The sequence below is a fragment of the Streptomyces sp. NBC_01166 genome (assembly GCF_045039765.1).
Lineage (GTDB): Bacteria > Actinomycetota > Actinomycetes > Streptomycetales > Streptomycetaceae > Streptomyces.
Window position 1 is genome coordinate 1,773,271 of record NZ_CP108613.1, and the last position, 55,887, is coordinate 1,829,157.

The 55,887-nt window shown below is 71.2% G+C and carries 51 protein-coding genes, 1 tRNA gene and 1 pseudogene (2 of these 53 cut by a window edge); 25 read left to right on the top strand and 28 right to left on the bottom strand.

Going from position 1 to position 55,887, the window contains the following annotated elements; translation table 11 throughout:
• On the top strand, positions 1 to 386 hold the 3' portion of the coding sequence (locus OG379_RS08205; RefSeq protein WP_393758138.1) for a response regulator. The gene continues 286 nt to the left of window position 1, outside the view; 386 of the gene's 672 nt are visible here — the last part of the coding sequence; its start codon lies off the left edge, out of view; it ends in the stop codon at positions 384 to 386.
• A gap of 71 nt (positions 387 to 457) precedes the next feature.
• On the opposite strand, the gene OG379_RS08210 is transcribed toward OG379_RS08205, so the two are convergent.
• The 3 genes from OG379_RS08210 to metH all read right to left on the bottom strand — a co-directional run bounded on the left by OG379_RS08210 (position 458) and on the right by metH (position 6,768).
• Entirely contained in the window at positions 458 to 2,050 is a 1,593-nt protein-coding gene (locus OG379_RS08210; RefSeq protein WP_405660777.1) for an ABC transporter substrate-binding protein, read from the bottom strand.
• A 366-nt stretch (positions 2,051 to 2,416) separates the two neighbouring features.
• Positions 2,417 to 3,115 (bottom strand): HAD family phosphatase, encoded by a 699-nt coding sequence (locus OG379_RS08215; protein WP_362943051.1) that lies wholly within the window; start codon positions 3,113 to 3,115, stop codon positions 2,417 to 2,419.
• Positions 3,116 to 3,255: 140 nt separating this feature from the next.
• Positions 3,256 to 6,768, bottom strand: coding sequence for a methionine synthase (gene metH / locus OG379_RS08220; protein WP_405660781.1), 3,513 nt, complete (start codon positions 6,766 to 6,768; stop codon positions 3,256 to 3,258).
• A 239-nt stretch (positions 6,769 to 7,007) separates the two neighbouring features.
• Here metH and OG379_RS08225 point away from each other — a divergent pair, with 239 nt between their 5' ends.
• From OG379_RS08225 to OG379_RS08255, 7 genes are all read left to right on the top strand, one after another.
• Positions 7,008 to 7,772 (top strand): IclR family transcriptional regulator, encoded by a 765-nt coding sequence (locus OG379_RS08225; protein WP_362943046.1) that lies wholly within the window; start codon positions 7,008 to 7,010, stop codon positions 7,770 to 7,772.
• A 263-nt stretch (positions 7,773 to 8,035) separates the two neighbouring features.
• Entirely contained in the window at positions 8,036 to 8,827 is a 792-nt protein-coding gene (locus OG379_RS08230; RefSeq protein ID WP_405660783.1) for an MIP/aquaporin family protein, read from the top strand.
• 40 nt (positions 8,828 to 8,867) lie between these two features.
• Entirely contained in the window at positions 8,868 to 10,397 is a 1,530-nt protein-coding gene (glpK, locus tag OG379_RS08235) for a glycerol kinase GlpK (RefSeq protein WP_393758127.1), read from the top strand.
• Positions 10,398 to 10,409: 12 nt separating this feature from the next.
• On the top strand, positions 10,410 to 12,020 hold the full coding sequence (locus OG379_RS08240; protein WP_362943037.1) for a glycerol-3-phosphate dehydrogenase/oxidase: 1,611 nt from the start codon (positions 10,410 to 10,412) through the stop codon (positions 12,018 to 12,020).
• 125 nt (positions 12,021 to 12,145) lie between these two features.
• On the top strand, positions 12,146 to 13,111 hold the full coding sequence (locus OG379_RS08245; RefSeq protein ID WP_405660788.1) for an LLM class flavin-dependent oxidoreductase: 966 nt from the start codon (positions 12,146 to 12,148) through the stop codon (positions 13,109 to 13,111).
• Between the two features lie 30 nt (positions 13,112 to 13,141).
• On the top strand, positions 13,142 to 14,200 hold the full coding sequence (locus OG379_RS08250) for an LLM class flavin-dependent oxidoreductase (protein WP_393758121.1): 1,059 nt from the start codon (positions 13,142 to 13,144) through the stop codon (positions 14,198 to 14,200).
• Positions 14,201 to 14,299: 99 nt separating this feature from the next.
• Positions 14,300 to 14,971, top strand: coding sequence for a FadR/GntR family transcriptional regulator (locus tag OG379_RS08255; protein WP_393758119.1), 672 nt, complete (start codon positions 14,300 to 14,302; stop codon positions 14,969 to 14,971).
• On the opposite strand, the gene OG379_RS08260 is transcribed toward OG379_RS08255, so the two are convergent.
• Complete coding sequence (locus tag OG379_RS08260) at positions 14,960 to 15,748, bottom strand: SDR family NAD(P)-dependent oxidoreductase (RefSeq protein ID WP_405660791.1); 789 nt, start codon at positions 15,746 to 15,748, stop codon at positions 14,960 to 14,962. The two genes, OG379_RS08255 and OG379_RS08260, sit on opposite strands and share 12 nt — an antisense overlap.
• Positions 15,745 to 17,067 carry an L-fuconate dehydratase gene (locus OG379_RS08265; protein WP_405660793.1) on the bottom strand — a complete coding sequence of 441 codons (1,323 nt, stop codon included), beginning with the start codon at positions 17,065 to 17,067 and terminating at the stop codon, positions 15,745 to 15,747. Before OG379_RS08265 ends, OG379_RS08260 begins: the two co-directional genes overlap by 4 nt.
• Positions 17,068 to 17,296: 229 nt before the next feature.
• On the opposite strand from OG379_RS08265, the gene OG379_RS08270 reads away from it, so the two are divergent.
• Entirely contained in the window at positions 17,297 to 18,340 is a 1,044-nt protein-coding gene (locus OG379_RS08270) for a PAC2 family protein (RefSeq protein ID WP_405660795.1), read from the top strand.
• 85 nt (positions 18,341 to 18,425) lie between these two features.
• Here the strand turns inward: OG379_RS08270 and mshC are convergent, their stop codons facing one another.
• The 4 genes from mshC to OG379_RS08290 all read right to left on the bottom strand — a co-directional run bounded on the left by mshC (position 18,426) and on the right by OG379_RS08290 (position 22,031).
• Positions 18,426 to 19,655, bottom strand: a complete 1,230-nt coding sequence (gene mshC / locus OG379_RS08275; RefSeq protein WP_393758112.1) for a cysteine--1-D-myo-inosityl 2-amino-2-deoxy-alpha-D-glucopyranoside ligase — start codon at positions 19,653 to 19,655, stop codon at positions 18,426 to 18,428.
• Between the two features lie 144 nt (positions 19,656 to 19,799).
• Positions 19,800 to 20,660, bottom strand: a complete 861-nt coding sequence (locus OG379_RS08280) for an SCO1664 family protein (protein WP_405660798.1) — start codon at positions 20,658 to 20,660, stop codon at positions 19,800 to 19,802.
• The gene (locus tag OG379_RS08285) at positions 20,624 to 21,214 is read right to left on the bottom strand and encodes a DUF3090 domain-containing protein (RefSeq protein ID WP_104790241.1); all 591 of its coding nucleotides are present in this window, start codon (positions 21,212 to 21,214) and stop codon (positions 20,624 to 20,626) included. Before OG379_RS08285 ends, OG379_RS08280 begins: the two co-directional genes overlap by 37 nt.
• A 106-nt stretch (positions 21,215 to 21,320) precedes the next feature.
• Positions 21,321 to 22,031 (bottom strand): histidine phosphatase family protein, encoded by a 711-nt coding sequence (locus OG379_RS08290; protein WP_405660801.1) that lies wholly within the window; start codon positions 22,029 to 22,031, stop codon positions 21,321 to 21,323.
• A gap of 52 nt (positions 22,032 to 22,083) precedes the next feature.
• On the opposite strand from OG379_RS08290, the gene corA reads away from it, so the two are divergent.
• Positions 22,084 to 23,070 carry a magnesium/cobalt transporter CorA gene (corA, locus tag OG379_RS08295; protein WP_405660803.1) on the top strand — a complete coding sequence of 329 codons (987 nt, stop codon included), beginning with the start codon at positions 22,084 to 22,086 and terminating at the stop codon, positions 23,068 to 23,070.
• A 6-nt stretch (positions 23,071 to 23,076) separates the two neighbouring features.
• On the opposite strand, the gene OG379_RS08300 is transcribed toward corA, so the two are convergent.
• Together OG379_RS08300 and OG379_RS08305 are read right to left on the bottom strand one after the other, a co-directional pair.
• Positions 23,077 to 23,865, bottom strand: coding sequence for a ferritin-like domain-containing protein (locus tag OG379_RS08300; protein WP_405660806.1), 789 nt, complete (start codon positions 23,863 to 23,865; stop codon positions 23,077 to 23,079).
• Between the two features lie 241 nt (positions 23,866 to 24,106).
• Positions 24,107 to 25,159 carry an LLM class F420-dependent oxidoreductase gene (locus OG379_RS08305; protein ID WP_393758103.1) on the bottom strand — a complete coding sequence of 351 codons (1,053 nt, stop codon included), beginning with the start codon at positions 25,157 to 25,159 and terminating at the stop codon, positions 24,107 to 24,109.
• A 143-nt stretch (positions 25,160 to 25,302) separates the two neighbouring features.
• On the opposite strand from OG379_RS08305, the gene OG379_RS08310 reads away from it, so the two are divergent.
• The gene (locus tag OG379_RS08310) at positions 25,303 to 26,286 is read left to right on the top strand and encodes an aldo/keto reductase (RefSeq protein ID WP_405660809.1); all 984 of its coding nucleotides are present in this window, start codon (positions 25,303 to 25,305) and stop codon (positions 26,284 to 26,286) included.
• Positions 26,283 to 28,526 (top strand): helix-hairpin-helix domain-containing protein, encoded by a 2,244-nt coding sequence (locus OG379_RS08315; protein WP_405660811.1) that lies wholly within the window; start codon positions 26,283 to 26,285, stop codon positions 28,524 to 28,526. Before OG379_RS08310 ends, OG379_RS08315 begins: the two co-directional genes overlap by 4 nt.
• Positions 28,527 to 28,610: 84 nt before the next feature.
• Here OG379_RS08315 and OG379_RS08320 read toward each other — a convergent pair whose 3' ends face one another.
• Positions 28,611 to 29,279 (bottom strand): hypothetical protein, encoded by a 669-nt coding sequence (locus OG379_RS08320; protein ID WP_405660813.1) that lies wholly within the window; start codon positions 29,277 to 29,279, stop codon positions 28,611 to 28,613.
• Between the two features lie 47 nt (positions 29,280 to 29,326).
• Here OG379_RS08320 and OG379_RS08325 point away from each other — a divergent pair, with 47 nt between their 5' ends.
• Entirely contained in the window at positions 29,327 to 29,515 is a 189-nt protein-coding gene (locus OG379_RS08325) for a DUF5703 family protein (protein WP_053930948.1), read from the top strand.
• A 51-nt stretch (positions 29,516 to 29,566) separates the two neighbouring features.
• Here OG379_RS08325 and OG379_RS08330 read toward each other — a convergent pair whose 3' ends face one another.
• From OG379_RS08330 to OG379_RS08340, 3 genes are all read right to left on the bottom strand, one after another.
• Positions 29,567 to 30,319: a chaplin gene (locus tag OG379_RS08330; RefSeq protein WP_405660816.1), complete on the bottom strand. Its 753-nt coding sequence runs from the start codon at positions 30,317 to 30,319 to the stop codon at positions 29,567 to 29,569.
• 139 nt (positions 30,320 to 30,458) lie between these two features.
• Complete coding sequence (gene chpH, locus OG379_RS08335; RefSeq protein ID WP_014157166.1) at positions 30,459 to 30,692, bottom strand: chaplin ChpH; 234 nt, start codon at positions 30,690 to 30,692, stop codon at positions 30,459 to 30,461.
• Between the two features lie 146 nt (positions 30,693 to 30,838).
• The gene (locus OG379_RS08340) at positions 30,839 to 32,173 is read right to left on the bottom strand and encodes a M20/M25/M40 family metallo-hydrolase (RefSeq protein WP_393758092.1); all 1,335 of its coding nucleotides are present in this window, start codon (positions 32,171 to 32,173) and stop codon (positions 30,839 to 30,841) included.
• A 184-nt stretch (positions 32,174 to 32,357) separates the two neighbouring features.
• Here OG379_RS08340 and OG379_RS08345 point away from each other — a divergent pair.
• Positions 32,358 to 32,445 (top strand) — tRNA-Leu (locus OG379_RS08345).
• A gap of 45 nt (positions 32,446 to 32,490) precedes the next feature.
• Here the strand turns inward: OG379_RS08345 and OG379_RS08350 are convergent.
• The 3 genes from OG379_RS08350 to OG379_RS08360 all read right to left on the bottom strand — a co-directional run bounded on the left by OG379_RS08350 (position 32,491) and on the right by OG379_RS08360 (position 37,341).
• Positions 32,491 to 35,043 (bottom strand): alpha-L-arabinofuranosidase C-terminal domain-containing protein, encoded by a 2,553-nt coding sequence (locus OG379_RS08350; RefSeq protein ID WP_405660819.1) that lies wholly within the window; start codon positions 35,041 to 35,043, stop codon positions 32,491 to 32,493.
• 116 nt (positions 35,044 to 35,159) lie between these two features.
• Positions 35,160 to 36,197 carry a family 43 glycosylhydrolase gene (locus OG379_RS08355; protein WP_405660821.1) on the bottom strand — a complete coding sequence of 346 codons (1,038 nt, stop codon included), beginning with the start codon at positions 36,195 to 36,197 and terminating at the stop codon, positions 35,160 to 35,162.
• A 91-nt stretch (positions 36,198 to 36,288) separates the two neighbouring features.
• Positions 36,289 to 37,341 carry a rhamnogalacturonan acetylesterase gene (locus OG379_RS08360; protein WP_405660823.1) on the bottom strand — a complete coding sequence of 351 codons (1,053 nt, stop codon included), beginning with the start codon at positions 37,339 to 37,341 and terminating at the stop codon, positions 36,289 to 36,291.
• 293 nt (positions 37,342 to 37,634) lie between these two features.
• Between OG379_RS08360 and OG379_RS08365 the strand changes: the two are divergent.
• Positions 37,635 to 38,855, top strand: a pseudogene (locus OG379_RS08365) (immunoglobulin-like domain-containing protein); the annotation flags it as partial.
• A gap of 65 nt (positions 38,856 to 38,920) precedes the next feature.
• Positions 38,921 to 39,859, top strand: a complete 939-nt coding sequence (locus OG379_RS08370; RefSeq protein WP_405660825.1) for a pseudouridine synthase — start codon at positions 38,921 to 38,923, stop codon at positions 39,857 to 39,859.
• A 12-nt stretch (positions 39,860 to 39,871) separates the two neighbouring features.
• Here OG379_RS08370 and OG379_RS08375 read toward each other — a convergent pair whose 3' ends face one another.
• From OG379_RS08375 to OG379_RS08385, 3 genes are all read right to left on the bottom strand, one after another.
• Positions 39,872 to 40,501 (bottom strand): MBL fold metallo-hydrolase, encoded by a 630-nt coding sequence (locus tag OG379_RS08375; RefSeq protein WP_405660827.1) that lies wholly within the window; start codon positions 40,499 to 40,501, stop codon positions 39,872 to 39,874.
• Complete coding sequence (locus OG379_RS08380; protein ID WP_362937692.1) at positions 40,501 to 41,586, bottom strand: S-(hydroxymethyl)mycothiol dehydrogenase; 1,086 nt, start codon at positions 41,584 to 41,586, stop codon at positions 40,501 to 40,503. The genes OG379_RS08375 and OG379_RS08380 overlap by 1 nt, the downstream gene beginning before the upstream one ends.
• Positions 41,587 to 41,661: 75 nt before the next feature.
• Positions 41,662 to 42,363 (bottom strand): FadR/GntR family transcriptional regulator, encoded by a 702-nt coding sequence (locus OG379_RS08385; RefSeq protein WP_393758076.1) that lies wholly within the window; start codon positions 42,361 to 42,363, stop codon positions 41,662 to 41,664.
• Positions 42,364 to 42,507: 144 nt separating this feature from the next.
• Between OG379_RS08385 and OG379_RS08390 the strand changes: the two genes are divergently transcribed.
• Positions 42,508 to 43,017 carry a gluconokinase gene (locus OG379_RS08390; RefSeq protein ID WP_405660829.1) on the top strand — a complete coding sequence of 170 codons (510 nt, stop codon included), beginning with the start codon at positions 42,508 to 42,510 and terminating at the stop codon, positions 43,015 to 43,017.
• 11 nt (positions 43,018 to 43,028) lie between these two features.
• The gene (locus OG379_RS08395) at positions 43,029 to 44,426 is read left to right on the top strand and encodes a GntP family permease (protein WP_104790221.1); all 1,398 of its coding nucleotides are present in this window, start codon (positions 43,029 to 43,031) and stop codon (positions 44,424 to 44,426) included.
• Between the two features lie 6 nt (positions 44,427 to 44,432).
• Here the strand turns inward: OG379_RS08395 and OG379_RS08400 are convergent, their stop codons facing one another.
• From OG379_RS08400 to OG379_RS08415, 4 genes are all read right to left on the bottom strand, one after another.
• Positions 44,433 to 45,098: a cytochrome b/b6 domain-containing protein gene (locus tag OG379_RS08400; protein WP_393758072.1), complete on the bottom strand. Its 666-nt coding sequence runs from the start codon at positions 45,096 to 45,098 to the stop codon at positions 44,433 to 44,435.
• Positions 45,040 to 45,705, bottom strand: a complete 666-nt coding sequence (locus tag OG379_RS08405) for a molybdopterin-dependent oxidoreductase (RefSeq protein ID WP_405668445.1) — start codon at positions 45,703 to 45,705, stop codon at positions 45,040 to 45,042. The genes OG379_RS08400 and OG379_RS08405 overlap by 59 nt, the downstream gene beginning before the upstream one ends.
• Before the next feature lie 138 nt (positions 45,706 to 45,843).
• Positions 45,844 to 47,412, bottom strand: coding sequence for an APC family permease (locus tag OG379_RS08410; RefSeq protein WP_393758070.1), 1,569 nt, complete (start codon positions 47,410 to 47,412; stop codon positions 45,844 to 45,846).
• A gap of 36 nt (positions 47,413 to 47,448) precedes the next feature.
• Complete coding sequence (locus OG379_RS08415; protein WP_405660832.1) at positions 47,449 to 48,411, bottom strand: hypothetical protein; 963 nt, start codon at positions 48,409 to 48,411, stop codon at positions 47,449 to 47,451.
• A gap of 241 nt (positions 48,412 to 48,652) precedes the next feature.
• On the opposite strand from OG379_RS08415, the gene OG379_RS08420 reads away from it, so the two are divergent.
• Positions 48,653 to 49,078, top strand: coding sequence for an ASCH domain-containing protein (locus OG379_RS08420; protein WP_405660833.1), 426 nt, complete (start codon positions 48,653 to 48,655; stop codon positions 49,076 to 49,078).
• Positions 49,079 to 49,157: 79 nt separating this feature from the next.
• Here the strand turns inward: OG379_RS08420 and OG379_RS08425 are convergent, their stop codons facing one another.
• Positions 49,158 to 50,813 (bottom strand): FAD-binding dehydrogenase, encoded by a 1,656-nt coding sequence (locus tag OG379_RS08425; RefSeq protein WP_405660835.1) that lies wholly within the window; start codon positions 50,811 to 50,813, stop codon positions 49,158 to 49,160.
• Positions 50,814 to 50,958: 145 nt separating this feature from the next.
• Between OG379_RS08425 and OG379_RS08430 the strand changes: the two genes are divergently transcribed.
• The 4 genes from OG379_RS08430 to OG379_RS08445 are packed head-to-tail and all read left to right on the top strand — an operon-like array spanning position 50,959 to position 53,099.
• On the top strand, positions 50,959 to 51,876 hold the full coding sequence (locus OG379_RS08430) for a DMT family transporter (RefSeq protein WP_393758062.1): 918 nt from the start codon (positions 50,959 to 50,961) through the stop codon (positions 51,874 to 51,876).
• Positions 51,863 to 52,396, top strand: a complete 534-nt coding sequence (locus OG379_RS08435) for an NUDIX hydrolase (protein WP_405660837.1) — start codon at positions 51,863 to 51,865, stop codon at positions 52,394 to 52,396. The genes OG379_RS08430 and OG379_RS08435 overlap by 14 nt, the downstream gene beginning before the upstream one ends.
• Complete coding sequence (locus tag OG379_RS08440) at positions 52,393 to 52,788, top strand: YidH family protein (RefSeq protein WP_393758058.1); 396 nt, start codon at positions 52,393 to 52,395, stop codon at positions 52,786 to 52,788. Before OG379_RS08435 ends, OG379_RS08440 begins: the two co-directional genes overlap by 4 nt.
• Positions 52,785 to 53,099, top strand: a complete 315-nt coding sequence (locus OG379_RS08445) for a DUF202 domain-containing protein (RefSeq protein ID WP_405660840.1) — start codon at positions 52,785 to 52,787, stop codon at positions 53,097 to 53,099. Before OG379_RS08440 ends, OG379_RS08445 begins: the two co-directional genes overlap by 4 nt.
• A gap of 13 nt (positions 53,100 to 53,112) precedes the next feature.
• On the opposite strand, the gene OG379_RS08450 is transcribed toward OG379_RS08445, so the two are convergent.
• On the bottom strand, positions 53,113 to 54,048 hold the full coding sequence (locus tag OG379_RS08450; RefSeq protein ID WP_393758054.1) for an NADP-dependent oxidoreductase: 936 nt from the start codon (positions 54,046 to 54,048) through the stop codon (positions 53,113 to 53,115).
• A 36-nt stretch (positions 54,049 to 54,084) separates the two neighbouring features.
• Entirely contained in the window at positions 54,085 to 54,723 is a 639-nt protein-coding gene (locus tag OG379_RS08455; protein ID WP_405660842.1) for an NADPH-dependent F420 reductase, read from the bottom strand.
• Between the two features lie 103 nt (positions 54,724 to 54,826).
• Between OG379_RS08455 and OG379_RS08460 the strand changes: the two genes are divergently transcribed.
• Positions 54,827 to 55,168, top strand: a complete 342-nt coding sequence (locus OG379_RS08460; RefSeq protein WP_393758050.1) for a winged helix-turn-helix transcriptional regulator — start codon at positions 54,827 to 54,829, stop codon at positions 55,166 to 55,168.
• Positions 55,169 to 55,284: 116 nt separating this feature from the next.
• Positions 55,285 to 55,887, top strand: the 5' portion of a protein-coding gene (locus OG379_RS08465; RefSeq protein ID WP_405660845.1) for a phosphotransferase family protein. Its footprint extends 420 nt past the window's final position; only the first 603 of its 1,023 coding nucleotides appear in the window; it begins with the start codon at positions 55,285 to 55,287; its stop codon lies beyond the right edge, outside the window.

Sequence of the window (55,887 nt, forward strand, 5' to 3'; positions counted from 1 at the left end):
CGCTGCGCGCCGGCGCCAGCGGCTTCCTGCTGAAGGACGCGCCGGCCAACGAGCTGGTGCAGGCCATCAGGGTGGTGGCCGCGGGCGAGGCGATGCTGGCGCCGAGCATCACGCGCCGGCTGCTCGACAAGTACGCCGACCATCTGCCGTCGGGCGAGGACCCCGTCCCGGACGCCCTGCACACCCTGACCGAGCGCGAGGTCGAGGTGCTGAAGCTGGTGGCGCGCGGGCTGTCCAACGCGGAGATCGCCGCGGACCTGTTCGTGAGTGAGACCACGGTCAAGACGCATGTGGGCCATGTGCTGACGAAGCTGCGCCTGCGCGACCGCGTGCAGGCCGCCGTCTACGCCTACGAGAGCGGTCTGGTGCGCCCCGGCGCCCAGTGAGACGGACGCAGGAACGGGCGCGGTCCGGGGCCAGTGGCCCCGGACCGCGCCCGTTCGTGCGGGATGCCGCGTCAGGAATCGCCGCGGCCCAGCTCCCAGAGCTGGAGGTCGGCCGAGGACGTGACGGCCCACTCCACACCGGTCAGCTCGTCGAGCGAGGCGACGTACTGCTTGCCCTGCCAGACCGGGAGCACGGGAACGTCGTTGGCAACGATGTCCTGGAGCTTCTCGAAGGTCGGCGTCGCGGCGCTGCGGTCGGCCTCGCGGCGGGACTGGGGAATGAGCGTGCCCTGCGCCTCGGTCGACGTGTACGGCGAGTTGAGGAAGTTGTCCTCGTCGAGGAACGGTGCGATGTAGGTCTCCGGGTCCGGGAAGTCGGGGAACCAGCCCATGCCGTACACGGCGTACTCGCCCTTCTTCTGGGCAGGGCGGAACTTGTCCCAGGGGGTGCCCTCGACGTCGACCTCGAACAGCTTCGTTGCGTTGAGCTGCTTCGCCAGCGCCTCGAACTCCGCCTTGGTCGCGGGACCGTAGTGGTCCGTCGTGTAGTGCAGCGTGAACTTCACCGGGGTGTCGATGCCGGCCTTGTCCAGGATCCCGGCGGCCGTGTCCACGTCGGGCTCGCCGTACCTGTTGTAGAACGAGTTGGTGTGACTGGTGATGCCGGACGGGATCAGCGAGTAGAGCGGCTCGGCGGTGCTGCCGTACACCTTGCTGGCGATGGACCCGCGGTCGATGATCTGGGCCATGGCCTGGCGCACGGCCTTGTTCTTCACCAAGGGGTCCTCGGTGTTGAAGCCGAGGTAGCTGATGGCGAGGCCCGGCATCTCGGTGAGCTTCACGCCCTCCTCCGGCTCCTCCAGCATCTTCTGGGACTGCTCGGGCGACATGGTGCGCGTCATCATGTCGATCTTCTTGTCGTCCAGAGCCTTCCCCATCGCCGCCGCGTCGGGGAAGAGGTCGAGCTCGACCTTCTCGTTCCTGACCTTCAGATCGCCCTTGTACTTGGGGTTCTTGGTGAAGACCACCTTGACGACCTGGTCGCCGTCGACCTCGGGCTTCATGGTGTAGGGGCCGGATCCGTCGACCTGGAAGCCTTCGCGGGCCTCCTTCGCCGGGTAGTTGTCCTTCTGGACGATGCCGGCGGGCGGCGTGGCGAGCTTGTAGGGGAAGGTGGCGTCCGAGGTCTTCAGGTGGAAGACGACCTGGTCCTCGCCCTTGGTCTCGATCGTGTCGATGTTGGAGAGCAGGCCGACCGGGCCGCTCTCGTCCTTGATGTCGAGAACCCGCTGGATGGAGTACTTCACGTCCTCCGGGGTGACGGGGGTGCCGTCCGCGAACGTGAGGCCGTCACGCAGCGTGCAGCGGTAGCTCTCGTTCTCGGTGTCGGTGAAGGTGCAGCTCTTCGCTGCCTCGGGCACCGGCTCGCCGCCGCCGCGGGGTATGTGGGTCAGGGTCTGCACGGTCTGGCGCAGGACGTTCCACACGCCCGCCTCGTAGCCGATGGCGGGGTCGAGGGGGGCCGGGTTGTCCTTCGAGGCGATGAACTGGTCCGTTGTCCCGACAACGATGGCATCGCCCCCGTCGTCCGACCCGCCGCAGGCGGCGAGCACGGGTGCGAGCAGGCCCACTACGGCCGGCAGCACCAGCGTCTTGCGGTTCATCTGGACGTTCTCCCTCATTCCGGCATGTGAGAAAACCGAGATTAGTAGGCGCCGCAGGGGGACTTGACCGGTGCGGATCGGCCGCGTATTCACTCGGTGATCGCCGATGACGGGTTGTCCATGTCACGCTCGGGAATGTTTCGTACACGACTTCATCAATACGGACGTATGGGGGCCTCGAATCGGACAGCCTGGCCGATCTGCAGGCCCCACGAACATTACGCCGAGTGACGAACATCACGCCCCCGCGCCGCCGGGTGTATTGACATGGACCTGATTCAGACGGTGCGCGAAAGCGGGGAACGAACAGATTTCACAGCTGAATTCTTGTCGCCTGTCCACGAAGCATTCTCGGTACACCCGCTCTCACTCGTCGGCGATCAGGTCCCGCAGGAAGGCGAGATCCACCTGCTCCAGGGAGGGCACGACCACCCGCCCGGGGGCGGGGGCGATCGGTGCCACGGACGGCACGGCGACGACCCGGCAGCCCGCCGCCTCGGCCGCGGCGACCCCGGTGGCGGTGTCCTCGATAACCGCGCAGCGCCAGGGATCCGCCCCGAAACCCGCCGCCGCGGCGAGGTACGGGTCGGGGTGGGGCTTCGTGCGGGACACCTCGTCCCCCGCGACCGTGAGCGCGAAGTGGTGGCGGCCCACCGAGTCCAGGACCCGGTCGATGATGCGCCGGTGCGAGGCGGAGACCAGCGCGGTGGGCACCTCGTGCGCGGCGAGCTCGGCGAGCAGCCGTGCGGCGCCCGGCATCAGTGGCGCACCGCGTCCGATGCGCTTCTCGAAGCGGTCGTTGAGCAGCACGGTGAGTTCTTCGATGGCGATGTCGGCCCCGGTGACCTCGATGAGGTATCCGGCGCTGCGGGTCATGGGCCCGCCGACGACCACCTCCCGCCAGGCCGGCTCGAGCCGGTGACCGAGGTCGGCGAAGACCTCGACCTCCACGTCCCACCAGAATCCTTCGGTGTCGACCAGTGTGCCGTCCATGTCGAGAAGGACGGCTTGCAGCGCCGACCCTTCGGCCGTACGGGTCAGGGACGCGGGGACCGTACTGGTCATCCGGCACACCTCCAAGAGGGACGAGAAGGCCGACCGCCTTCCCGGTGGGAACGGCGGCCGGCCTGCACTGGACCGACCAGTCTACGACTCGTGCACGTCCTGCGCGCGGAATAGCCCCTTACCGCGCGTTGAACAGTGCTCTACCGTGCGTTGAAGTACTTCGCCTCCGGGTGGTGGATGACGATCGCGTCCGTGGACTGCTCGGGGTGGAGCTGGAACTCCTCGGAGAGCTTCACACCGATCCGCTCGGGCTCCAGCAGCTCGGCGATCTTCGCCCGGTCCTCCAGGTCGGGGCAGGCCCCGTAGCCCAGCGAGAAGCGCGCGCCGCGGTACTTCAGCGCGAACATGTCCTCGACGTCGGAGGGGTCCTCGCCGGCGAAGCCCAGCTCGCTGCGGACCCGTGCGTGCCAGTACTCGGCGAGCGCCTCGGCCAGCTGCACGGACAGCCCGTGGAGCTCCAGGTAGTCGCGGTAGGAGTTCGACTCGAAGAGCGCGGCGGTGGCCCCGCCGATCTTCGAACCGACCGTGACGACCTGGAGGCCGATCACGTCCGTCTCCCCCGACTCCTCGGGGCGGAAGAAGTCGGCCAGGCAGAGGCGACGGCCGCGGCGCTGGCGCGGGAAGGTGAAGCGGGTGCGCTCCGAGCCGTCCTCGTGCAGCAGGATCAGGTCGTCGCCCTTGGAGACGCAGGGGAAGTAGCCGTAGACGACGGCGGCCTCCAGCAGGTTCTCGGTGTGCAGCTTGTCGAGCCAGCCGCGCAGGTGCGGCCTGCCCTCGCGCTCCACGAGCTCCTCGTACGTCGGCCCGTCACCGGCGCGGGCCTGCTTGAGGCCCCACTGGCCCTTGAAGAGCGCGCCCTCGTCCAGCCAGGAGGCGTACTCCTTGAGCTGGATGCCCTTGACGACCCTGGTGCCCCAGAACGGCGGCTCGGGGACCGGGTTGGTGACGGACACGTCGGACCGCACACCCTCCTCGGGCTCCACGACCTCGGCCGCGGGGGCTTCCCGCTTGGGCACCCTGCGCTGCTTCAGCTCGGGGAGGCTGGCGCCGGGGACACCGCGCTTGACCGCGATGAGAGCGTCCATGAGGCGCAGGCCCTCGAAGGCGTCGCGGGCGTAGCGGACCTCGCCCTCGTAGATCTCGTGCAGGTCCTGCTCGACGTAGGCCCTGGTCAGGGCGGCGCCACCGAGGATGACCGGGTAGTCGGCCGCCATCTTGCGCTGGTTCAGCTCCTCCAGGTTCTCCTTCATGATCACGGTGGACTTCACCAGGAGGCCCGACATGCCGATGACGTCGGCGCGGTGCTCCTCGGCGGCGTCCAGGATCGCGGAGACGGGCTGCTTGATGCCCAGGTTGACCACGTTGAAGCCGTTGTTGGACAGGATGATGTCGACGAGGTTCTTGCCGATGTCGTGGACGTCGCCCCGGACGGTGGCCAGCACGATGGTGCCCTTGCCGTCGTCGTCGGTCTTCTCCATGTGTGGTTCGAGGTGGGCGACCGCGCTCTTCATGACCTCGGCGGACTGCAGCACGAAGGGCAGCTGCATCTGGCCGGAGCCGAAGAGCTCACCCACGACCTTCATGCCCGCCAGCAGGGTGTCGTTGACGATCTCGAGCGCGGGCCGGGTCTGCAGCGCCTCGTCGAGGTCGGCCTCCAGGCCGTTCTTCTCCCCGTCGATGATGCGGCGCTGGAGCCGCTCGTCCAGCGGCAGAGCGAGGAGTTCCTCGGCCTTGCCCTGCTTCATCGACTTCATGTTGACGCCCTCGAAGAGCTCCATGAGCCGCTGCAGCGGGTCGTAGCCCTCCTCCCGGCGGTCGTGGATCAGGTCGAGGGCGACCTTGACCTGCTCCTCCTCCAGCCGGGCGATCGGCAGGATCTTGGAGGCGTGCACGATCGCGGAGTCCAGACCCGCCTTCACGCACTCGTCCAGGAAGACGGAGTTCAGGACGACGCGTGCCGCCGGGTTCAGACCGAAGGAGATGTTGGACAGACCCAGCGTGGTCTGTACGTCGGGGTGGCGGCGCTTCAGCTCGCGGATGGCACCGATCGTGGCGATCCCGTCCTTGCGGGACTCCTCCTGGCCCGTGCAGATGGTGAAGGTCAGGCAGTCGATGAGGATGTCCGACTCGTGGATGCCCCAGTTGGTGGTGAGGTCCTCGATGAGCCGCTCGGCGATGGCGACCTTGTGCTCGACGGTGCGGGCCTGGCCCTCCTCGTCGATGGTCAGCGCGATCAGCGCGGCGCCGTGCTCGGCGGCCAGCGCGCTGACCTTGGCGAAGCGGGACTCGGGGCCGTCGCCGTCCTCGTAGTTGACGGAGTTCAGTACGGCCCGGCCGCCCAGCTTCTCCAGTCCGGCGCGCAGGACGGGCACCTCGGTGGAGTCGAGCACGATCGGCAGGGTGGAGGCGGTGGCGAACCGGCCGGCCAGCTCCTCCATGTCGGCGACCCCGTCGCGCCCCACGTAGTCGACGCAGAGGTCGAGCATGTGGGCGCCTTCGCGGATCTGGTCGCGGGCCATCTCGACGCAGTCGTCCCAGCGCGCGTCGAGCATGGCCTCACGGAACTTCTTGGATCCGTTGGCGTTCGTACGCTCGCCGATCGCGAGGTACGAGGTGTCCTGGCGGAACGGGACGGTCTGGTAGAGCGAGGCCGCGCCGGGCTCGGGGCGCGGGGCACGGGTGGTGAGCTCGGCGCCGCGGACGCGGTCCACGAGCTGGCGCAGGTGCTCCGGCGTCGTACCGCAGCAGCCGCCGACGAGCGAGAGGCCGTACTCCTGGACGAAGGTCTCCTGGGCATCGGCCAGGCCCTCGGCGTCGAGCGGGAAGTGCGCCCCGTCCTTGGTGAGCACCGGCAGCCCGGCATTCGGCATGCAGAGCAGCGGGATGCGGGAGTGGCGGGTGAGGTAGCGCAGGTGCTCGCTCATCTCCGCGGGGCCGGTCGAGCAGTTCAGGCCGATCATGTCGACGCCGAGCGGTTCGAGCGCGGTCAGGGCGGCACCGATCTCGGAGCCGAGCAGCATGGTGCCGGTGGTCTCGAAGGCCAGTGAGCAGAGCACCAGGAGGTCGCTGCCCATCGCCTCCAGGGCGCGCCGAGCGCCGAGCACGGCGGCCTTGGTCTGCAGGAGGTCCTGCGTGGTCTCGATGATGAGCGCGTCGGCGCCGCCGGCGATCAGCCCCTCGGCGTTCTGCTGGAAGCCGTCGCGCAGGACCGTGTAGGGCGCGTGGCCCAGGGTCGGCAGCTTGGTGCCGGGGCCGATGGAGCCGAGCACCCAGCGCTGCTGGCCGGTGGACTCGGTGAACCGGTCGGCGACCTCGCGGGCGATGCGCGCGCCGGCCTCGGAGAGCTCCTGGATCCTGCCGGGGATGTCGTACTCACCCAGGGCGGAGGCGTTGGCCCCGAAGGTGTTCGTCTCGACGCAGTCCACGCCGACCGAGAAGTACTCCTCGTGCACCGAGCGGACGATGTCGGGGCGCGTGACGTTCAGGATCTCGTTGCAGCCTTCGAGGTCCTCGAAGTCCTCGAGGGTGGGGTCCTGGGCCTGGAGCATGGTGCCCATGGCACCGTCGGCCACCACGACCCGGGTGGCGAGCGCCTCACGGAGCGCTGCGGCTCGGGTCCGGCTGTCAGCTGAGGGGGTCGGCAACGAGGCCATGGATGTTCTCCCTGGGATGCGACGGCTGTCGGCTTTGCGTCCTTCTGCGGAAGGGGCACGCGGCCAGCGTAGCGGGGAGGCGCCCGGGGCGGGCATCGCGTCCCACGGGGCGGACTGCATGCTGTCCCGTGAACGGGCCCGCTCACAGGGTGACGCATAATCTTCGCGCCACCGGACAGAGGTCGGCATCGACCGATAGTGTTCAGCATTGTCGAACCGAGGTGGAGGAGTACGGCGCGATGGCGAAGAACATCCAGTCGCTCGAGCGGGCAGCCGCGATGCTGCGTCTGCTGGCAGGCGGCGAGCGTCGGCTCGGCCTGTCCGACATCTCGTCGTCCCTGGGTCTGGCCAAAGGCACGGCGCACGGCATCCTGCGCACCCTCCAGCACGAGGGCTTCGTCGAGCAGGACGCCGCGTCCGGGCGCTACCAGCTGGGCGCCGAGCTGCTGCGCCTGGGCAACAGCTATCTCGACGTGCACGAGCTGCGGGCCCGCGCGCTGGTGTGGACCGACGACCTGGCCCGCTCCAGCGGCGAGAGCGTCCACCTGGGCGTGCTGCACCAGCACGGGGTACTGATCGTCCACCACGTCTTCCGGCCCGACGACAGCCGCCAGGTGCTCGAGGTCGGCGCCATGCAGCCGCTGCACTCCACCGCGCTGGGCAAGGTCCTGGCCGCCTACGACCCGGTCGCGCACAGCGAGGCCACGGAGGTGGAGCGGCGGTCCTTCACGCCGCGCACCGTCACGGGCGACGAGGAGTTCGAGTCGCTGCTCGACCTGATCCGGGCGCAGGGCTGGGCGGCCGACGTCGAGGAGACCTGGGAGGGCGTGGCGGCCGCGGCCGCCCCCATCCACGACCGCCGCAGGATGCCGGTCGGCGCCGTGGCCGTGACCGGCGCGGTGGAGCGTGTCTGCGCCGGCGGCGAGCTGCGGCCCGAGCTCGTCGCGGCCGTACGGGACTGCGCCCGTGCCGTGTCCCGGGATCTGGGCGCCGGGCGCTTCTGAGCACACCCCGCGGCGTCGGTAACGATCGAGTCGCGCGTCACACACCTCTTGACGCACCCCCCATCGGGGAGAAACATTGCCGTTCACCGGTCGGCATTGTCGAACGCTTAACGGCAATACGCGTTAGAGTGTGACAGTGCCGAGGGCCGGTCAAGCCCTACAGGTGAAGTACCCGTCCCGAACGAGTACCCACCTGGGGGTGCGATCCACCGGAGGGACCCGGTGTTTCGCCTTCCCCTGGACGAAGGACAAAGGAGTCACGGGTGTCCAGCTCCGACATCTTCATCGGCGAGACCATCGGTACCGCCGTACTCATACTGCTCGGCGGCGGTGTCTGTGCCGCCGTCACGCTCAAGCGCTCCAAGGCGCACAACGCCGGCTGGCTGGCCATCACCTTCGGGTGGGGCTTCGCCGTACTGACCGGCGCCTACATCGCCTCCGGGGTGTCAGGCGCCCACCTCAATCCGGCCGTCACGATCGGCCTCGCCATCCAAGGTGGCACCGCGTGGAGCGACGTGCCCCTGTATCTCGCCTCCGAGCTGCTCGGCGCGATCATCGGTGCCGTGCTCGTCTGGGCCGTCTACTACGGCCAGTTCCACGCGCACCTCACGGATCCCGAGATCGTGAAGGACCAGCCGGCCGAGAAGGGCATGGTCGACCAGTCGTCCGCACCGAAGGCGGGCCCCGTGCTCGGCATCTTCACCACGGGTCCCGAGATCCGGCACACGGTGCAGAACATGGTCACGGAGATCATCGCGACCTTCGTGCTGATCCTGGCGATCCTCACCCAGGGCCTCAACGACGAGGGCAACGGCCTCGGCGCGCTGGGTGCCCTGATCACCGCACTGGTGGTCGTCGGCATCGGTCTGTCGCTCGGCGGTCCGACCGGCTACGCGATCAACCCGGTGCGTGACCTCGGTCCGCGCATCGTGCACGCGCTGCTGCCTCTGCCCAACAAGGGCGGGTCGGACTGGGGTTACGCCTGGGTACCGGTGGTAGGACCGCTCATCGGGGGCGCACTCGCCGGCGGGCTCTACAACCTCGCCTTCGCCTGAGCCCTCATCTTCGCACCGCACAGACTTCCGGGAGCCAACCGTGACCGACGCACACACCACCGGCCCGTTCATCGCGGCCATCGACCAGGGCACCACGTCCAGCCGCTGCATCGTCTTCGACAAGGACGGCCGGATCGTCTCCGTCGACCAGAAGGAGCACGAGCAGATCTTCCCCAAGCCGGGCTGGGTCGAACACGACGCGAATGAGATCTGGGAGAACGTCCAGGAGGTCGTCGCCGGGGCGATCGTCAAGGCGGGTATCACCTCCGCCGACGTCAAGGCGATCGGCATCACCAACCAGCGCGAGACCACCCTGCTCTGGGACAAGAACACCGGTGAGCCCGTCCACAACGCCCTCGTCTGGCAGGACACCCGCACCGACGCGCTCTGCAAGGAGCTCGGCCGCAACGTCGGCCAGGACCGCTTCCGCCGCGAGACGGGCCTGCCGCTCGCGTCGTACTTCGCCGGCCCGAAGGTGCGCTGGCTGCTCGACAACGTCGAGGGGCTGCGCGAGCGCGCCGAGCGGGGCGACATCCTCTTCGGGACGATGGACTCCTGGGTCATCTGGAATCTGACCGGAGGCACGGACGGCGGCGTGCACGTCACCGACGTCACCAACGCCTCGCGCACCCTCCTGATGAATCTCCACACGATGCAGTGGGACGACAAGATCGTCACGTCGCTGGAGATCCCCGCCTCCGTACTGCCGGAGATCCGGTCCTCCGCCGAGGTGTACGGCAACGCCAAGGGCGGCGTCCTCGACGGCGTCCCGGTGGCCTCCGCGCTCGGCGACCAGCAGGCCGCGCTGTTCGGCCAGACGTGTTTCGCCCAGGGCGAGGCCAAGTCCACGTACGGCACCGGCACCTTCATGCTGATGAACACCGGCCACACCCCGGTGAACTCGTACAACGGGCTGCTGACGACCGTCGGGTACCGGATCGGCGACCAGAAGCCGGTCTACGCCCTCGAGGGGTCCATCGCCGTCACCGGTTCGCTGGTGCAGTGGATGCGCGACCAGATGGGCCTCATCAAGTCCGCGGCCGAGATCGAGACGCTGGCCTCCTCCGTCGAGGACAACGGCGGCGCGTACTTCGTGCCCGCGTTCTCCGGTCTGTTCGCCCCGTACTGGCGGCCCGACGCCCGCGGTGTCATCGCGGGTCTCACCCGATACGTGACCAAGGCGCACATCGCCCGGGCCGTGCTCGAGGCCACCGCCTGGCAGACCCGCGAGATCAGCGACGCCATGACCAAGGACTCCGGTGTCGAGCTGACCGCGCTCAAGGTCGACGGCGGCATGACCTCCAACAACCTGCTGATGCAGACGCTCTCCGACTTCCTGGACGCGCCCGTGGTGCGCCCCATGGTCGCCGAGACCACCTGCCTCGGCGCCGCCTATGCCGCCGGCCTCGCCGTCGGCTTCTGGCCGGACACCGACGCACTGCGCGCCAACTGGCGCCGTGCCGCCGAGTGGACACCCCGCATGGACGCGGCCACCCGTGACCGCGAGTACAAGAGCTGGCTCAAGGCCGTCGAACGGACCATGGGCTGGATCGAGGACGAAGAGATCTGAGGAGCAATCGACATGACCACCCTGCAGAGCGTCCCCGCCCTCGGGACGCATCCGGCCTCCGGCTCCCTCCCGAGCCGTGCCGAGACCCGGGAGCAGCTTTCCAAGGCGACGTACGACCTCCTGGTGATCGGCGGCGGCATCCTGGGCATCTCCACCGCCTGGCACGCCGCGCAGTCCGGACTGCGGGTGGCCCTGGTGGACGCCGGCGACTTCGCCGGCGCCACCTCCTCGGCCTCCTCCAAGCTGCTCCACGGCGGTCTGCGCTACCTCCAGACCGGCGCGGTGAAGCTGGTCGCCGAGAACCACTTCGAGCGGCGCGCGGTGTCCCGTCAGGTCGCCCCGCACCTGGCCAACCCGCTCACCTTCTACCTGCCCGTCTACAAGGGCGGGCCGCACGGCGCCGCCAAGCTCGGCGCGGGTGTCTTCGCCTACTCGGCGCTGTCCGCGTTCGGTGACGGCGTCGGCCATGTGATCAGCCCGTCCCGGGCCGCGCGCGACGTGCCCGAGCTGCGTACGGACAACCTGAAGGCCGTCGCGGTCTACGGCGACGACCAGATGAACGACGCCCGGATGGCGCTGATGACGGTCCGCGCGGCCGTCGACGCGGGCGCCGTCGTCCTCAACCACGCCGCGGTGACCGGCCTGCGGTTCACCAAGGGCCGTGTCACGGGGGCCGAGCTGGAGGACCGTCAGGACGGCTCGGAGTTCGGCGTGAACGCCCGGCTCGTGCTGAACGCCACCGGCCCGTGGGTCGACCACCTGCGGAAGCTGGAGGACCCCGCCTCCGCGCCTTCCATACGTCTGTCCAAGGGCGCCCACCTCGTCCTCAAGCGCACCCGCCCCTGGAAGGCCGCGCTGGCGACGCCGATCGACAAGTACCGGATCACGTTCGCCCTGCCGTGGGAGGACATGCTGCTGCTCGGCACGACCGACGAGGAGTACGAGGGCGACCCGGCCGATGTCGCGGTCACCGAGAAGGACACGGCGCAGATCCTCGACGAGGCGGCGTTCTCCGTCCGGGACCAGCAGCTGTCACGCGATCTGATCACGTACTCCTTCGCGGGGCTGAGGGTACTGCCCGGCGGTCCGGGCGACACGTCCAAGGCCAAGCGCGAGACGGTCGTGACGGAGGGCCGCGGCGGCATGCTGTCGGTCGCGGGCGGCAAGTGGACGACGTTCCGCCACATCGGCCGTACGGTGATGAACAAGCTGGCCGAACTGCCCGGCCACCCCCTCGGCGAGGACATGGAGCCGATGGCACGGCTGCCGAAGAAGGTGCCGCTGCCCGGTATCGCCAACCCGAACGCGGTCGCGCACCGGCTGCTGGTCGACGGCGGTACACCCGGTCCCCGGATGCCCGCCGACACGGCCCGGCACCTGGCGACCCACTACGGCTCGCTCTCCTTCGACATCGCACGGCTGGCGAACGAGAACCCCGCGCTGGCCGAGCGCATCCACCCCGACGCACCGGAGATCTGGGCGCAGGTGGCGTACGCCCGCGACCGCGAGTGGGCAGAGACGGCGGACGACGTGCTGCGCCGCCGGACGACGCTGACGATCCGGGGCCTGGCCACGGACGGCATCCGGGCCAGGGTCGAGGACATGCTGGCCGACGGGCGCTGACGGCGCCGGCACGCAGGAGCAGGGGCGGTCTCCCGGTCGGGGAGGCCGCCCCTGCGGCGTGGGCTCCCCGGGACGTGCCATGCAGCCGCCATACGGGTGCAATGTGACGCGGGGACAGTGGAGAGATGTCCGAACACCAGGGATTCCATCTGTCAGTGGCGCTCAACGGCGCCGGTTCGCATCCGGCCGCGCCCGCCAGGCCCTTCACACCCGACGACTACGCCCGGCTGGTGCGCGGCGCCGAGGCCGGACTCCTCGACTTCATCACGGTGGAGGACGGCCCGGGACGGCTCGACTCCGCGCTGCTGCTCGCGCTGGCGGCGCAGGTCACCGACCGGCTCGGACTCGTCCCGCTGGGTCCCACGACGGGTGATCCCACGGCCTGGGCGACGCGGATCGCGACGCTCGACCATCTGAGCGCCGGGCGGGCCGGGGTGCGGCCCCGCGCCACGACGAGCAATCCGGAGCACGCCCGGCTCGTGGCGGTCCTCGGCACTCCCGAGGGCGACCGGCGGGTGGCCGAACTCTTCGCGCGGGCAGACGATTTCCTGACCGAGGCCACGGCGGCGTGGGACACCGCCGTGCCCTCCCCCCAGGGCAGGCCGCCGCTGACGCTGCTCGCGCACGCCACGGTCCCCTACCGGCTGGCGGCCGCGCACGGCGACGTCGTCCTCGTGACTCCGGCGGACACCGCCGGACTGGTCGCCATACGCAAGGAGGTCGAATCGCTGCTGGAGGAGGCGGGCCGGCCGCCCGGCGCGCTGCGCGTCTTCGCCGACGTCAACGTCGTGCTGGGCGACAGCCAGGAGGCGGCCGACGCGCGCCGGGCCGGCCTGGAGGAGGCGGCCGGAGCGCCGTTCACCTCGGACGCCGCCGTCTTCTGCGGTACGCCCGAGGGGCTGGCCGGCCTTCTTCAGGAGTGGTTCCACGAGGGCGGCGCGGACGGGTTCCGGCTACGGCCGGCGGTGCTTCCCGACGACCTGGACGCGATCGTCACCGGGCTGGTGCCTGTCCTGCAGCGGCGCGGGCTCTTCCGCACCGCGTACTCCGCCCGGACCCTGCGCGGCCACCTCGGCCTCGCCGGCGCCTGACACCCCGCCGCCCAGAGAAGGAAGGCTCCCGTGAAGTTCTCCGTACTCTCCCTCGTCGGCCATGCCCCGCATCCGCTGACGGGCCGACTCCCCTCGGCCGCCGAGCGGTTCCACGAGGTGATCGAGACAGGTGCGGCGGCGGAGCGGCTCGGCTTCGACGCGTACGCGATCGGGGAGCGGCACGCCGGGCCGTTCCTCTCGTCGAGCCCCGGCGTGGTCCTGGGCGCGCTTGCATCGAGGACCTCCACCATCCGGCTGCTGACCGGGGTCACGGTCGTCGCGATCCTCGATCCGGTGCGCGTGGCGGAGGAGTTCGCGACACTCGACCAGATCTCACGGGGCAGGCTCGAACTCGTCGTGGGGAAGGGCGCTGAGGCCGGCCACTTCAGCCTGTTCGGGCTGGACGAGGAGCGGCAGTGGGATCTGCAGAAGGAGAAGTACGAACTGCTGCGGCGGCTGTGGAGCGAGGAGGGCGTCGACTGGGAGGGTGAGTTCCGTCCGCCGCTGAAGAACGTGACGACCGTGCCACGTCCGTACGCCGGTCCCCCGCGCGTCTGGCACGGCTCGGCTACCAGTCTCAACTCCCCCGAGCTCGCGGCGAAGCACGGCGATCCGCTCTTCACGGCCAACGCGATCCAGCCCCGTGAGGCGTACGCCGGGCTGATCGCCCACTACCGGGAGCGGTTCGAGGAGTACGGACACGACCCGGCGGAAGCGCGGGTGGCGGCGGGCTCCGGCGGCCTGCTGATCGCGGACACGACGGAGAAGGCCGTGGAACGCTACAAGGAGCTGTACGAGGCCAGGGTCGCCCAGTCGTTCAAGCCGCACCTGGAAGGCAGGGCCGGCTACAACACCCCCTTCCGCACGATCGAGGACGCGATCGCGAACGGGCCGCAGCTCATCGGCTCCCCTCAGCAGATCATCGACAAGATCCTCGGCTACCACGCGGTGTACGGGCACGACCTGCAGTCGATCACCGTGGACGGTTTCGGCCTGTCGCACGGCGAACAGCTGGAGACTCTGCAGCGGTTCGCCGAGGAGATCGCCCCGGTCGTACGGCGCGAGGCGCCCTCCACGCTCTGGGAGTGACCGGGGGCCGGTGCCTCCGACGGGTGTGGGGCGCGGCGCCGCCCGGGGGCCGCATAATGAGATCCATACATCGGATGTCTTGTGCGCGAGGAGGCCTTCATGGCCGTCACCGACGAAGCGATCGAGAAGATCAAGGGAATGATCGTCTCAGGCGCGCTGGCCCCGGGAGACCGTCTCCCCAAGGAGAGCGAACTCGCGGCCGAACTGGGCCTGTCGCGCAACTCCCTGCGGGAGGCGGTGCGCGCGCTGTCGCTGATGCGGATCCTCGACGTCCGTCAGGGCGACGGCACCTACGTCACCAGTCTGGATCCGCAGCTGCTCCTGGAGGCACTCAGCTTCGTGGTGGACTTCCACCGCGACGACACCGTGCTGGAGTTCTTCGCGGTCCGCCGGATCCTGGAGCCGGCGGCCACGGCGATGGCGGCCCTGCGCATGACCGAGGAACAGCTGGACGCGCTGAGTGCCCAGTTGGACGCACTCGGCCCGGAGCCCTCGGTGGAGGCGCTGGTCGCCGGCGACCTGGAGTTCCACCGCAGCATCGTCCAGCACTCCGGCAACTCGGTGCTGTGCTCCCTGCTGGACGGCCTGTCCGGCCCGACCACCCGGGCCAGGGTGTGGCGCGGGCTGACCCAGGAGGACGCGGTCGGCCGCACCCTGCGCGAGCACCGGGCGATTCTGGCCGCACTGCGGGACCGGGACGCCGAGGCGGCCCGGTCCTGGGCGACGGTGCACGTGGCGAGCGTGGAGCAGTGGCTGCGGTCAACCCTGTGAGGGGGCGGAGGGACGCAGCCGCAGGCCCTGCATCCCTCCGTCGACGGCGAGCGCGGTGCCGGTGACGGACGCCGCCGCCGGGCTCGCCAGATAGACGACGGCCGCGGCCACCTCGTCGGCGGAGACCAGCCGTCCCAGTGGCTGCCGGGCGTCGAGCGCGGCGCGCTCGGCCGCCGGGTCCTCGGCCTGACCGAGCAGCCGGCCGATCCAGGGGGTGTCCGCGGTCCCCGGATTGACGCAGTTGACCCTGATCCCCTCGCGGACGTGGTCGGCGGCCATCGCGAGGGTGAGGGAGAGCACGGCCCCCTTGCTGGCGCTGTAGAGCGCGCGCTGCGGCAGACCGGCGGTCGCGGCGATGGAGCAGGTCTGGGTGATCGACACGGCACCGGGCCGCCCCGCGGCGGCGCGGCGCAGATGAGGCAGCGCGTGGCGGGCCGTGCGGACCATGCCGAGCACGTTGATGTCCAGTACGCGGGTCCATTCCGCGTCCGTGTTGTCCTCGACGGTGCCGATCGAGCCGATCCCCGCGTTGGACACCAGGGTGTGCAGGCCGCCCAGCTCCGCGGCGGCCCGGTCGACGGCGTCCCGTACGGCGTCGTCGTCCGTGACGTCGGCCTCCAGGGCGAGTGCCCCCTCGGGAGCACCCTTGGGATCGAGGTCGAGGACCGCGACTCGCGCCCCGCGGGCGAGCAGCAGGGTCGCCACGGCGGCCCCGATCCCGGACGCGCCGCCCGTCACCAGGGCGGACAGCCCGTCGAAATCCTGCGTACCGGTCATCGGTCGGTCTCCTCGGGTGTGCGGGGGGCCTGCCACGCAAGCCCCTGCGGGTAGCGGTGTGCGGCGATGGAGGCGGGGAGCATCCGGGCCGAGAAGCCCGGTTCGCGGGGGGTGGCGTAGCGGCCGTTCTCGACGACGGCCGGGTCGGCGAAGTGTTCGTGGAGATGGTCGACGTACTCGATCACGCGGTCCTCCAGGCTGCCCGAGACCGCGATGTAGTCGAACATCGAGAGGTGCTGGACGAGTTCGCACAGCCCGACGCCTCCGGCGTGGGGGCAGACCGGCACGCCGAACTTGGCGGCGAGCAGCAGGACCGCGAGGTTCTCGTTGACCCCGGCCACGCGTGCGGCGTCGATCTGGACGAAGTCGACCGCGCCGGCCTGGAGCAGCTGCTTGAACACGACCCGGTTGGCGATGTGTTCGCCGGTGGCGACCTTGACCGGCTGCCCGGCGCGGACGGCGGCGTGGCCGAGCACGTCGTCGGGGCTGGTCGGCTCCTCGATCCAGTACGGGTCGTACGGGGCGAGCGCGTTCATCCACTCCAACGCCTCGGCGACGTCCCAGCGCTGGTTGGCGTCGACGGCGATCCGGATGCCGGGGCCGACGGCCCGGCGGGCGAGCGTGAGTCTGCGGATGTCGTCGTCCAGATCGGCGCCGACCTTCAGCTTGATCTGGGTGAAACCGTCCGCGACGGCCTCCTCGGCCAGACGTACGAGCTTGTCGTCGTCGTATCCCAGCCAGCCGGGCGAGGTGGTGTACGCCGGATAGCCCTCGGCCAGCAGCCGCTCGGTGCGCTCGGCGCGGCCCGGCTCAGCGGCGCGGAGGATGGCGAGCGCCTCCTGCGGAGTGAGGGCGTCGCTGAGGTAGCGGAAGTCGACGAGGGAGACGAGCTCCTCCGGGGTCATCTCCGCGAGGAACTGCCATACAGGCTTCCCGGCCAGCCTCGCCGCGAGGTCCCAGGCCGCGTTGACCACGGCTCCGGCCGCCATGTGCATCACGCCCTTCTCGGGGCCGAGCCAGCGCAGCTGGGAGTCGTGCGTGAGATTGCGGTACAGGGTGGCGAGGTCCGCGGCCGTACGCGGGACGGGGCGTCCCACCACGTAGGAGCGGAGCGCCTCGATGGCCGAGGCCATGACATCGTTTCCGCGTCCGATGGTGAAGCAGAAGCCGTGCCCCTCCGCGCCCTCGCCGTCCGTGCGCAGGACGACATATGCGGCCGAGTAGTCGGGGTCCGGGTTCATGGCGTCCGAGCCGTCCAGCTGTTCCGAGGTGGGAAAGCGGATGTCGTCGACCTCGAAATCCATGACGGTCAGACTCATGTGCGCCCCCAGGGGAATAACATCGGATCTCTCAATGGTCATCCGATGTATAGCCTCCCGCGGTCCCCGCAGTCCAGAGTCCGGACCGATTTTGATCGGTTTCTGTCGTTACAGCTCGGATGAATCAAGAGGTGGCACGCTTCACTTCCGCGCGCAAACGGCTGCGGCGGAACAGTGCGGAAGCCGTAAGGTTGGTCCGTACACAAGGGAACTTCGGAAGGAGGCCTGGGTGATCGAGCTCGAGGGGGTACCCGAGCTGATCGACCCGGTCATGGTGGCCGCGTTCGAGGGCTGGAACGACGCGGGTGACGCCGCCTCCACAGCGGTCGCGCATCTGGACCGGGAGTGGAAGGGCGAGGTCTTCGCGGCGCTCGACGCCGAGGACTACTACGACTTCCAGGTCAACCGGCCCACGGTGTGGCTGGACGGTGGGACACGCAAGATCACCTGGCCCACCACCCGGCTCTCCGTGGTGCGGGTCGGCGGCGAGAAGCCCCGTGATCTGGTGCTGATCCGCGGCATCGAGCCGTCCATGCGCTGGCGCTCGTACTGCAACGAGATCCTGGGCTTCGCCCATGAGCTGGGCGTCGAGATGGTCGTCATCCTGGGGGCGCTGCTCGGCGACACCCCGCACACCAGGCCGGTGCCCGTCAGCGGGGTCACCTCGGATCCGGACCTGGCGAGGACCATGGACCTGGAGGAGACCCGGTACGAGGGGCCGACCGGCATCGTGGGCATCCTCCAGGAGGCCTGCACGCACGCGGGGGTGCCCGCGGTGAGCCTGTGGGCGGCGGTGCCGCACTACGTGTCGCAGCCGCCGAACCCGAAGGCGACACTGGCGCTCCTGAACCGCCTGGAGGATCTGCTCGGACTGCGGATCCCGCTGGGCGAGCTGCCCGAGGACGCCCGCGCCTGGCAGCTCGGGGTCGATCAGCTGGCCGCCGAGGACAGCGAGGTCGCGGAGTACGTGCAGACGCTGGAGGAGGCGCGGGACACCGCCGAGCTGCCCGAGGCGTCGGGAGAGGCCATCGCCCGCGAGTTCGAGCGCTATCTGCGGCGCAGGGACATCGGCGGACCGGGCCAGGCACCGGGCGGTCACGCCACGGAGAGCGGTGACGTGCCCTACCTGCGGGACACCTCCGGCGGTCGCACGCGACCGCCGAAGCCGCAGCGCCCGGAGAAGGACAAGGGCCGGCCGAAGGACGCCGACGGGGGCACCACGCCCGAGGACCCGCCGCCCGCAGGGCCGGACGAGGACGCCCCGGACGACTGACCACCCGGCTCCCGCACGGGGAACGGCCCCGGACTTCGTCGATCTCTCGCGAAGTCCGGGGCCGTTCGGCGGTCTCTGGGCAGGGTCAGAGCGCGACGCCCAGCAGAGCGTCGACGGTGCGTGAGACGAGCCCGGGCGCACCCTCGTCCGTGCCTCCGCCGGAGGTCTGCTCCGCGGCCCAGCGGTCCACGGCGGCGAGGGCGGCCGGAGCGTCCAGGTCGTCGGCCAGGGCCTCCCGCACCTCCTCGACCAGCGCGTCGGCGGGGAGTCCGTCGGGACGGGAGACGGCGGCACGCCACTTGGCGAGACGCTCTACGGCGTCGGCGAGTACCTGGTCGGTCCACTCCCAGTCGGCCCTGTAGTGGTGGGCGAGCAGGGCGAGCCTGATCGCCGCGGGGTCCACGTCGTCCCGGCGCAGCGCCGACACGAAGACGAGGTTGCCCTTGGACTTGGACATCTTCTCGCCGTTCAGGGCGACCATGCCGGCGTGTACGTAGGCGCGGGCGAAGGGGTGCTCGCCCGTCAGCACCTGGGCGTGCGAGGCGCCCATCTCGTGGTGCGGGAAGGCGAGGTCGGAGCCGCCCCCCTGCACGTCGAAGCTCATCCCGAGGTGGTCGAGCGCGATGGCGACGCACTCGATGTGCCACCCCGGCCTGCCACGGCCGAGGGTGCCGCCGTCCCAGCTCGGCTCGCCCTCACGGGCGGCCATCCAGAGCATCGGGTCGAGCGGGTTCTTCTTGCCGGGGCGCTCCGGGTCACCGCCGCGCTCGGCGGAGAGCAGCCGCATGGCCTCGGCGTCGAGGCCGGAGACCTCGCCGAAGTGCGGGTCGCACTCGACGGAGAAGTACACGTCGCCGTCGAGTTCGTAGGCGGCGCCCGCGTCGCGGAGGCGTTCCACGAGCGGGACGATGCCGGGTATCGCCTCGACGGCCCCGATGTAGTGCTTCGGGGGGAGCATGCGCAGCGCGGTCATGTCCTCCCGGAAGAGAGCCGTCTCGCGCTCCGCGAGCTCGGTCCAGTCCTCGCCGTCGCGCACGGCCCGCTCCAGCAGCGGATCATCCACGTCGGTCACGTTCTGGACGTAGTGAACCTGCCGCTTGGTGTCGAGCCACACGCGCTGAACGAGGTCGAACGCGTTGTAGGTCGCCGCATGACCCATATGGGTCGCGTCGTACGGCGTGATGCCGCAGACATAGATGCGGGCGACGGGACCGGGGTCAAGGGTGATCCGTCCGCCGGTCGCGGTGTCGTGGATCCGAAGGTCGCGGCCCTTGCCAGGCAGGGCGGGGACCTCAGAAGCGGGCCAGGCATGCATGTCATGAGCGTAACCGGATGATGCTTCCGGATACGAACCGGATGGCAGATCGTGGCCGAAGAGGCGGTCTTGCGGACCCGGCGGTTTTCGCCTACGCACCGGGGCCCGGAGCGGCCTGCCGCTCCGGGCCCCGGTGGGGCGGTGTCACACGGGCGGCCACGGGATCGGCGGCCAGTCACCGCTCGGCAGGGGGTGTCGGCCGGACTTGCGGAGGCTCTCCACCCGGCCGCGCAGGGCCTCGATCTCCGCCGCGGTGATCAGTTCCCCCAACCGGGTGGCGAGCGTGGCGCCCGGTTCCAGGCCGTCGGAGAGCCGGTCGAGCACCTCGGCCGCCTCCGCCGTCAGCGGCTCGCCCGCCCACCCCCAGAGGAGCGTGCGCAGCTTGTCGTCGGCGTTGAAGGTGACGCCGTGGTCGATGCCGTACAGCCGCCCGCCGGGAGCGGACAGCAGGTGCCCTCCCTTGCGGTCACCGTTGTTGATCACCGCGTCCAGGACCGCGAGCCTGCGCAGCCGGGGATCGTCGGCGTGCACCAGCAGGGCGGTCTTCCCCTCCCCCACCTCGGCGAAGCCGACCGCCTTCCAGCCGTCCCCGGGCTCCTCGGCCTCGACGAGCGCGAGCAGGGGCGGCAGCCCGTGGACGGACGCCGCGGCGTCCTCGTCGCCGGCCTCCGCCTCGATCCACAGCTGGCACATCCCCTCGCCGTAGGGACCCTCCCGCAGCACCGTGGGCGGCACGAGTCCCCAGCCGGTGGCCTCGGAGATCTCGTACGCGGCGACCTCCCGCTGGGCGAGTGTGCCGTCGGGGAAGTCCCAGAGCGGCTGCTCGCCGGCGACCGGCTTGTAGACGCAGAGGCGTTCCTCGCCCTCGTGCGCGACCGTGCAGTGGAGCACCGCGTTCGACGCGCCCCTGACCCGGCCGAGGACCGTGAGCTCCCCCTCGGCGAGGAGAGTGCGCAGCCCCGCCTCCGTCAGGCCCCGCGACGGTATCCGTTCTGGCGCGGGCATACGTGTCCTTCCGGATCGAGGGGGAGGCTGCAGAGCGGGCAGGGCGGGCGGCCCGCGTTCACGACGTCCAGCGCGCGCTTGGCGAACGCCCGCGCCTGAGCACCGCTCAGCCGGACGCGCAGCATCGGCGGGCCGTTCTCCTCGTCCTGCAGAAGCCTTTCCTCGGCCTCGGCGAGGTCGTCCTCGGAGTCGGCGTCCAGTTCGACGAGGGCCTGCGCCTCGACGATCATGCGCTGCTCCTCGCCGTCCCAGGCGAGTGCCATCGTGCCGACCCTGAACTCCTCCTCGACGGGGGCGTCGAGCGGAGCGCTGTCGGTGACGTCCATGGGTGCCACCGCGGGCACCGGTGAGTTGCCGCCGGTCCGCCGCACGACCTCGTCGAGGAGTTCGTCGATCCGTTCGGCCAACGCGGCGACCTGCGTCTTCTCCAGGGCCACGCTGGTGACCCGTCCGCGCGAGGATGCCTGCAGGAAAAACGTACGGCGGCCAGGCAGCCCGACCGTACCGGCCACGAAACGGTCCGGAGGGTCGTAGAGGAACACCTGACGGGACACGTCCTGTCTCCCTTGAAAAATGTGATGGCGGATGGGGGCGGCCCCGGGGCCCTGCGAGATGTCCCGCAAGGCCTCTACGGCGCGTCCACCCTACTGCGCGGAGCGATCACGGTGCCCCAGCGCCGCCCCCGACGGCCGCATCCGTTGCCCTCTCCCCTGCCGCGTCGGCCCCGATGGCCTGTTCACGTGGTGCCAGGGACGCGAAGTCGCCGGTGTCGCCGAGGCGGAGGAGGAACGGGCGCAGCGAGGTGTAGCGGATCGCGGTGACGGAACACGGGTCGGCGTGCAGGCGCTGGAAGAGGTCGAGGTGCATGCCGAGCGCGTCGGCGACGAGGGCCTTGATGATGTCGCCGTGCGAGCACATCACGTACGTGGCGTCCTCGCCGTGCTCCGCCTCCACACGGGAGTTCCAGTCCCGGACGGCCTCGACGGCCCGGGCCTGCATGGCCCGCATGGACTCACCGCCGGGGAAGGCGGCGGCCGAGGGGTGCTGCTGGACGACCCTCATCAGCGGTTCGTCGGAGAGTTCGGCGAGCTTGCGCCCCGACCAGTCCCCGTAGTCGCACTCGCTGATCCGGTCCTCGATGTGCAGCGGGAGGTCCGGGCGGGCGTCGAGCAGCGGCTGGAGCGTCTCGCGGCAGCGCTGCAGCGGGCTGCTGACGGCTGCCACGAGCGGGAGGGCGGCCAGGCGGCCCGGCAGCGCGGCGGCCTGTTCTCCCCCGCGTTCGTCGAGGGAGACACCGGGGGTGCGGCCGGCGAGCACTCCGGAGGTGTTGGCGGTCGAGCGTCCGTGGCGTACAAGGATGAGCGTGGGCATACCTGCCAGCGTAGAGGTGCGTGAATGCTTCGCGGCAGGGAAGAATGCGCGGGTGATCGTCGACTGCGGAATTTACCGGGACGGGCGTCGGACCGAGGGTCCCGCCGACTTCTCCGATGCCCTCGACGAGGCACGCGCCACCGGGGACGCCTTCGTCTGGATCGGGCTGCACGAGCCGACGGAGAAGGAGTTCGACCTGGTCAGCAGCGAGTTCGCACTGCATCCGCTGGCGGTGGAGGACGCCCTGCGCGCCCATCAGCGGCCGAAGCTGGAGATCTACGACGACTCCCTGTTCGTCGTCATCAAGCCGGTGGTCTACGAGCAGGAGAGCGACACCGTGAGCGCGGGTGAGCTGATGCTGTTCATAGGGGACTCCTTCGTGGTGACGGTGCGCCACGGCGAGGGCGCCCCCCTCGCGGCCGTACGGACCCGGCTGGAGGCCGAGCCCGAGGTCCTGAAACACGGGCCCACGTCGGTGCTCTACGCGGTCAGCGACGCGGTGGTGGACCACTACATCGAGGTCGCGGCGGAGCTCCAGGTCGACCTGGAGGAGCTGGAGGCCCAGGTCTTCGCCCCGACCGGCTCCCGGGACTCCTCGAACACGGCGGCGGCCATCTACACCTTCAAGCGGCAGGTGCTCGAATTCCGCCGGGCGACCAATCCGCTGAGCGCGCCGATGGCGCGGCTGTCGAGCGCGGGGGTGCCGTTCGTCGACGCCGGTTCGCGGCCGTTCTTCCGGGACGTGAACGACCATCTGACGCGTGCCGTCGAGCACGTGGAGGGGCTCGACCGGCTGCTCTCGGACATTCTGTCGGCGCATCTGGCGCAGGTGGGCGTCCGGCAGAACGACGACATGCGGAAGATCTCGGCGTGGGCCGCCATGGCCGCCGTACCCACCATGGTGGCGGGGATCTACGGCATGAACTTCGAGCACATGCCCGAACTCGGCTGGCCGTGGACCTACCCGGCGGTGATCGCGCTGATGGGCGTCGCGGTGGCCGGGCTGTACCGCCTGTTCAAGCGCCGAGGCTGGCTGTAGAGCGCCTCAGGCGTACTCGTTCTCGGGGACGGCGGGGCCGCCGAGCGCGTCGCGCAGGGCGGGCTGTTCGAGGCTCACCATGCGCCGCCATCCCACCAGCCGCTCGTAGGCGTGCATCGCGTGGATGCCCGCGACGAGTACGGCAAACTTGGCGCGGGGCCAGCCCAGCACGGTGCCCATGTGCCTCATCACGGCGATGCTGACGTCGCGGTACACGCGGATCTCGGCCTGGGCGCACTCCCGCAGGACGGACTGGATCGTCCGTCCGTGTCCGGCCCCGGCGAAGCGGAGGAGCTCCTCGTGGCAGTAGGCGAGGTGGTTGTCCTCGTCCCGGGAGATCATCTTCACGGCGCGTCCGAGGACGGGGTGCCCGGCGAAGTGCTTGAGCAGGAGCCGCATCTGCTCGGACGCCCGCTGTTCGGTGACCCTGCTGTGGGCCAGGTAGACGATGATGTCCCGCTCGGTGAGCGGCTCCTCACGGCTGAGCCGGTCGTGTGCCAGGCCGATGCCGTGGCGCTCCAGCAGGAGGGTGTAGTCGGTCTCGTACGGCACCGTCACCGGCTGGAGTCCGCGCTGCTTCAGCAGGGCGTTGAAGATCCGGCCGTGCTTGTCCTCGTCGGCACCGTGGCGGGCGACCTTGGGCGCCAGCTCACGCAGTCCCGGGGGGACGAGCGCGGCGATGCGACCGTTCTCCCAGCCGCCCTGCGTCTCCCCGCCTGCGGCGATCGAGCAGAACAACCGGAACGACTCGTCGTTGTCGAGAATCTCCTGGAACAGACTCTTAGCCGAGAGCATCACTGCCACCTTTCGCACCGGTGTCCGCAGAGGCACAGTCAAATTCGGTACGCGTCGGTAGGCAACACGGGACGGGCCCGGCAGGGCCGAACGGGCGCCCGGCGGCGGCCGGACCTGCCCCGGCGTCCCGGGAGGAGTACGGGGCGTAACCCGGGAGCCGTGCGGGGCGTTGTTCCGTGCGACGGCCGTGGCGGGGAGGACCCCCGAGCCCCCACCACGGCCGTAGTGCTGTGCCGGCTGCTCAAGCGGCGAGGCCGGAACGCTCCAGGGCGTCGGTTCCGGCGCGCAGGGCCGCGAGCCGCTCGTCGAGCGTGAAGCCCGCCGGGGCGAGGGTCAGCGTCGTGACGCCGGCGGCCGCGTAGGCCTGCATACGGTCGGCGATCCGGTCCACCGAGCCGAGCAGCGTGGTCTGGTCGATCAGCTGGTGCGGTACGGCGGCCGCGGCGCCGGCCTTGTCCCCGGACAGGTACTTGTCCTGGATCTCGGCGGCTTCCTTCTCGTAGCCCATGCGCTGGGCGAGCTGGTTGTAGAAGTTCTGCTTGCGGCTGCCCATGCCGCCGACGTAGAGCGCGGTGTACGGGCGGAACATGTCGGCGAGACCGTTGATGTCGTCGCCGATGGCGAGCGGCACGGTGGGACAGACGTCGAAGCCGTCCATCGTCTTCCCGGCCTTCTCCCGCCCGGCCCGCAGGTGCTTCACCGCGGTCTCCTCCAGGTGGTCGGCGGAGGGGAAGATCAGCAGGGCCCCGTCGGCGATCTCGCCGGTCTGCTCCAGGTTCTTCGGGCCGATCGCGGCGATGTAGAGCGGGATGTGCTCGCGCTGCGGGTGGACGGTCAGCTTGATGGGCTTGCCCGGGCCGTCGGGCAGCGGCAGCGTCCAGTGCTCGCCCTCGTAGGACAGGCGCTCCCGGGACATCGCCTTGCGCACGATCTCGACGTATTCGCGGGTGCGGGCCAGCGGCTTGTCGAACTTGACGCCGTACCAGCCCTCGGAGACCTGTGGTCCGGAGACGCCGAGGCCCAGACGGAAACGGCCCCCGGAGAGCGAGTCGAGGGTGGCCGCGGTCATGGCCGTCATGGCGGGCTGGCGGGCCGGGATCTGCATGATGGCGGAGCCCACGTCGATCGACTCGGTCCGGGCTGCGACCCAGGCGAGCACTGTCGGCACGTCGGAGCCGTACGCCTCGGCCGCCCAGCAGACGTCGTAGCCGAGCCGGTCGGCCTCCTGGGCGACGGCGAGGTTGTCGCCGTCCATCCCCGCACCCCAGTAACCGAGATTGATGCCGAGCCGCATACCCACGCTCCCTCTACTGATCAGTAACGTTCCTGTGCCCCGGACTCTAGCGCGGGGCGCCGGAATCCGGCAGGCTCGCCCGGGGGCGAGGGTTGTCCACAGGCCTCCACCCCGTGGTGCCTCGGCCAGTAATCTCAGCGCCCATGGAGCAGAGGCATCTCGGCCGTACCGGCCTTCGTGTGTCCCGGATCGGGCTGGGCACCCTCACATGGGGCCGGGACACCGACGAACACGACGCCGCGGACCAGCTCAAGGCCTTCTGGGATGCGGGCGGCACCCTCGTCGACACCGCCGACGTCTACGGCGGCGGGGAGGCCGAACGCCTGCTGGGGCGCCTTCTGGACAATCTGGTGCCACGGCAGGACCTGGTCGTCGCGACCAAGGCGGGCAGCGTGCCCGACCCCTACCGCCGCTTCGACGGATCGCGGGGGCATCTCCTCGCCGCGCTCGACGCGTCCCTGCGGCGGCTCGGGACGGACTACGTCGATCTGTGGCAGATCCACGCCTTCGACCCCGTGACACCGCTGGACGAGACCCTGCAGGCACTGGACCTGGCCGTGTCCTCGGGGCGCGTCCGGTACGCCGGAGTGTCCAACTTCAGCGGCTGGCAGCTGGCCAAGGCGGCGACCTGGCAGCTCGCCGCGCCCGGGCTGCGCACCCGGCTGGCGTGTACGCAGATGGAGTACTCGCTGCTCCAGCGGGGCGTCGAGCGGGAGGTGCTGCCGGCGGCGCTGGACCTCGGGGTGGGGCTGCTGCCGTCGTCACCGCTGGGCCGCGGTGTGCTGACCGGCAAGTACCGCACCGGCACGCCGTCCGGCTCGCGGGGGGCCTCCGAGCAGCTGGCCCCTTTCGTCGAGCCGTACCTCGACGAGGCGGCGGGCAGGATCGTGGACGCGGTGGCCACGGCCGCCGACGGCCTCGCCACGACGCCCCTCCAGGTCGCGCTCGCCTGGGTGCGCGACCGGCCGGGAGTGGTGGCTCCGGTCGTCGGCGCGCGCAACGCGCAGCAGCTGACCGAGGCGTTGTCAGTGGAGGCGCTTAGTCTTCCTGACGAGATCTGCCAGGCGCTCGACGATGTGTCGGCGCCCGTGCACCGCTATCCCGACCAGGACTGGAGCACGCTGTGACTGCGCATCCCCGGGGAGAATCCCCGGATCCCGCGGCCGAGGACCACGAGGCCGTCGAGGACGCCGTTACCCAGGCCGCCGACGCGCCCGGCACGCCCGACGAGGGCGGCGCGGGGAGCGCGGAGGTGGCGGACGACGGCACGGAGGGCGCACAGGACCTGGAGCAGGCTCCCGGGGCGCCCGCTGCTTCCCCCGCGCCCGCCCTCTCGGAGGCCGAGGCGGAGCTGGCCGCGCAGCGCGAGCTGCGCGAGCGGATCGAGCAGCGCAAGGCCGAGAAGGAAGCGCCTATCGCGGCGGGGACGAAGCTGAGCGGGCCGGCGGCGGATCTGCTCGCGGCGGTCCGCGCGGTGGAGAGCGGCGAGAAGCCGGGCACCGCCTTCTTCGACTCGCCCGCCTCGGCGCCCGCACCCCGCCGGGCGGCCCCCGCTGCCCCGGCCGCGCCCGTGCGTCCCTCCCCGGCCCCGGAGCGGCAGGCGCACCGGGCCGCGTCCCCCGAGGCCGCCGCCTCGGTCGCGGAGGTGCTCGCCGAGGGCGGGGCCCCCGGGGCGCTGGCCGGCCCTGCCGCCGCCCGGCTCGGCGAAGGGGCCGCGGGTGTCCTCCGGGAGGACCCGTGGCAGCTGCTGTCCGTGCCCGGCGTGCGGCCCGAGCAGGCGGACGGCTTCGCGCGGGCGCTGCTGGGCGACGGGTGCGGGCCCGACGACGAGCGGCGCACGGCGGCCCTGGTGGGCTGGCTGCTGGAGCGGGCGGCGCTGCGCGGCCACACGGCGATGGACGCCGACGAGGTGCGGACGGCGCTCGCCGGATTCGCGGTGACCGATCCCGGGGAGGCCGTCCAGCAGGCCGCCGCCGAGGGCGTCGTGCTGGTCTTCCAGGACGACGAGGCCGACGACGGCGCCACGGAGCCGGAGGGCGCCGAGGAGGCCGGGGAGACGCCCGAGGACGGCACGCGGGGGGACGAGGAGCCGGTCACGGTGCTGCTGGGCCTCGACCGGTACGCCCTGGCCGAGGAGAGCCTCGCCGACGGGCTGGCACGCCTCGTCAACACCTGCGAGAAGGGTGCCGACTGGGCGGAGGCCGCTGCCGCCGCCCCGTCCCCTTCGGCGGGCGAGCTGATCCGGGCCGCCGCGACCGCGGGCCTGGTCGCCCACAGCGGGGGCGAGACCGCCCGGGCCGAGCCCGCCGCCCTCGTCGCCGCCGCGCACGGCCTCGGGCTGCGGGCCCTGGGCACCACCCACAGCGAGGACGGGAGGCGCAGGCTGGCGGCCGCGGTCGGTGACCCGGGCTCCGCCGTCACGCTCTCCGCCCTGCTCTCCGGCGAGGGCGGGCCCGGCCGGGACGCGGACGGCGCGTTCGCGCTCGACGTGCTGGTGGTGCTTGACGCCCCGCAGCTCGACGTGGAGACGGCCGCGATGCTGGTGGAGTCGCTCGCCGACGGGACGCGGCTGATCCTGAGCGGCGACCCGGGAGTGCTCGGGTCGGCCGGTGCGGGCCGGGTCTTCGCCGATGTGATCGCGGCTCGGGCCTGTCCGCACGTGGTCTCGCGCACGCCCGACCCCGGACCGATCGGCGAGCTGGTCTCCGGCATCGGGGCCGGGGAGCTCGCCCAGGTCGAGGCGCCCGGCAAGGAAGTGGTGATCGTGCCCGTGCGGGACGCGGGCGAGGCCGTCCACCGCACGGTGCAGTTGGTGGCCGACTCGGTGCCGCGCGCCATCGGCGTACCCTCCTCCGACACCCAGGTGATCACGGTCGGGCACGGCGGCTCGGCGGGCACGACCGCCCTGAACGCCGCGCTCAAGCAGCGGCTCAATCCGGGTCCGGGCCGGTTCGGCGGCTTCGACCCCGGCGACCGCGTGGTCCACGTCCCCTCGCCCGGCAGGGCGGTGCCCGGCTCGGTCGTCTCGGCCGACGCCGAGGGCCTGCACCTGGACTGTGCGGGCACGCCCGTCGTCGTACCGCAGGACCGGGTGGAGAGCTCGGTACGCCACGGCTGGGCGCTCAGCGCCCACCAGGCGGCCGGGATGCGCTGGCCCGCCGCTGTCGTCGTCCTGCCCGGCGACGCCGCCCAGGGACTCAGCAGGCCCTGGGTGTACACGGCGTTCAGCCGTGGGGAGCGGCACCTGTCCGTGGTGCACGGCGTGGACCAGGCCCTGCCGCGCGCGGTGGCCGAGGTGCCCGCCCAGGAGCGGACGACCCGGCTGCGGCCCCTGCTGGAGGCGCTGCCCACTCCGGACGCCTCGTAGGCCCGTCCCTGGGCTCCGACGCCTCGCGGGACGTCGGACGCCGGCCCGGGTGCGCCTGCGCGCCCGGGCCGGCGGACGGTGGGATCAGGCGCGGTCCGGGACGATGTCGTCCAGGTCCCCGTCCAGCTCGTCCTCCTCGTCGAAGACGGAGCTGACGTCGAAGCGGCAGACCACCATCGCGGGATCCGCCTCGTCGAACGGCGCGCCGAGCCACTCCCCCGGCTCGGGCAGCTCCTCCACGGCGGAGACCCAGAGGGTGGAGTCGCCCTCCTCCAGGCCGAACTCCTTGTGCCGGGACGCGATTTCGTCCGCCTCGTACTCGCCGAACACCACTCCCAGCGCGGCATGCACGCCGGCACCGGCGGCCGGCCCGGCGCCGGTGCCCCCGTTTTGTCCGTCCGGATCGAGGTCGGCGAGCCGCTGGGCCTGGGCGAGCAGCCGTGTGGGCTCCGCCACCGCGTAGTCGCGCCTGATCAGCACGCTGACGGCGTGCGGCTCCTCCGGGCCCGCGTAGGGCGGGAGGGAGTCCTCCGCGGCGGGGATCTCGAAGGGGGTGACCTCGTCGTAGCGGTCGTAGAGCAGTTCGTCGTAGACCTCGGCCGCAGCGGCCAGTGCGTTGAACGCGTCGTAGACGGCGGGGTCGTCGTCCCCGGTACGGCGTTCGACTGCCTGGAGGTGGCGGTCGAGCGCGGTTTTGACGGCATCGGCGGCGGCGCGTACCTCGGCAGCGGTGGGCTGCGCAGCATCAGACATAGGACAGACGCTATCCGTACCGGGGGTCTGCCCGCACAATAGATGCGATGCCGGAATACGAATTCATCGACGTGTACGTGCCGCGCGGGGTGTCCCGCAAGGAGGCGGCCCGCCTGCTGACCGACCATGCCGAGTACGGGCACTGGGAGTTGGACCGACTGACGCTGCGCCGTGACGGCAGCCGCCGGGTGCGGCTGCGCCGCCGCATCATCCGCCAGCTCCGGCCCACCTGGTAGGACGGAGCGGGTCCCGCGTGCGCGGAACCCGCTCGTCGGACCGCTGCCGCGCTACCGCTGTGCGGCGCCGCGCGAACGCCGGTACAGGACCGTGCCCGCACCTGCGAGGAGCATGCCCGCGCTCGCCGGGATGAGCAGGTCGAGCCCGCCCCCGCCGGTGTGAGCGAGCTGCTCGCCCGTCACCAGCTGGGTCTCGGGGGCCGGAGGGGCGTCCGGCGTGACCGGCTTCTCCGGGGTGTGCGGCGTCTGCGGCACGACGGGAGGCGGGACCGTCTCCGTGTCGTTCTCGCAGCCGTTGCCGAAGACCGGGTTGAGCAGCCCGCCCACGGTGACGCTGTTGCCGCAGACGTTCAGCGGGATCTCCACCGGCGCCTGCACCTGGTTGCCGGAGAGGATCCCGGGGGACCCCTTCGTCTCCGCCTGGGCCGAGGTGCCGGAGGCGCGGTGCCTGCCCGTCCCCGCCCCGCTGTCGCCCGCCTCTTCGTGCCCGGACGCCCGGCTGCCGGAGCCGTGACCGGACGAGGCGCCGCCGTCGGAGCTGTGCGCGTGGCCGGACTCCGAAGTTCCGTTTCCGCAGTCGTTCCCGCTCGTGGGGTTGAGCAGACCGCCGACGTCCACGGAGTTTCCGCACACGTTGACGGGTACGTCGATCGGGACCTGGATCGAGTTCCCCGAGAGCACTCCCGGTGAACCCGACGCGGCGCCGGCCGCTCCCGCGTCGGCGTGCGCGTAACCGCCGCCGAGCGCGAGCACTCCGCCCGCCGCTGCCATGGTGATCAGGCCTTTGCGTGTGACCTGTCGCATAGGTTGTCTTCCTGCCTTCTGCCTACCGAAATGCCCCGGGCACAGCCGTGCCGGGGGCCGAATGCCCAGCGGCCTCGGGGTGCATGGCGCGCACCCCGAGGCCGACCGGACTCAAACCCTTACGGGTTGACGCGCATCGTCACGCGTTGACGCAGGTGTTGCCGAAGGCGGGGTTCAGCAGCCCGATCACGGAGATCGTGTTGCCGCACACGTTCACCGGAACGTGGACCGGCACCTGAACGACGTTGCCCGAGAGCACGCCGGGGCTGCCGATGGCGGCACCCTGGGCGCCGGCGTCGGCGGAAGCCATACCCGCACCCGCGAGCACGAGACCACCGGTAGCAGCCGCGATTGCGACGACCTTCTTGATCATTATTCCTCCTGATTGACAAGTGCGGTCCCAGCCGCGGACCGCATCACTTGTAACGAGGAGGGAGTGAGGGGGCTACGAGCGCCGGATGCCTTTCACCCTTTCCGGTGAGGTGCGTACAGGCAGGCGAATTCGGTCGACCGAGGGGCTCAGGAGTGGTCGATGAACCGGTCGAGCACCCGGGCGCCGAACTTCAGGCCGTCCACCGGCACCCGCTCGTCCACACCGTGGAACATGCCCGCGAAGTCCAGCTCCGGCGGCAGCTTCAGGGGGGCGAAGCCGAAGCAGCGGATGCCGAGGTCGTCGAAGGACTTCGCGTCGGTGCCGCCGGACAGCATGTAGGGCACGGCACGGGCGATCGGGTCCTCGGCCTTGAGAGCGAGCTGGATCGCGTCCACCAGGGACCCGTCGAAACTCGTCTCCAGCGCCTTGTCGCCGTGCACGTCCTCACGCTTGACCCGCGGCCCGAGGATCCGGTCGAGGTCGGCCAGGAACTCCTCCTCGTAACCGGGCAGGAAGCGCCCGTCCACGTGCGCGGTGGCCTGTCCGGGGATCACGTTCACCTTGTAGCCGGCGCCGAGCATGGTGGGGGCGGCGGAGTTCTGCAGGGTGGCGCCGACCATCTTGGCGATACCACCGAGCTTGGCGAGCGTCGCCTCCATGTCCTCCGGGTCGAGCGGGGTGCCCAGGGCGTCGGACAGCTCGTCGAGGAAGGACCGTACGGTCTTGGTCACCCGGACCGGCCACTTGTGCCGGCCCAGCCGGCCGACGGCCTCGCAGAGCTCGGTGATGGCGTTGTCGTTGTTGGTCATGGAGCCGTGACCGGCGGTGCCGTCCACGGTGAGCCGCATCCAGTGCATGCCCTTCTGCGCCGTCTCCACCAGATAGAGGCGCAGGTTCTCGTTGACGGTGAAGGAGAAGCCGCCGACCTCACCGATCGCCTCGGTGACGCCGTCGAAGAGGTCCCGGTGGTTGTCGACGAGATGGCGCGCCCCGTACGTGCCGCCCGCCTCCTCGTCGGCCAGGAAGGCCAGCACGATGTCGCGCGGGGGCTTGCGGCCGCTGCGCATGCGGTCGCGGACGACCGCGAGGGTCATCGCGTCCATGTCCTTCATGTCGACCGCGCCGCGTCCCCACACACACCCGTCCGCGATCTCGCCGGAGAACGGGTCGTGCGTCCAGTCCGCCGCGTTGGCCGGCACGACGTCGGTGTGCCCGTGGATCAGCAGCGCCGGCTTGGAGGGGTCCTCGCCCTCGATCCGGGCCACGGTGGAGGCACGGCCCTTGTGGGACTCGAAGATCTTCGGCTCCAGCCCGACCTCGGCGAGCTTCTCGGCGATGTACTCGGCGGCGGCCCGTTCTCCGGGGCCGGAGTGGTCGCCGTAATTGCTGGTGTCGATCCGGATCAGGTCACGACAGAGGTCCACGACCTCATTCTCGGCGGTCTCGCCGATGCCGGCCCGGGCCGTGTTGGTCTCGCTCACGCTGCTTCCTTCCACTGTCGCGGTGGTGCTCCCCCTCATCCTCGCGCGCCCGACCCCGCCTGCCCAAGGCCGCCCGGCCCCCGTCATGCGCCTTTCACATGGCAGGGGCGTGATCGAGCACCCTCGAATGTTTGCTATGGTTTTCCACGTCGGAACGGGCCAGGGCCCGCGAGACAGACACCTTGTCCGGGTGGCGGAATGGCAGACGCGCTAGCTTGAGGTGCTAGTGCCCTTTATCGGGCGTGGGGGTTCAAGTCCCCCCTCGGACACCAGCAGAAAACCCCCAGGTCATCCTGGGGGTTTTCGCTTTTCCGGTCCTACTCCCTGATGCGCAGGAAGGTCACGGAATGTGCCGGGAAGGTGTGGGTGAGTACACGTCCGTCGACCCGCAGGGTCGATTTCCGTGGAGCCACCTGCCGGTCGTCGGCGGTGTTCACCGCGTCCGGGGCGGCCTGGAGCGTGGTGACCCGGGCGGTCCGTGAGGCCGGCTCCGCCCCCAGGTCGATCCGGGTCCTGGCATCCGATGCCTGGGCGTTGACCACCTTGACCACGAGCTCGCCGGTGGCGTCGTCGCGGGTGACCACCTGCCGGAAGGGTTCGGCGGGCTTGTCGTCGGTGAAGGTGCCCCACCGCTCGCCGTCGAGGAAGAGGGTGACCTGCCGGCCGCGCACCTGGATGCGGATGTCGTACGTGCGCCCCGTCTCGATCGTGGTGGTGTCCTCGGTCATCGTCTGCCTGGCGCCGTCGACCGCCTTCTCCACGGCGGAGCGGGTGTTGCCCCAGCCGCCGAGGTTCCACCAGTAGGTGTTCCCGGTGTCCTTGACCCCGAAGGCGACGAGGAAGCCCTCCTTGCCCGACTTCTTGGTGGCCTCGACCTTCATGTCGTAGTTCTGCCAGCCGGTGTCCCCCGCCGTGACCAGGGTGTCCTCGGCACTCTCGTCGGACTGGACGTACGCCCCGTCCTGGACGGCCCAGGAGCCGCGTCCGGCGGCCTTCGCCCACTGCGCGTCGCCGCCGGAGAAGTCGTCGCCCATCAGCCGGGTGCCGTCCTCCGCGGTGACCTCGACGTCGTCGTACGCGGCGCTGGTGGCCCAGGTCGACAGGCCGACGGCGCCGGTGATCGGTTCCGTGGTGGCGGGTGTCGGGGAGGAGGTGCTCGGCACGACGCGGTCACCGACGTTGTTCATGAAGAGCTTCTGCACCTCGTAGTTGGCCGACCCCCATGACTTCTCGTTGTCGAACCAGATCATGTCGGGCCGCCACTGCGCGTCGTTGGTGTCGGCGAGCAGCGGGGCGTACGAGGCGAGCTCCACGACGTCGGCGTTGCGTTCCAGGCCCGTCATGTAGGCGGCCTCCGCGAGGGCGTTGGAGAACCTGTTGTCGAGGGAGGCGTACTCACCGAGGAACACCTTCGGTCCCTGGCGGTCGTAGGCGTCGTAACGCGCGTTGTTCTCGAGGAACCACTGCGGGCTGTTGTAGTAGTGCTCGTCGACCATGGCGACATCCGCGTCCCGGTTGAGCTGCCAGGCCCGGTCGAAGGTGGCGCCGCTGTCGTCCGGGCCGGAGTTGCTGATCACGGTGATGTCGGGGTACCTGGCCTCGATCGCCTCGCGGAACTCGGTGAAGCGGGCGAAGAACTCGTCGGGGAGGTTCTCCTCGTTGCCGACCTCGAGGTGGGTGAGGCCGAACGGCGCGGGGTGGCCCATCGCGGCACGCTTGGCCCCCCAGGTGGAGCGCGCCGGGCCGTTGGCGAACTCGATCAGGTCGAGGGTGTCCTGGATGTGCCGCTCCAGCACTTCGGGGTCGTCGGTCGCCTTGTTCTGGCCGCAGCCGGTGACGAGGGCGGGCACGACGGGCAGGGCCATCGCCCCGATGTCCTCGGCGAACTGGAAGTACTCGTAGTACCCCAGGCCGTAGGTCTGGTTGTAGCCCCAGAAGTTGGCGTTTACGGGACGCTGCTCGACCGGGCCGATGGTCTCCTTCCACTGGTAGGAGCGCTTGCGCTCCCAGCCGGGAGCCTCGTAGGCCTCGTGGCTGCCGGTGTTGACGAGGCAGCCTCCGGGGAAGCGCAGGAAGCCGGGGTCCAGCGCGGCGGTCTTCTCCGCGAGGTCCTTGCGCAGGCCGTTCGCCCGGCCCTTGTAGGTGTCGTGGGGGAAGAGCGAGATCATGTCGAGCCGTACGGTGCCGCTGCCGCCCGCCGTGACGGTGAGGCGGCCGTCCGCCGCGGAGGTGCGAGCGGTGAGAGTTCCGGTGTACTTGGTCCAGCGGTCGCCGCGAGCCGTGACGCGCAGGGGCGCGGCGAGGGCGGTGCCGTCCGCCGTGGCCGCCCCGACGGTCAGGGAGGTGCCCTCGGGGCGGTCGGTGCGGGCCCATACGGAGAAGTCGTAACGCTTTCCCTTGCGCAGGGTCAGGCCCTGGTTGTAACCGGAGTTGATGACTCCGAAGCCTGCTCCGCGGTCTCCCGCGCCGTCCAGGTCGAGGCGGAGATAGCGCCGGTTGCGTTCGTTGAGCCGCCGGCCGTCGTCCACGGTCGTGGCGGTTCCCGTGCCGCCGGCGACCGAGGTCTCGCTCCACGCGGTCATGGGTGAGTACGCGGCGTTGTCGGCGCGGTCGTACTCGAAGGACCGGTTCTGGACGAGTTCGGCGTAGAGGCCGCCGTCCGCCGCGTGGTTGATGTCCTCGTAGAAGACGCCGTACATCGACTCGCTGATGGCGGGGCCCGTGCGGTCGGGGTGGACGGTGAGGGAGTAGTCGGTCGCGTCCGCCCGGGACGGACCGTCGTCGGCGCGGGTGGGTGCTGCCACCAGCGTGCCGAGCAGGAGGGCGATGACCGGGACGGTGAGTCTCGGCCACAGGTGCGGGTGCGGCATGGACGCTCCAGGGATCACTGTTCGACATATCGGACATTGACCAGAACTTCGAACGCAAGATAGGCAGGACGTCGCAGCGGGTCAACGCCTCTGCCTCAACTGGCCGGGACACACCCTCACGAGCGCACGGGGACCCCGAAGTCGGGAGTGCCGTCCGCACGCCAGCCGAACGGCTGGACACGGGTGTGGCGGTTGGGGTCGTGCAGCGGATCGCCGGTGATCTCCTCGTACGGCCGGGCGTGGTAGACGAGCACGTCCGTGCGGCCGTCCTCGGCGACGGTGAAGGAGTTGTGGCCGGGGCCGTACTGACCCGATTCCTCGCTGCCGGCGAAGACGGGCTCCGGGGACTTGGCCCAGGAACGCGGATCCATCAGATCGCTGCGGGAGTCGGCGGTGAGCAGGCCCATGCAGTAGTTGGCGTCGGTCGCGCTCGCGGAGTACGTCATGAAGACACGGCCGTTCCGCTTGATCACCGCCGGCCCCTCGTTGACCTTGAAGCCGACGCATTCCCAGGCGTACTCGGGTGTGCTGAGCCGGATCTGAGGCCCGGTCAGCGTGAGGGGGCCGGCCATCCGCGAGAGGAAGAGCCCGGTGTTGTTGTCGAGCCCCGGCTCGTACTGCGCCCAGGCGAGGTAGCGGTCGCCGCGGTGGGTGAAGGTGTGGGCGTCGAGGGAGAAGGTGTCCCAGGCGGTGGTGAGCTGACCCTTTTCGGTCCAGGTGCCGCGGGACGGGTCGGGGTTCGCGTTCTCCAGCACCCAGATCCGTATCTTCCACACGTCGTCGGCCGGGGCCGCGGCGAAGTAGACGTACCACTTGCCGTCGATGCGGTGGAGCTCCGGCGCCCAGATGTGGGCGGCCATGTCCCCGGTGGCGTGCCTGGTCCAGATCACCGCTTCCCTGGCGGTGCTGAGGCCGCGCAGGGTGCGGGAGGAACGCAGGATGATCCGGTCGTACTCGGGGACGCTGGCGGTGAAGTAGTAGCGGCCGTCGGTGTGCCGCGTGATGTGCGGGTCGGCGCGCTGCTCGACCAGCGGATTGCGGTACGGGGCCCGCCCTTCGGCGGCGTGTGCGACGCCGGGCGCGGCGGTGAGTGCCCCCGCCGCCAGGGCTCCCCTCAGCATGGTCCTGCGGCTGGGCACTTCGGCTCGGCTCATGGGTATCGCCTCTCACGTGGGGAGCTCACCCGGAAACTTTCGTGGGGATATCGCTCGGGGACTTCTCGTGGGGAACGGCGTGGAGCGGGATTCACCGGACCGCGCGCGCCGGGACCAGTTCCTGCGCCCGCAGTTCGCCGACGACGAGCGCGGCGTACTCGGTGGCACCGCGCGCCGAGGTGTGGGTGTTGTCGCGCTTCTCGTCGTAGAGGTAGAGCGCCTTGGACCCCTCGGGGCCGAGCCCCTCGACCCGGGCCCTGGTGAGGGCGGTGAGGTCGACGAGCGGGGTGTGCTGCTCGGCGGCGAGCGCACGCACCTCGGTGGGCAGGTCGACGCCCAGCCCGTTGACCAGCAGCGCGGTGCCGTTGTCGAGGGTGCCGTCGGCGTTGAACCAGCGGCGGACGATCGGCGTGACGAGCACGGGGCGCCCGCCATCGGCCCGTACGCCCTCGATCATCGCGGTGAGGTTGGCGCGGTAGGTCTCGCGGTCGGTCTGCTTGTCGTTGTGGGCGAGCTGGATGAGCACGAGGTCGCCGTGGTGGATACGGCTCCGGAGGGCGGGGAAGAGCGCGGGGTTGTCCCGGAACGTCTGCGAGCTCTCGCCGGAGTCGGCGTAGTTGGCCACGGACAGCCGGTCGGTGAGGTACTGCGGGAGCTGCTGGCCCCAGCCCGAGTAGGGGTCACCCGGCTGATCGCAGACGGTGGAGTCGCCGGCGAGCAGGATCTGGGGCACCCGGGCGCGCTCGACGTGCAGCGAGGCGAGCTGCGGGGCGGCGCCGCCGAAGGTGAGGTCGAGCCCCGGGCTGCCGGTGGCCCCGGTGGGTTCGCCCTCGGGGTCGCGCACATCCACGGTGAAGGTGCGGCGGAGGGTCCTGCCGGGGGCGTTCGGGGTCTCGGCGAGCACGGATCTGCGGGACTCCGCGGTGACCGCCGTGGAGCCGGCCTCCGCACCACCCCCGAGGACGGCCCGGACACGGTAGGTGCCGGGGGCGACGTCGAAGTGGCAGACGACGGGCGCGGTACCGGTGCAGTGGTCCCGCCCGGCCGCGACGCGGCCCTCGGCTCCGGCGGGAGCGGCCGCCAGGGTGGTCAGGGCCGCGGCGGCGGTGCAGGCGGCCAGCAGTACGGATCCGGCTCGGCGCATGGCGGGTCTCCTGGGTTGAATGGATTCAGCGGGGCCAGACCATACGCGGTCGCGCAAGCGCTTTCTACGGTGCGAACAGCTTTCTCCGGACCTCTTGACGGGGGTCATCGGCGGCCCTAACGTCGGTCCGATTCCACGAACGCAGTCCGATATTTCGAACGACCGTCGGGAGAGTCATGCGTCCGCACCTCACCGGGAGAGCCTTCGGCCCTCTGCTGCCCCTGCTGTCCCTCGTCGTCGGTCTGCTCGCGTTCCCCGCCGGCACGGCTCAGGCAGGGCCCGCCCCGACGGGCGACCGGGCCGCCACCGCACGGGCCGCCACCTCGCTCACGGTCCACGGACTCGGCGACGTACGCGGCAACCTGACGCTGCCCGTCGACGGCGCACACGGCACCTCCGTCACCTGGAGGTCCCACAAGCCCCGCGTCATCGACGCGACGGGGATCGTGCACCGCCCGGAACCCGGCGCGGGCCCGGAGCGGGTGAAGCTCACCGCGGTCGTCACGCGCGGGAGGGCCGCCACGCGCCGCACGTTCACCGCCTCCGTGCCCGAACTGCCCCGGAAGCAGGCCTACACCGGCTATGCCATGAGCTACTTCACCGGTGAGGGCACCGCCGACGGCGAGCAGATACGCATGTCGCTCAGCCGGGGTGACGACGCCCTGCACTGGCAGGAGCTGAACGGCGGCGAGCCGGTGCTCACCTCGGATCTCGGCACCGGCGGGCTCCGCGACCCGTTCATCATCCGCTCCCCGGAGGGCGACACGTTCTACCAGATCGCCACCGACCTCCGGATGTACGGGGGCAGCGGCGGCAGCTGGGACCAGGTGCAGCGCACCGGCAGCAGGTCGGTGATGGTCTGGGAGTCCGAGGACCTGGTGAACTGGACGGACCGGCGGCTGGTCGAGGTGGCGCCGGAGACCGCGGGCAACACCTGGGCACCCGAGGCCTATTACGACGAGGAGCTCGGCTCGTACGTCGTCTTCTGGGCCTCGAAGATCTACGCCCCCGACGACCCGGAACACACCGGCAGCACCTACAACAAGATGATGTACGCGACGACGCGCGACTTCCGCACCTTCAGCGAGCCGGCCGTATGGCACGACCCCGGATACTCGGTGATCGACTCGACGGTCATCCGTCACGACGGCAGCTACTACCGGTTCACCAAGGATGAGCGGAACCCGTCGTCGGACACCCCCTGTTCCAAGTTCATCACCGTGGAGAAGTCCCAGGAGCTGACCTCCGGCGCCTACGGTCTCGTCGCTGACTGCGTCGGCAAGGGCGCGGTCGAGCGCGGCGAGGGCCCGGCTGTCTTCAAGTCCAACACCGAGGAGAAGTGGTACCTGCTCATCGACGAATTCGGCGGCCGGGGCTACGTCCCCTTCGAGAGCACCGATCTCGATTCGGGGCACTGGTCCGTGTCCACCGACCACTCCCTCCCGGCGGGCGCCCGGCACGGCACGGTGCTGCCGGTCACGCAGGAGGAGTACGAGCGTCTGCTGGGGGCCTACGCGGTGGGATGATGGAGGGCCCTGCCCGTCCCTCCCGGGCCCCTCCGGCGACAAGGACCGACGCGATGAGAGGACGGGCGAAGCCTCCCGCCGCCCCGCTCCCCCAGCGCGCGGGCGTCGACCCGGTGCGGGTGCGGCTCCCGGCGGATCCGGCGGGGGCGTGGCCCACCGTCCGGGACCACCTCCTGGCCCGGTTCGCCGGCGCGATCGGCGCCGCGCGGGTGGACGTCATGCTCGCCGAGGGCAGGGTCGTCGGTGCGGACGGCGGTGCGGTACGGGCTGACGAGCCGTATACGGCCGGGCGCCACCTCTGGTTCCACCGTGACTTCGCACCCGAGGAGCCGGTGCCGTTCCCCATCGGCGTCGTGTACCGCGACGACCACCTGTTGATCGCGGACAAGCCGCACTTCCTGGCCACCACCCCGCGCGGCCGGCATGTCACCGAGACGCTGGTCGCCCGGCTGCGCGACGGGCTGGGACTGCCCGAGCTGCAGCCCGCGCACCGGCTGGACCGGCTGACGGCGGGCCTGGTGCTCTGTGTCGTACGGGCCGGGGACCGGGGCGCGTACCAGACGCTGTTCCGGGACCGGCTGGTGCACAAGGAGTACGAGGCGGTGGCTCCGTACGCTCCGGAGCTCGCGCTCCCGCGCACCGTGCGGAGCCGGATCGTGAAGGAGCGCGGGGTCATCGCCGCGCGCGAGGAGCCGGGGACCGCGAACAGCGAGAGCCGGATCGAACTCGTCGAGCACCGGGGCACCTTCGGCCGCTACCGGCTGGTGCCGGCGACCGGCCGCACCCATCAGCTGCGGGTCCATATGAACGCGCTGGGGCTGCCGTTGGTGAACGATCCGGTCTATCCGGTGGTGGAGCCCGAGCCGGAGCACGCGGACTACGGGCGGCCGTTGCAACTGCTCGCGAAGGTCCTGGAGTTCACCGACCCGGTCACGGGTGAGCCGCGCCGCTTCGAGAGCGGGCTGCGGCTCTCCGCGTGGCCGGACCGGTGAGCCCCGCCACGCTCAGTGGCCGCGGTTGATCCAGTCCTCCAGCTGCGGGGCCTCCGCGCCGATGGTCGTGGAGTCCCCGTGCCCGGTGCGGACCGCGGTCTCCGGGGGGAGGGCGAGAAGCCGGTCCCTGATCGAGTCGATGATCGTCGGGAAGTGCGAGAAGGACCGGCCCGTGGCGCCGGGCCCGCCCTGGAAGAGGGTGTCGCCGGTGAAGACGGTGTCCAGCTCCGGGGCGTACAGGCAGACCGCTCCCGGGGCGTGGCCCGGGGTGTGCAGGACCGTCAGCCGCGTTCCGGCGATCTCCAGCTCCTGGCCGTCGGCAAGCTCGGCGTCGGGGGCCCGGTGGGGGTGGGTCTGCTCCCAGAGCGGCAGGTCGTCGGGGTGCAGCAGGATCGGTGCCCCGGTCGCGTCGGCGAGGGCGGGCGCGGCGTCGATGTGGTCGTTGTGCGCGTGCGTGCAGATGATCGCGCGCAGCGTACGGCCGCCGAGCGCCGCCTGGATCGCGGCGGCGTCATGGGCGGCGTCGATGACGACGGCCTCGGTGTCGTCGCCGACGATCCAGACGTTGTTGTCGACGTCCCACTCGCCGCCGTCGAGGGCGAAGGTGCCGGAGGTGACCAGCTGGTCGATGCGGGCGGCCATCAGAACACCACCACCGAGCGCAGGACGTCACCGTCGTGCATCCGGGCGAAGGCCTGCTCGATCTCGCCGAGCTGGATGGTCTCGGTAACGAAGGCGCCCAGGTCCAGTCGTCCCTGCTGGTGCAGGTCGATGAGCATCGGGAAGTCACGCGAGGGCAGGCAGTCGCCGTACCAGGAGGACTTGAGCGAACCGCCGCGCCCGAACACGTCGAGGAGCGGGAGTTCGAGCTGCATCTCTGGCGTGGGCACTCCGACGAGGACGACGGTGCCGGCGAGGTCGCGGGCGTAGAACGCCTGCTTGTACGTCTCCGGACGGCCGACCGCCTCGATGACGACGTCGGCGCCGTTGCCGCCGGTCAGTGCGCGGATGGCCTCGACGGGGTCGTCGGAGCGGGAGTTGACGGTGTGGGTGGCGCCCATCTTCTTCGCCGTCTCCAGCTTGCGGTCGTCGATGTCGACCGCGATGATCCTGGCCGCTCCCGCGAGGCGGGCACCGGCGATCGCGGCGTCGCCGACGCCGCCGCAGCCGATGACGGCGACGGAGTCGCCGCGGCCGACCTGGCCGGTGTTGATGGCGGCGCCGATGCCCGCCATGACGCCGCAGCCGAGCAGTCCGGCGACCGCCGGGGAGACCTCGGGGTCGACCTTGGTGCACTGGCCGGCGGCGACGAGGGTCTTCTCCGCGAACGCGCCGATGCCGAGCGCCGGGGAGAGCTCGGTGCCGTCCAGGAGGGTCATCTTCTGCTTGGCGTTGTGGGTGTCGAAGCAGTACCAGGGGCGGCCGCGCAGACAGGCGCGGCACTGGCCGCACACCGCGCGCCAGTTGAGGACGACGAAGTCGCCCGGCTCGACGTCGGTGACGCCGTCACCGACGGACTCCACGACACCCGCGGCCTCGTGGCCGAGCAGGAAGGGGAAGTCGTCGTTGATGCCGCCCTGCTTGTAGTGCAGGTCGGTGTGGCAGACACCGCATGCCTGGATCTTGACCACGGCCTCGCCGGGGCCGGGGTCCGGGACCAGGATCGTCTCGACGCGCACCGGCTCGTTCTTCCCCGGTGCGATGACCCCTTGTACCTGCTGCGCCATGCCGTGGTCTCCCATCCCGACTGCCCCGTCATTCCGAAGATCGAACCCGCTCACCGTACCCGGGCGGGGGGCCGCTCATGGGGCCAGTACGTCCAGTTCGTGGAGCGCGCCGACCGCGATCTCCTTGGTCAGCCGTTCGGCACCCTCGGCGTCGCCCTCTCGTACGGCTTCGGCGAGCCGGACGTGGAGCGTGACGGCGGCCGGGTCCGGGTCCTCGAACATGACCTGGTGGTGGGTCCGGCCGGCCAGGACCTCGGCGACGACGTCGCCGAGCCGCGCGAACATCTCGTTGCCGGAGGCGTTGAGGACGATGCGGTGGAAGGCGGTGTCGTGCCGGAGGTAGCCCTCCAGCTGCTGGCCCCGCGAGGTCGCGACCATGCCGAGGGCGCACTCCGTGAGCGCGGCGCACTGCTCGGCGGTGGCGTTACGGGCCGCCAGGCCCGCGGCGACGGGTTCGACGGCGGACCGCAGCACGGTGAGGGAGCGCAGCTGCCGGGGCCGGTCGGAGCCGGCGAGCCGCCACCGGATGACCTGGGGGTCGTAGACGTTCCACTCCTCGGTGGGCCGCACGGTCACCCCGACCCGGCGCCGGGACTCGACCAGGTGCATGGATTCCAGGACGCGGACCACTTCGCGTACGACGGTGCGTGACACGTCGAACCGCTGGGCGAGCTCGTCGGTGCGCAGGACCTGGCCGGGCGGACAGTCCCCCGCCGCGATCTCCAGGCCCAGGGTGTCCAGCACATGCGTATGGAGCCCCTGGGCAGGTGTGGTCATACCCACAACCCTACGGGGCGGCCCGAGGGAACAAAAAGTACGACGTTTATGTCACAGCCTCTTGAATAAGTCGTATGTAATGGGTTTCAGTAGCGCGACGGACCGATGTCGCGGACCGATGTCGAAGAAGACAGCGAGGCACCAATGAGCACCCCCCACGTCGTCGTGGTGATGGGCGTAGCAGGGACCGGCAAGACCACGATCGGCCCCCTGCTCGCCGACGCACTGGGCGTCCCCTATGCCGAGGGCGACGACTTCCACCCGCCGGCCAACATCGCCAAGATGTCCGCCGGTACGCCCCTGGACGACAACGACCGCTGGCCGTGGCTGGACGCGATCGGGCAGTGGGCGCACGGCCGGGCGGAGCTGGGTGGCGTCGTCAGCAGCTCCGCGCTCAAGCGCTCCTACCGCGACCGGCTGCGGGCCGAGGCTCCCGGAGCCGTCTTTCTGCATCTGACCGGCGACCGGTCCCTCATCGAACACCGCATGGCGGACCGCAAGGGCCACTTCATGCCGACCGCGCTGCTCGACTCCCAGTTCGCCACCCTGCAGCCGCTGCAGGAGGACGAGGCGGGCGTCTCCGTCGACGTGTCCGGCACCCCCGAGGAAATCACCGACCGGGCCGTCGCCGCGCTGCGCCGGCTCGCGAACTAAGGATCACCACCGTGACCAGTCTCAGCGTCGAGATGCTGGCAGCGGATGCCGTCGAACCGATCACTTCGGCCGGTAACGCACAGCTGGGCATCGCCGTACTGGCGGGCATCGCCGTCATCGTCCTGCTCATCACCAAGTTCAAGATGCACGCGTTCCTCGCGTTGACCATCGGTTCACTCGCGCTCGGATCCTTCGCGGGGGCCAACCCGGCGAAGACCATCGCCAGCTTCACCGCGGGCCTCGGTTCGACCGTCGCGGGTGTCGGTGTCCTGATCGCCCTGGGTGCCATCCTGGGCAAGCTGCTCGCCGACTCCGGTGGCGCCGACCAGATCGTCGACACGATCCTCGCGAAGGCGAGCGGGCGCGCGATGCCGTGGGCGATGGTGCTGATCGCCTCGATCATCGGGCTTCCGCTCTTCTTCGAGGTCGGAATCGTGCTGATGATTCCGGTGGTGCTGCTGGTCGCCAAGCGCGGCAACTACTCGCTGATGCGGATCGGCATCCCCGCGCTCGCGGGTCTCTCCGTGATGCACGGGCTGATCCCCCCGCACCCCGGCCCGCTGGTCGCGATCGACGCGCTGGGCGCCAACCTCGGTGTCACGCTGGCCCTCGGCGTGCTGGTGGCCATCCCCACCGTGATCATCGCGGGTCCGGTCTTCTCCCGGTACGCCGCCCGCTGGGTGGACATCGAGGCGCCGGAGAAGATGATCCCGCAGCGTCCGTCCGAGGACCTGGAGCGCCGCCCCAGCTTCGGCGCGACCCTGGCGACGATCCTGCTGCCCGTCGTGCTGATGCTGATCAAGGCACTCGTCGACATCGTGGTGGACGACCCGGAGAACCACGTCCAGCGGGTCACCGACGTCATCGGCTCGCCGCTGATCGCGCTGCTCGCCGCCGTGATCGTCGGCATGTTCACCCTGGGCCGTGCGGCCGGATTCACCAAGGGCCGCCTCTCCAGCACCGTCGAGAAGTCGCTCGCCCCGATCGCGGGCATCCTGCTGATCGTGGGCGCCGGCGGTGGGTTCAAGCAGACCCTCATCGACGCCGGTGTCGGCCAGATGATCCTGGAGTTCTCCGAGAACTGGTCGATCCCCGCCCTGCTCCTCGGCTGGCTGATCGCCGTCGCGATACGGCTGGCGACGGGTTCGGCGACCGTGGCCACGATCTCCGCGGCCGGTCTGGTCGCCCCCCTCGCCGCGGACCTGTCGACCTCGCACGTCGCACTGCTCGTCCTCGCGGTCGGCGCGGGTTCGCTCTTCTTCAGCCACGTCAACGACGCGGGGTTCTGGCTGGTGAAGGAGTACTTCGGCATGGACGTCCCGCAGACGATCAAGACCTGGTCGGTGATGGAGACGATCATCTCCGTCGTCTCGCTGGGCTTCATCCTGCTGCTGTCGCTCGTGTTGTAGCCGGCCTCACTTCTCCGGCTCCCGCCACAGCGGGTGCTCGGAACGGGCCCAGAGGCGCTCGACCGACCCGGTGCGCATGCCACGGCGTGCCTCCGGGTCGGCGAGCGCCTTCGCCATGTGCCCGGCGAGGACGATGCCGATCGCGAGGGCCAGCCAGTCGTGGACGAAGGTCGCGCCCGTGCGCCACACCAGCGGGGCGAGCCCGGTGAACCACATCAGCAGTCCCGTGCCGAGCATGACGAGCACGGCGCCCGCGATCCAGGAGGCGTAGAGCTTCTGGCCCGCGTTGAACTTCCCGGCCGGCCGTGAGCCGGGCGTGCGGTCGCGGCGCAGGGCGGCCCGCAGCCACTGCCGGTCGTGCGGCCCGAACCGGTTGAGCCGGGAGAGGTCGGCGCGCAGGGCCCGGGACACGAGCCCGGCCAGCAGCGGTACGGGGACGAGCAGCCCGGACCACTCGTGCAGGGTGACCACGAGGTGCCGGCGGCCGACGAGTTCGGCGAGCTGGGGGACGTACAGGCAGGCGGCGGTGGCGACGCAGAGCAGTGTCAGCCAGGCCGTGGTGCGGTGCACCCAGCGCTCGGCGGTGGTGAAGCGCCGGATCCTCGGGGAGGGTTCAGACGGTGGGGGCGTCGTCGCGGCCGTTGGACCGGCCGACCCAGGCGTCGACGTCATAGCCGAGCTCCTCCCAGTATCCGGGGCGTACGGAGTCGGTGACGGTGATCCCGGAGAGCCATTTCGCCGACTTGTAGAAGTACATCGGGGCCACGTAGAGCCGGACCGGACCGCCGTGGGAGTGGGCCAGCGGCTTGTCCTGCATGCGCGTGGCGACCAGGACGTCGGGGCGGCGTGCCTGTTCGAGCGTGAGGCTCTCGCTGTAGGCGCCGTCGAAGCAGGTGAAGCGGATCGCCTTCGCGCCGGGCCGTACCCCTGCCGCGTCCAGCAGCGCCGAGAGCCTGACGCCCTCGAACGGGGTCTCGGGCACCCGCCAGCCGGTGACGCACTGGACGTCGCGCACCATGCGCGTCTGCGGCAGCTCCCCGAGGGTGTCGAGCGTGTACGTCGCCGGACGGTCGACCATGCCGTCCACGGTGAGGCGGTAGTCGGCGGCGGTCCTCTCGGGCACGGAGGTGGCGACCGAGTAGTAGCGGAAGCCGCCGCCGTTGGGCAGCAGGCCGGTGAGGCCGGTGGGGTCCTTGTCGGCTACGGCGCCCAGCCCGTTCTCCAGCGCACGCTGCAGTACGGGGGCGGCCGCCACCCCGGCGGCGCCGAGGCCGAGCATCGTCAGGACCAGACGGCGGCCGACGGGCGTGCCGCCGTCGTCGGGAGGGGGACTGTTCACCCGCCCATTCGAACACCCGCGGCCGCCTGTCACCAGGGGGCCGCGGGTGTGCGTCACTCTTCCGTGAGCAGCGCGGGATCAGCGCGGGCCGGGACCGACCTCCGCCGCCTTCTCCAGCTGGAACGCCTCGTTGCCGAGACCGATCCTGGCGTGCACCTCGGGCCTGGTGCGGCGCAGCACCGCCCCGTAGACCAGGCCCCCGGCGAGGGCCAGGACGATGACGCCTGGCAGCAGCCAGTTCAGCACCGAGCCGGGGCCGGAGCCGACCAGGACGTCGAAGTCCCGGACGGTGAAGACGGCGATGGCCAGCAGGGCGAGGCCCGCGAGCCCGGAGGCGACGAGCCGGGGCGCCTGGGCCCGGCCGGCGCCGCGCCGTACGAAGAACGCGATGACCGCGAAGGAGGCCGCGGCCATCAGCACGATGACGCCGAGCGCACCGACATTGCCCATCCAGGTGAACAGGTGCAGGACGGGCGCGGTCGGGTCGCCGACCGGGTTGTCGTCGGTGAGGGCGAAGGCGAGCACGATCACGACGGAGAGCGCGGACTGGAGCATGGAGCCGGTGGCGGGTGCTCCGCTCGCCTTGTTGGTGCGGCCGAAGCCCGCCGGCAGCAGCCCCTCACGGCCCATGGCGAACGCGTAGCGGGCCACCACGTTGTGGAAGCTGAGCAGCGCGGCGAACATGCCGGTGACGAACAGCACGTGCAGGACGTCGGTGAAGGTGGCGCCGAGCCGCTCCTCGGTGAGGCCGAAGAGCATCCCCGGGCCCTGCTCGACGGACATGCCCGCGATGGACGAGGGGCCCGCGGCGACGGTCAGGGCCCAGGAGCTGACGGCGAGGAACAGGGCGGCGTAGCCCACGGCCAGGAACATCACGCGGGACACGACGACCTGCGGGCGGCTGGTCTCCTCGGCGTACACCGGGGCCTGCTCGAAGCCGACGAACGCGGCGATGCAGAAGCAGAGCGCGGTGCCCAGGCCGGCTCCGGTCAGCGTCTCGGGGTTGAACGCGTGCAGCGACAGTCCCTCGGGGCCGGGCTCGGCGACGGCGGCGATGTCGAAGATCACGACGAGGGCGCACTCGATGACGAGCAGCACTCCGAGCACCTTGGCGTTGAGGTCGATCTTCAGCCAGCCCAGTACGCCGACGACGACCACGGCGACCAGGGCGGGGATCCACCACTGGAGGTCGATCTCGAGGTACGTGGCGAAGAGGCCCGAGACCTCGAAGCCGAGGATGCCGTAGATGCCGACCTGCATGGCGCTGTAGGCGACCAGCGCGACGAGCGAGGCGCCCGCGCCGGCCGTGGGGCCGAGGCCGCGGGCGATGTACGCGTAGAAGGCGCCGGCGTTGTGGACGTGCCGGCTCATCTCCGCGTAACCCACGCCGAACAGCATCAGGACGATGCCGAGGATGACGTAGAGCAGGGGCTGTCCGACGATGCCCATCACCCCGAAGACCGTGGGCATCACCCCGGCGACGACCATCAGGGGGGCGCTGGCGGCGAGGACGGACAGGAGCAGTCCGGGGGTGCCGAGCCGGTCGGCGCGCAGCGCGCGTTCCTCGCCCTTGTAGGTGTTGATCCCGCCGGTGCCGGCGGTCCCGGTCGTGCCGGTCTCGCTCGTATCTGTTCTGCCCGTCGACATGGCGGGGGTGGTCCCTTCCTCGATAACGAACGTGCGTCAGGGGGCACCGAGCGCGAGGGTGCGCGCGGCGACGAATTCGGGGTACGGGTCGCGGCCCGCGTACGACCACGGGGCCTCGGTCGCGTGGAGGCCGATGCGGTGGAAGATCGCGGCGGCCTCGGCGGGGCGGCCTTCGCAGATCTTCGCGTGGGCGAGGAAGTTGAGGTCGGCGGTGTGTCGGGGGTGGTCCTCGCGTTCCCATTCGAGCCACCAGTCGAAGGCGGCCTTCATCACCTGTCTGGCCCGCCGCCCCGACCAGTGGCCCGAGGCCGCCGGGTCGTCGGACACGGCACCGGCCGCGGCCAGGACGCGGTAGCGCTCGGCGTGGGCGACGACGGGGAGCACGGCGAGCGGCGAGTCGGCCGGGGCCTGCTCGGCGGCCCAGGCGGCGAAGTCGTACACCTCGTGGAGCGGGTCGCTCTCCGGGTGCGCCTCGGCGAGGCCTGCCGTCATGAGGTGGTGGGCGTGGTGGTGTTCGGGATGCCGGGCGCGGATCTCCTCGAAGTCCCTGGCGGCCGCCTCGTGGGTGCCGTGTGTGCGCTCCAGCGTCATCAGGCCGAGCCAGGGGGTGGGGTCGACGGGGTCCAGCGCGGCCGCGGCCAGGCACGCCTCGCGTGCCCGGGCCGCCTCACCTGCGCCGGCCTTGGGGCGCTGGGCACGGGCGACGGTGGCGCAGGCGAGGAGAGTAGTGGCGTCGCGGCTGTCCGGCTCGGCGAGCAGCCAGTCGCGCGCCCACCCGGCGGCGGACGGGACTGCGGCGAGGGCGAGGAGCCGGTGGCCGCGGCGGTCCCAGTCGGTGCCGGTCGCGACGAGCAGCGAGCGGGCCCGGGTCCAGCGGCCCTGGGCGAACTGCCCTCTTACGTCGATGAGTTCGCCGTCGTCGAGCGCCAGGTCGAAGGTGTGGTCCGGACGTACGCCCTTGCGGCGGGAACGGCCCAGGGGCGGCGGAGGCGGAGACATCCGCAGGCTTCCTTTTCCACTTCGACATGACGCGAGCACATATCGATGCTGTGTGCGAGCAAACGATCGCGGACAGCAAAGCGGTAGGCAATGGTCCGAGTCAAGGCCGGACCTGCCCCAACTGCGTGCATTTCACACACAGTTGACCGCGCAGCGAGGGTGGTCTGAACCATTCACGCAGTTCGCGAGCACGTACGGATGTGACGGGTGGGGCGGACGTGACGCGTGCCACACTGCCGCCATGGAGAACCGTGAACCGCTCAAGCCCTTCCTTCTCGCATTCCCCGGGCCCCTGCGCGACCAGCTGGTCGCGGCCGTGCTCTCGGGCGAGAAGGTCTCCACCTCCGGGCTGCTCGCGGAGTACGAGGTGGAGCGGGAGGAGCTGCCGCCGGTGGGCGAGCGGTCCGCGCTCATCGACTCCGCGGGGCGGGAGGTCGCCGTGGTCGAGCTGACGGAGGTGGAGGTGCTGCCGCTGGGGTCGGTCGGGCTGCGGCACGCGCTGGACGAGGGCGAGGGGTACACCTCGGTCGCCGGGTGGCGGGCGGGGCACGAGGCGTTCTGGCACAGCGAGGAGATGCGGGAGGCGCTGGGGGAACCGGAGTTCACCGTGGACGACGACACGATGATCGTGGCGGAGCGCTTCCGGGTGGTGGAGCTGCTGGAGTGACCGGCCGGCACTCCCGGCCTCCGGCCGGAGTCACCGCCCGCCGCCCCCGGGGCTCCTCCGGAGGGGCGGGCGGCGGGCCTCAGCCGGTCGCCTCCGCGGCCGCACGGCCCGCCGTCCGGCCCGAGAAGATGCAGCCGCCGAGGAAGGTGCCCTCCAGGGAGCGGTAGCCGTGGACCCCGCCGCCGCCGAAGCCCGCCGCCTCCCCTGCCGCGTACACCCCGGGCAGCGGGGTGCCGTCCTCGGTCAGGACGCGGGAGGACAGGTCCGTCTCCAGCCCCCCGAGAGACTTGCGGGTCAGGATGTTCAGCCGTACGGCGATGAGCGGGCCCGCGGCGGGGTCGAGGATGCGGTGCGGCTTCGCCGTGCGGATCAGTTTGTCGCCCAGGTAGGAGCGGGCGCCGTTGATCGCCGTGATCTGGAGGTCCTTGGTGAAGGGGTTGGCGATCTCACGGTCCCGGGCGGTGATCTCGCGACGCAGGGCGTCCTCGTCGATGAGTGCCTCGCCGGTGAGCGCGTTCATCCCGCGTACGAGCGCGCCGAGGTCCTTCTCCACGACGAAGTCCACGCCCTTGTCCATGAACGCCTTCACGGGCCCGGGGACGTCGGCGCGCGCCCTGCCGATCACGTCGCGCACGGACTTCCCGGTCAGGTCCGGGTTCTGCTCGGAGCCGGAGAGCGCGAACTCCTTGCCGATGATCTTCTGGTCGAGGACGAACCAGGTGTAGCCGTGGCCGGACCGCATGATGTGTTCGAGGGTGCCCAGGGTGTCGAAGCCCGGGAAGAGCGGCACCGGCAGCCTCGTGCCGCGGGCGTCCAGCCAGAGGGAGGACGGGCCCGGCAGGATCCGGATGCCGTGCTTGTCCCAGATGGGGTTCCAGTTCTCGATGCCCTCGGTGTAGTGCCACATCCGGTCGCGGTTGATGTGACGGGCGCCCGCCTTCTCGGCGATGCCCAGCATCAGTCCGTCGACATGGGCGGGCACACCGGAGAGCATCTTCTCCGGCGGGGTGCCCAGCCGCTCGGGCCACTGGGCGCGCACCAGGTCGTGGTTGCCGCCGATGCCGCCGGAGGTGACGATCACGGCCTGGGCCCTGAGCTCGAAGGCGCCGGTGGCCTCGCGGCTGCTCGCGGTGCCCCGCTCGGCGGCGCTCTCCTCCAGGATCTCGCCGGTGACCGTGTCGACGGCTCCGGCCGAGCGCCCGAGGCCGGTCACCCGGTGGCGGAAGCGCAGCTGGACGAGGCCCTTCGCCACGCCCTCACGGACGCGGCGCTCGAAGGGGGCGACGACGCCGGGCCCGGTGCCCCAGGTGATGTGGAAGCGGGGGACGGAGTTGCCGTGGCCGTTCGCGTCGTAGCCGCCGCGTTCGGCCCAGCCGACGACGGGGAAGAACCGCACCCCCTGGGCGTGCAGCCAGGACCGCTTCTCCCCGGCCGCGAAGTCGACGTACGCCTCCGCCCACTTCCGCGGCCAGTAATCCTCGTCACGGTCGAAGCCGGCGGTGCCGTACCAGTCCTGGAGGGCCAGGTCGTGGCTGTCCTTGATCCGCATCCGGCGCTGCTCGGGCGAGTCGACGAGGAAGAGCCCGCCGAAGGACCAGTGCGCCTGGCCGCCGACGGACTGCTCGGGTTCCTGGTCGAGCAGGATCACCGTGCGGCCCGCGTCGACCAGCTCGGCGGTGGCCGCCAGCCCCGCGAGTCCTGCCCCGATCACGATCACATCAGCGTCGTACGCCATGGGTTCCATCCTTCGGGGCGGTGCGGGGGCAGGGGCGGGCGAAGTTACTTGTGGGTCAGATCTTCGGTACGGGCCGCTCCCACGTCAACCGTCCGGCGGCGGCCGCCTCACGTCTCCGGAACACCCGCGGGGCTATCGTCGGACCGTGTCCTTGCTGGTACTCCTGCTCTCCGTGGGCGCCGCGTGCTGTACGGGCTTCGGTTTCGTCCTGCAGCAGGACGCGGCTCGCCGCGCACCACCGAGCGACTTCCTGTCGCCCCGACTCCTGCTCGACCTGATGAGGGTGCCGAGCTGGCTGGCCGGCATCGGCCTGATGATCTGCGGCATGGCCCTGGGGGCGCTGGCGCTCGGGCAGGGTGAGGTGTCGGTCGTCGAACCCCTGCTCGCCACCAATCTGCTCTTCGCGCTGGCCCTGTCGCGCTACTTCACCGGGCAGCGTCTCGGCCGCCAGGGGTGGGGTGGCCTCTGTCTGCTGGCCGGAGGCGTCACCGCGTTCCTGCTGGGTGGCCAACCGCGCGGCGGCGAGGCGGTGACGGAGCCGTTGCGTCACTGGCTGGTCATCGGCCTGGTGGCGGGGCTCGCGCTGGCCCTGACCGCCTTCGCCAGACATCCGCGCGCTCCGTGGACCCCCACGCTGCTGGGGGTGGCGGGAGGCCTGCTGAACGGACTGCAGGACGCCCTCACCCGGGTCAGCGGACTGCGGCTGGGCGAGGGCGGGTGGGGTGCGCTGTTCACAGGCTGGCAGCCGTACGCGCTCGTCGTCATGGGCGTGACCAGCCTGATCATCGTCCAGAGCGCGTTCGAGGCGGGGCCGCTGCGGATGTCCCTGCCGGGGCTGACCGCCGCGCAGCCGCTGGCGGGGATCGTCTGCGGGATCGGCTTCCTCGGCGACCAGGTGCGCACGGACACCGGCGCCCTGGCCTGGCAGGCCGCGGGGCTTGCCGCGATCGTGGCCGGGATCGTGCTGCTGGGGCTGCACCCGGCGATGCCGGAGGGCAAGGAGAAACACGGTGCCACGGCCGCCGACCGGTTGATGTTGGATGGACCCCATGACACCGGCTGACGAAATCCTGGACATCGTCGACGAGAACGACGAGGTCGTCGGACAGGCGCCACGCGGCGAGGCCACCGCGCGCGGCCTGCGCCACCGCTGCGTCTTCATCGAGGCACGGGATCCGGCGGGCCGGCTGTTCGTGCACCGCAGGACGGCGACGAAGCTGGTCTTCCCCTCGCACTACGACATGTTCGTCGGCGGGGTCGTGGGCGCGGGCGAGACGTACGACGAGGCGGCGCTCCGGGAGGCCGAGGAGGAGCTGGGGGTCTCGGGTCTCCCCCGGCCCACCCCGCTCTTCAAGTACCTCTACGAGAGTCCTCGGCACAGCTGGTGGTCGTACGTGTACGAGGTGCGCTGCGAGCTGCCCGTGCGGCCCCAGGCGGAGGAGGTCGACTGGCACACCTTCCTGACCGACGCGGAGCTGGAGGGGCGTCTCGGCGACCGGACGTGGGTGCCGGACGGGCTGGAGACCTACCACCGGCTGCGGGATTTCCGGGCGGCGGGCGACCGGGCGGGGACCTCCGCGTGAGCGGTTTCGTGCGCGGACTGCGGCTGTGGTTCGCCCCGGAGCGCATCCGCGAGGAGGGCGACACACCGGACTACCGCTTCTCGCTCGCCAACGAGCGCACCTTCCTCGCCTGGATCCGGACCGCTCTCGCACTCATCGGCGGCGGTTTCGCGGTCGACCAGTTCCTCCCGGAACTGGCGTGGGGTGTCCGCGCCGGCCTGGCCCTCGGGCTGCTGGCGGCCGGGGTGCTCTGCGCGCTGCGGGCCGTCAACCACTGGGTGCGGTGCGAGCGGGCGATGCGGCGCGGGGAGGATCTGCCGGTGTCGCGCTTCCCCGCGATGCTCAGCCTCGTGGTCGCCGTGGTGGCGGTCGCGATGGTGGTGGTGGTCCTGTTCGGATGGGAGGGCCGGTGACCGCCACCGGGCGCGACCCCGGCCTCCAGCCCGAGCGGACGCGGCTGGCCTGGCGCCGCACCACCCTGTCGTGCACGGTGGTGGCCCTGCTCGCGTTCCGGCAGGCGCTGCACCACGGGGCGACCGGGGCCGGGGTGCTCGCGGTGGCCCTGAGCCTGCTGGCCTGGCTGGGGTTCCTCGTGGTGGCGCACCGCCGGGTGACGGGCATGGGGTCCGCCGGGCCGCCCGCCGCGATGTCGCCGCGCCATGCGCTGACGGCGGCCGCCTGCACGGTCGCGCTCGCGGTGTTCGCCGCCGCGACGCTGTTCTGAGGGCCGTGCGGCCTCAGTCCTCCCAGGCCACGGCGACGACGATCTTGCCCCGGGTGCGCCCCTCCTGGTTGAGCCGGTAGGCCTCGGCGGCCTCCTCAAGGGGGAAGACCCGGTCGACGTGGACGGAGATGATGCCCTGCTCGGCGAGTCCGGCGAGGTGGGCGAGGTCGGCGGCGTCGGGCCGTACGAAGGCGTAGCGCCCGCCGTAGGAGAAGACCTCGGCGTCGGCGATGGACGCGAGCCGGCCCTCGGGCGCGAGGGTCTCGGCGGAGATCCGGAGGGCTTCCCCGCCGACCGTGTCGAACGCCGCGTCGAAGCCGTCGGGGACCAGGTCGCGGAGGCGGGCGGCCAGCCCGTCGCCGTACTCCACGGGTTCGCCGCCCAGCCTGCGTACGTAGTCGTGGTTGTGGGGCCCGGCCGTGCCCACGACCCGGCAGCCCGCGTGCCGGGCGAGCTGGACGGCGAGCGAGCCGACCCCTCCGGCGGCCGCGTGGACGAGGACGGTCTCGCCCTCCTGGACCTTGAGGGTGCGGTGCAGCACCTGGTGAGCGGTGAGGCCGCACAGCGGCAGGCCCGCCGCCTCCTCGAATCCGACGCTCAGGGGCTTGCGGGCGAGGGTGCGCACGGGTGCGGCGACGTACTCGGCGAAGGTGCCGCGCGAGAGGAAGTCCTCGCGCACGTAGCCGATGACCTCGTCCCCCACCGCGAACTCGTCCACGGCGGCGCCGGGCTGGACCACGACACCGGAGACGTCCCAGCCGGGGATGACGGGGAACACGGCCTCCAGCCCAGCCTGGAGGTAGCCCTCGCGGGCCTTCCAGTCGACGGGGTTGACGGCCGCCGCCCGCACCTTCACCAGGACCGAGTCGGGCCCGACCTTCGGGTCGGGCCGCTCGCCGTACTCCAGTACGTCGGCCGAGCCGTACCTGCTGTAGCTGATCGCCTTCATGCTCCGACGATCGGCGTGGTCCCGGGTGCCCGCAACTCAGGCCGTGACCACCTCGAAGGGCGGCAGCAGGGTCCGGGGGTCGTGGCCGGTGTGCCAGAGCCCGATGAGGAACGCCGTGGTCGCCTCCAGATACGCGGCCCGGTCGAGCCCGCCCGCCGGCAGGGGGACGCAGCCGAGGTCCCGGACCAGGGTCCCGACCGTCTCCAGGGCCGCCGCGTCGTCGCCGCAGAGCGGGACCGCGAGCCGGCCCTCGGCGAGGGCGGGCGGTGGCAGCCGCCACACCGAGTCGGGCAGGTGGTTGAAGGCCTTGACGACCCGCGCGCCGGTGGCGTCGGCGATCGTACGGGCTGCCCCCGGCCCCGTGCCGGTGGTGAGCCGGAAGCCGGCCCCGACGGCGTTGGTGCAGTCGACGACCACCCGGCCGCGCAGCGGTCCGTCCGCCGCGCCGAGTGCCGCGAGGACGCCCGCCACGGCGTCGTACGGCAGGGCGAGCAGCACCGCGTCGCCGAAGGCGGCCGCCTCCCCGAGCGTGCCGGCGCTCTGGCCGGTGCGGTCCGCGAGGGCCTCGGCCCGTGCCGTGCAGCGGCCTCCGAAGAGCACGCGGTGGCCTGCTGCCGCCCACCGGCCGCCCAGTGCCTCCGCCATGTTGCCGGTCCCGATGATGCCGATGCGCATGTACCTCTCCCCTGAACGCCCGTCACGTAGCGTCGTGCCGCAGGGGACGTTAGGGGTTCCGTTGCGCACCGTTCGGTGCCCGACGGACGGGGAAGGGGCATTCATGGACCGGCTGCTCGCCGACTGCCGGGCGCGGCTCGGCTTCGATCTGCTGGGGAACACCTGGAATCCGGTGGTCCTGTACGCCCTGGGGACGGGCCCGCGCCGTCCCCGTGAGCTCCTTACGGAGATCGGTGGCATCAGCGCCAAGGTGCTGACCGAGACACTGCGCAGGCTGGAGGGGTACGCGCTGGTGGAGCGCCGGGCGTACGCCGAGGCGCCACCGCGGGTGGAGTACGCCCTGACCGCGCTCGGCCGGACGCTGCTGGAGCCGATCGAGGCGCTGGGCCGCTGGTCGGCGACGTACGGGGACGCCTTCGTGGAGGCGCAGGGCTGGGAGGACTGACCCGGACCGGGGCGGGGAGCCGGAGATCACTTCTCGGATTCCGGGAGGACACTGGACGACATACCGACTGGTCGGCATCATGGTCCCGACCGTTCAACGTCCCGGAGGTGCGCCCCATGAGCCCAGTCCACCCGCCAGGTCTCGATCTCGACCTGCTGCGCGGCCATCTCGACCGTGAGCGGCCGGGGCTGGTGAACGGACCGCTCGACGCCCGGGTCATCGAGGGCGGCCGCTCGAACCTCACCTACATCGTCACCGACGGCACCGGGCAGTGGGTCGTGCGCAGGCCTCCCCTGGGCCATGTGCTGGCCACCGCACACGACATGAAGCGCGAGCACCGGGTGATCAGCGCCCTGCACTCCACGGCGGTCCCGGTGCCGGAGACTCTCCTGCTCTGCGAGGACGAGGCGGTGATCGGCTCGCCGTTCTACGTCATGGAGTACGTCGAGGGGACCCCCTACCGCACCGCGGAGCAGCTGTCCCCGCTGGGCGCCGAACGCACCAGGGCCGTCGTCCTGGGGCTCGTGGACACCCTGGTGGATCTGCACGCCGTGGACCCGGCCGCCGTCGGCCTCGGTGACTTCGGGCGTCCGGACGGCTTCCTGGACCGGCAGCTGCGGCGCTGGGGCAAGCAGCTGGACGCGTCACGCAACCGTGAGCTCGCCGGCATCGACGAGCTGCACGCCGCACTCGGCCGGGAGCTGCCCGTCTCCCCCGCG

Excerpts from the sequence above, each read along its gene's own strand:
- OG379_RS08210 (WP_405660777.1), bottom strand. The coding sequence starts at position 2,050 with ATGAACCGCAAGACGCTGGTGCTGCCGGCCGTAGTGGGCCTGCTCGCA.
- OG379_RS08215 (WP_362943051.1), bottom strand. The coding sequence starts at position 3,115 with ATGACCAGTACGGTCCCCGCGTCCCTGACCCGTACGGCCGAAGGGTCG.
- metH (WP_405660781.1), bottom strand. The coding sequence starts at position 6,768 with ATGGCCTCGTTGCCGACCCCCTCAGCTGACAGCCGGACCCGAGCCGCA.
- OG379_RS08225 (WP_362943046.1), top strand. The coding sequence starts at position 7,008 with ATGGCGAAGAACATCCAGTCGCTCGAGCGGGCAGCCGCGATGCTGCGT.
- OG379_RS08240 (WP_362943037.1), top strand. The coding sequence starts at position 10,410 with ATGACCACCCTGCAGAGCGTCCCCGCCCTCGGGACGCATCCGGCCTCC.
- OG379_RS08245 (WP_405660788.1), top strand. The coding sequence starts at position 12,146 with ATGTCCGAACACCAGGGATTCCATCTGTCAGTGGCGCTCAACGGCGCC.
- OG379_RS08255 (WP_393758119.1), top strand. The coding sequence starts at position 14,300 with ATGGCCGTCACCGACGAAGCGATCGAGAAGATCAAGGGAATGATCGTC.
- OG379_RS08260 (WP_405660791.1), bottom strand. The coding sequence starts at position 15,748 with ATGACCGGTACGCAGGATTTCGACGGGCTGTCCGCCCTGGTGACGGGC.
- OG379_RS08265 (WP_405660793.1), bottom strand. The coding sequence starts at position 17,067 with ATGAGTCTGACCGTCATGGATTTCGAGGTCGACGACATCCGCTTTCCC.
- mshC (WP_393758112.1), bottom strand. The coding sequence starts at position 19,655 with ATGCATGCCTGGCCCGCTTCTGAGGTCCCCGCCCTGCCTGGCAAGGGC.
- OG379_RS08280 (WP_405660798.1), bottom strand. The coding sequence starts at position 20,660 with ATGCCCGCGCCAGAACGGATACCGTCGCGGGGCCTGACGGAGGCGGGG.
- OG379_RS08290 (WP_405660801.1), bottom strand. The coding sequence starts at position 22,031 with ATGCCCACGCTCATCCTTGTACGCCACGGACGCTCGACCGCCAACACC.
- OG379_RS08300 (WP_405660806.1), bottom strand. The coding sequence starts at position 23,865 with ATGCTCTCGGCTAAGAGTCTGTTCCAGGAGATTCTCGACAACGACGAG.
- OG379_RS08305 (WP_393758103.1), bottom strand. The coding sequence starts at position 25,159 with ATGCGGCTCGGCATCAATCTCGGTTACTGGGGTGCGGGGATGGACGGC.
- OG379_RS08310 (WP_405660809.1), top strand. The coding sequence starts at position 25,303 with ATGGAGCAGAGGCATCTCGGCCGTACCGGCCTTCGTGTGTCCCGGATC.
- OG379_RS08320 (WP_405660813.1), bottom strand. The coding sequence starts at position 29,279 with ATGTCTGATGCTGCGCAGCCCACCGCTGCCGAGGTACGCGCCGCCGCC.
- OG379_RS08325 (WP_053930948.1), top strand. The coding sequence starts at position 29,327 with ATGCCGGAATACGAATTCATCGACGTGTACGTGCCGCGCGGGGTGTCC.
- OG379_RS08330 (WP_405660816.1), bottom strand. The coding sequence starts at position 30,319 with ATGCGACAGGTCACACGCAAAGGCCTGATCACCATGGCAGCGGCGGGC.
- chpH (WP_014157166.1), bottom strand. The coding sequence starts at position 30,692 with ATGATCAAGAAGGTCGTCGCAATCGCGGCTGCTACCGGTGGTCTCGTG.
- OG379_RS08350 (WP_405660819.1), bottom strand. The coding sequence starts at position 35,043 with ATGCCGCACCCGCACCTGTGGCCGAGACTCACCGTCCCGGTCATCGCC.
- OG379_RS08355 (WP_405660821.1), bottom strand. The coding sequence starts at position 36,197 with ATGAGCCGAGCCGAAGTGCCCAGCCGCAGGACCATGCTGAGGGGAGCC.
- OG379_RS08360 (WP_405660823.1), bottom strand. The coding sequence starts at position 37,341 with ATGCGCCGAGCCGGATCCGTACTGCTGGCCGCCTGCACCGCCGCCGCG.
- OG379_RS08370 (WP_405660825.1), top strand. The coding sequence starts at position 38,921 with ATGAGAGGACGGGCGAAGCCTCCCGCCGCCCCGCTCCCCCAGCGCGCG.
- OG379_RS08375 (WP_405660827.1), bottom strand. The coding sequence starts at position 40,501 with ATGGCCGCCCGCATCGACCAGCTGGTCACCTCCGGCACCTTCGCCCTC.
- OG379_RS08380 (WP_362937692.1), bottom strand. The coding sequence starts at position 41,586 with ATGGCGCAGCAGGTACAAGGGGTCATCGCACCGGGGAAGAACGAGCCG.
- OG379_RS08385 (WP_393758076.1), bottom strand. The coding sequence starts at position 42,363 with ATGACCACACCTGCCCAGGGGCTCCATACGCATGTGCTGGACACCCTG.
- OG379_RS08390 (WP_405660829.1), top strand. The coding sequence starts at position 42,508 with ATGAGCACCCCCCACGTCGTCGTGGTGATGGGCGTAGCAGGGACCGGC.
- OG379_RS08400 (WP_393758072.1), bottom strand. The coding sequence starts at position 45,098 with ATGACGTCGACGCCTGGGTCGGCCGGTCCAACGGCCGCGACGACGCCC.
- OG379_RS08405 (WP_405668445.1), bottom strand. The coding sequence starts at position 45,705 with ATGCTCGGCCTCGGCGCCGCCGGGGTGGCGGCCGCCCCCGTACTGCAG.
- OG379_RS08410 (WP_393758070.1), bottom strand. The coding sequence starts at position 47,412 with ATGTCGACGGGCAGAACAGATACGAGCGAGACCGGCACGACCGGGACC.
- OG379_RS08415 (WP_405660832.1), bottom strand. The coding sequence starts at position 48,411 with ATGTCTCCGCCTCCGCCGCCCCTGGGCCGTTCCCGCCGCAAGGGCGTA.
- OG379_RS08420 (WP_405660833.1), top strand. The coding sequence starts at position 48,653 with ATGGAGAACCGTGAACCGCTCAAGCCCTTCCTTCTCGCATTCCCCGGG.
- OG379_RS08425 (WP_405660835.1), bottom strand. The coding sequence starts at position 50,813 with ATGGCGTACGACGCTGATGTGATCGTGATCGGGGCAGGACTCGCGGGG.
- OG379_RS08435 (WP_405660837.1), top strand. The coding sequence starts at position 51,863 with ATGACACCGGCTGACGAAATCCTGGACATCGTCGACGAGAACGACGAG.
- OG379_RS08450 (WP_393758054.1), bottom strand. The coding sequence starts at position 54,048 with ATGAAGGCGATCAGCTACAGCAGGTACGGCTCGGCCGACGTACTGGAG.
- OG379_RS08455 (WP_405660842.1), bottom strand. The coding sequence starts at position 54,723 with ATGCGCATCGGCATCATCGGGACCGGCAACATGGCGGAGGCACTGGGC.
- OG379_RS08460 (WP_393758050.1), top strand. The coding sequence starts at position 54,827 with ATGGACCGGCTGCTCGCCGACTGCCGGGCGCGGCTCGGCTTCGATCTG.